Consider the following 55,126-nt stretch of genomic DNA (forward strand, 5'->3'; position numbering starts at 1 on the left):
GGGGAGAAGGATGAAGTACGACGAGTTCCTCAACCAGTTCCGCGAGCGCGGCGGACCGAGCGACCGCGAGCACGCCGACGCCGCCGCCAAGCAGGTCCTGGCCGCGTTGGGTCAGCGCTTGGCCGGCAACGAGCCGCACGACCTCGCTGGACAGCTGCCGGTCGAGCTGAAGGATCCGCTCATGCGGCCCACCGGCGAAGCCGAGATCGGCGACGACCTCGAGGACTTCCTCCGCCGGGTCGCCCACCGCGAGGGACACGGGTGCAGCACCGACGACGCCCTCAGGCACGCGCAGGCCGTCATGAGCACCATCGGCAGCTTCGTCTCCGGTGGCGAGATCCAGGACCTGCGGTCGCAGTTGCCGACCGACTACGCACCTCTCTTCGAGCCGGTGCGCGCGTGAACAACCCGATGAACCCCGCTGGGAGGAGCTGACATGGCGACGGACGACAAGGCCCAGAACAAGGCCGAAGACCTCAAGGGCCAGGCGAAGGAGAAGCTCGGCGAAGCCACGGGCAACGAGCAGTGGCAGGCCGAGGGCAAGGCCGACCAGGCCAAGGGGAACCTGAAGCAGGCCGGCGAGAAGGTCAAGGACGCCCTGGGCGGCGACAAGGACCAGAAGAACAGCTGACGTCCTGCGGCACCGGGCGGCGGGCTCGATGGTCCCCCATCGAACTCGCCGCCCGGTGCCAGCGCATCCCGCCCACCCGGAAGGAGAACCACATGCAGAAGGACCAGCTCATCGACCAGGTGGCTCGGCAGGCGAACCTGCCCACCGATCGCGCTGAAGCGCTGACGCGCGCGACCTTGCGCGCGCTGGCCGTGCGCATCACCGGCGGTGAAGCGGAAGACCTCGCGGCCCAGCTCCCGGCCGACCTGGACGCGGAACTGAGGGGTGCCGAGGAGGCCGCGCAGGGGCTGAGCTTCGAGGAGTTCCGGCAGAAGGTGCAGGAACAGCTCGACGTGGACGAGGACGGCAGCACCGAGGGCGTGCGCGCGGTCTTCTCCGTCCTGAGCCAGGCCGTCACCGGGGGCGAGTTCGACGACGTCGTCAGCCACCTGCCCCGCGAGTTCCGCACCGCGGTGGACGTCGTGGAGTGAGCGGCTCGCCGCGGGACCGAGGTGCCTGCACGAGCCCGCGCCGCGGCTCGCCCGATCACCAGGGCCGATGCTCACCCGAGCACCGGCCCTGGTGTTCGCTCAGGTCCCCACCGGGTCGCTGATCCTGGCCAAGCGCCGGAAGGACTCCGGGCCCGCCGCGGCCGTGCCGGCCTCGATCTCGTGGATGATCGCGGTCAGTTCGGCGTTGAGCGGTGCCTCCAGGCCCATGCTGCGTGCCGCGCTCACGACACCGCCGTTGATGACGTCGACCTCGGTGGGGCGGGAGCGCTGGAGGTCCTGGAGCATGGAGGCCTTGGTGGGCCCGGCCCGGGACATCAGGCGGTCGAGGGCCTGCTCGGCGGCGGCGCGGTCGCCGTCGTCGCGGGCGACCAGCTGATCGACGGGGGTCGCGAACACCTCGCCGAGCGTCATGCCCAGGGCGCGGGCGATGTCGTAGCCCTCCCGCCAGAGCCGCAGGCCCACCTCGCGCCCGACCGGATCGGCCACGACGTCCCGGTACAGGCAGCCGCCCGCCGCACCGAGGCCCGAGAAGGTGCTGTTGAGCAGCAGCTTGGTCCACACCTGGCTGGCGATGGTCGCCGTCGTCTTCGCCTCTGCGATGGTCGCGAGGACCTGCCGCAGGCGGGCGAGCCGCTCCGTGCTGCTGCCGTCGAGCTCGCCGACGACCGTGGGCGCGTCGGTGGTCTGCTGCAGGTGCCCCGGGCCGAGGTTGGTCGCTCCCCACTCGATGAGGCCGACGATCAACCGTTCCCGGCCGACCAGGGACTGCACGAGGTCGTGGACCAGGCCGTTGCCCAGCGCGACGTAGGTGTCCACCAGCCTGGCGTCGACCAGCGGAGTCACGGCCGCGCGCAGCGCGGGAGATTTCACGGTGAGCAGCGCGAAGTCGAAGGGGCCGCCCAGGTCCGCGGGGTCGCTGACCGCGTTCAGACGGCGGCGTGAGGTCTGGCCGCTGACCTCCTCGAACAGCAAGCCCGGTTCGCGGAGCCGGGCGACGTGGTCCTGGTCGGCGTCGAGCACCGTGACGTCGAGACCCGATTGGGCCATCTGCGCGGCGGCGACACCGCCGATCGCGCCGCCTCCGACGACGATGATGCGTTCTGCCATGGTCGCTCCTGTTCAGGTCTCGCGGGCGCGCTCGTGCGGCGAGAGCGCGCGTGGTGGACAACCGCAGGTCGTGCCGATGTGGAGTTCGTAGGGCCGGATGGACTCGCGGGTGGGTCCGCCCGCTCCGTCGATCCGCCGGATGAGCCGGTCGACGGCCAGCTCCGCCATGTGCCGTCGGGGGACGCAGATGGTGGTCAGCTCGGCGAGCATCGAGGCGACCGGGAAGACCCCGTCGATGCCGGTGACGGCGACGTCCTCGGGGATCCTGATCCCGTTCCCGCGCAGGCTCCCGATCACCCCGGAGGCGATCGCGTCCGATCCGCAGACGATCGCGCGGGGCAGCTGGCCGGTGTCGATCAAGCGCTGGGCGGCGTGGTTGCCGCCTTCGGCGGTGAGGCTCGTGGTGAGCCTGCGGTGCGGCGGCACCGGGACGCCGAGCCGCTGCGCCGTGGCGACGAACGCCTCCGCCCGGCTGCCCGACGACGAGGAGTTGCGCGGCCCGGTCACGACGGCGAGGTCGGTGTAGCCGTGCTCGACGACGTGGCAGAAGACCTCCTCGGCCGCCCTGACGTCGTCGATGCCGATGAAGTCGGCGTGCAGGTCGGGGATCCGGCGGATCAGCTGCACGAACGGCATCCGTGCCCGCCGCAGCCGCCGGACGATCCCGCCGTCGTCGGGGTGCAGCACCGTGAGCACCACCCCGTCCACGCGCCGGGCGATCATGGCCTCCACGACGCCGGCCAGCGTCTCGGGACTCTCCTGGGTGTGGGCGAGGAAGACCTCGTAGTCCTGACCGCGTGCGGCGTCGATGGTGCCCGCCGCGACGTCGGCGTAGAAGGGGTTGTCGATGTGGGCCAGGACGAGACCGAGCACGCGGGTGCGGTCGGCGTCGAGCTTGGCGTGGTGGCGTTCGAGCGGGTAGCCCATCTCGCGCGCGATCCGCAGCACCCGCTGGCGCATCTCGGCGGACACACCGGCGCGCCCGTTGAAGACGTAGGAGACCGTGGCCGGCGTGACCCCGGCTTCCCTGGCGACGTCCGCGGCGGAGACCCGGAGCGCCCGGACACCCGTCTTGCGACCGTGGTTGCTCGACTGCATGCCGGTAGCCTCTCCCCTCGTCCGCTCGCGGGGAACAGCGAAGGCAGCGCTGGAGGTCGTCACCGCGGTGGGTCGGCCTGCTCGCGGAGCTCGACCCGTCCGAGTCGCTCGCGCAGCCGGTTGAGCTCGGCGTAGGCGCGGTCGCGGTGGCGGGCCACCTCAGCACCGAGCCCGTCGGTGAACTCGTAGAAGCCCTGCCCGCTCTTGAGCCCGTGCCGTCCCCGCTCGACCTGGTCGGTGAGCAGGTGCGGGGTGCCGATGCGCTCGCCGTAGGCGGCTTCCAGCGTCGTGAACCCGTCGCGGTAGACGTCGAGTCCGGCGATGTCGGCGATGGCGAACGGGCCGAAGAACGGCAGCCGGAAGCCGAAGGAGTTGCGGACCACCTCGTCGACCTGCGCCGGAGCGGCCACTCCTTCTTCCACCAGGCGCGCGGCCTCGCGGAACAGCGCGTACTGGAGGCGGTTGGCGACGAACCCCGGGGAGTCGCCGACCACGGTCGGCACCTTCCCGACGCTGCGCAGGAGTTCGACGACGTGCTCGACCACCGACGAGCCCGTGCCGGCCGCCGGGATGACCTCGACGCTGGGCACGAAGGGCGCGGGGTTCATCCAGTGCACTCCGAGGAAGCGCTCGGGCGCGGTGACGTTCGAGGCCAACTCCCCGATCGGGATGGCCGAGGTGTTGGTCCCGATCACCACGTCCCGGCCGACGTTCGCCGAGATGCGCTCCAACACTGCGCTTTTCATGTCGACGCGCTCGGGAACCGCTTCGGCGACGTAGCCGGCACCGTCCACTGCGGACTCGAGTGAGTCGGCTGCGCGGAGGTGCTCCCGCACGGCGTCGGCCATCCGTGGCGGCAACAGCCCGTCGGCGGCGAACTCGCCGGCCTCCTCGTGCAGCCGCTGCACCCGCTCCCTCGCGCGCTGCGCCGACTCGTCGGCGACGTCGCAGTCGATGCCGTGCGCCGCGAACGACTGCGCGATGCCACCGCCCATGTACCCGGCGCCGACCACCGCGACGCGCACGAAGGCCCCGGCCATCAGAAGCCCACGGCCGAGCGGCCCTTGAGCTGCAGGACCTCGCGGGCCTCGTCCGGCGTGGCGACCTCGAGGTTGAGCGCTTCGAGCACGGTGCGGATCCGGGTCACCTGCTGGGCGTTGCTCTCCGCCAGCTGCCCGGGGCCGATCCACAGGGAGTCCTCGAGACCGACGCGCACGTGCGATCCCATCGCAGCGCCGATGCTGGCCAGGTTCAGCTGGTTGCGCCCGGCGCCCAGCACCGACCACTGGTAGTCCGCACCGAGGAGGCGGTCCGCCGTGCGGCGCATGTGCATGAGGTCCTCGGGGTGGGCACCGATCCCGCCCAGCAGGCCGAAGACCGACTGGACGAACAGCGGTCCGTCGGTGAGTCCGCGGTCCCGGAAGTGGGCGAGGTTGTTCAGGTGCGCGATGTCGTAGCACTCGAACTCGAAGCGCGTCCCGTTCGCGCGGCCGTGCTCGAGGATGGTCTCGATATCGGCGAAGGTGTTCTTGAACACCAGGTCTCGGCTCTTCTCCAGGTGCTCCCGCTCCCAGTCGTGCTCGAACTCCGGGAACCGGTCCAACATCGGGTACAGCCCGAAGTTCATCGAGCCCATGTTCATCGACGCCAGTTCCGGCTTGAACTCCACCGCGGGACGCATCCGCTCGGCGACCGTCATGTGCGGCGAGCCACCGGTGGTGAGGTTGACGACCGCATCGGTGTTGCGCTTGAGCGAATCGAGGATCGGCGCGAAGTGCGCCGGGTCCTGCGACGGCCGGCCGTCCCGGGGGTCCCGGGCGTGCATGTGCACGACCGCTGCACCGGCCTCGGCGGCCCCGATCGCGGCTTCGGCGATCTCCTCGGGCGACACCGGCAGGTGCTTCGACATGGACGGCGTGTGGATGGCGCCGGTGACGGCGCTGGTGATGATGACCTTCCGTGCAGCGGGCACGGGTACCTCCGGGTTCTGGGGTGGAGTCGTGGACGTCAGCACGCACGGCGTGCGGTGGGCGAGGTGGTCACCCCGCCTCCGCAGCGGGCCGGCCCACCTCCGCCACGCTGTCGTGGAATTCCGGGTCGCGCGTGGGGAACCGCAGTCCGAGGAGGGCACCGACCGCCACGAGCGCGGCGACGAACCACAGACCGGACACCGCGCTGCCGGTCGCCTCCTCCAGCAGGCCCATCACGTAGGGGCCGACGAAACCGCCGAGGATCCCGATGGTGTTCATCAGCGCGATCCCGCCGGCCAGCGTCGCGCCCGACAAGCGGGTCGAGGGCACCGCGAACATGATCGGCTGCACGACGAAGAAGCACGCGGCGGTCAGGCAGAAGCCCAGGATCGCGACGACGGCGGGTGCGACCGCGGCGATGAGCAACCCCGCCGTCATCGCGGCGAGGCCGCCGACCAGGATGGTGCGGGAGCGCGCGGCGTTCGTCGCGTGGCGCGGCAGCAGGAGCGCACCAGCCGCCGAGGCCACCCACGGCAGGGCCGTGATCAAGCCGACCGTGAAGCTGTCCATCTCGCCCCAGGACTCGATGATCGTGGGCAAGAAGTAGGTGAGGCTGTAGACCGCGATCTGGTGGCAGAAGTAGATCGCGATGGTCATGAGGAGGAACTTGTCCCGGAACACCCCGGCGAAGGAGTGCGTGCCGGACTCGGCCGCTCCGGCCTCCTGCTCGGCTTCGAGGTGCGCCTCCAGCCGACCGGCCTGCTCCTCGCTGAGCCACGGCGCATCCCGCGGGCCGTCGGGCAGCAGCTTCCACACGACCACCGCGAGCACGACCGCGGGCATCCCCTCCAGGAGGAACATCCACTGCCAGCCCTGCAGGCCGGCGACACCGTCGAGCCCCAGGATCGCCCCGCTCAGCGGCGCGCCGATGATGTTGGCGATCGGGACCGCGGCGAGGAAGGTGCCCATGGCGGCAGCGCGCTGGCGACGCGTGAACCAGTACGTCAGGTACAGCATGACGCCGGGGAAGAAACCGGCTTCCGCGATGCCCAGCAGCACTCGCATCACGTAGAACGAGGTTTCGCCCTGCACGAAGGCCATGCCCGCCGAGAGCAGGCCCCAGGTGACCATGATCCGCGTGATCCAGAACCGCGCCCCGAAGCGGTGCATGAGCAGGTTGCTGGGAACCTCGCACAACGAGTAGGCGAGGAAGAACAGGCCCGCGCCCAGGCCGAAGGCCGCCGCCGAGATCCCCATGTCGGCCTCGAGGTGGGTCTTCGCGAGCCCGATGTTGGTGCGGTCGATGAACGAGATGACGTAGGCGACCATCAACAGCGGCATCAGCTTGCGGGTGATCAACCGCGTCAACCGCGGGTCCTCCGCGGTGGCGGCGGAGCTGTCGGAAGTGGAGGACATCGTTGTCCTTTCCGCTCGGTGCGTGGCGTGCAGGTCGTGCCGCAGTGCCCGCTGCGAGTCCCGGCGAGCTCCGGGTCCGGGCGTACGTCGACCGGGTCGGAGTCGGCCACCGGCACGTCAGCGGCGACGTGGGACGCACGCTAAGGACGGCCCCGCGCCTTAAGCAACGTTAAGCTCGCGCCCTCGGAAGCGGCTTCGGCAGCGGCGCCGTGCCGGTGACGCCGGGCCCCAGCCGCGCTTGCGGTCACCGTCCAGCAGCACCGCGGCCGTGGCGTCCCTGGAACTCCGGCGGCCCGGCGCACATCCGCCAGCGCTCGTCCTGTCCTGCGCCTCACCGCCACGGTTCCGGCCACCGCGGCGCCGGACCGGGTGAGCTGCGCGTTCTCCGCGATGCGGCAGAGGACGCGACCCTTCGCGCAACCTCGTCGTCACCCTCACGTCTCTCCGGAACCGGCTGACACGTGCGCCCGGAAGACGATTCCGTCACCGAAACACCCTGTCCTGCAAGGCGAGTTCAACAGATGACGCTGAGTCATGCAGGCGGGTGCAGGGCACGGCGCAGGGCGTCGAGGGTTTCACCGGCCTGGCGGCGGGACACCGCGGCGCCCGTGAGCACCGCCGACCGGTGGAACGTCCCGGGGAACAGGTGCAGCTCGACCGACACCCCGGCGCGCAGCAGTCCGGAGGCGTACGCCAGGCCTTCGTCGCGCAGCGGGTCGTTCTCGTACACCGACACGTAGGCGGGAGGGAGGCGGGACAGGTCGTGCGCGCGTGCGGGGGCCGCGTAGGCGGGGACCTCCCCGTTCCACCCGCGCAGGTAGTGCCGCCAGCTCAGCACGGCGTCGGAGTGGTTCCACAGCGGTGTCTCCTGGAACACCCGTGCCGAGTGCGTCTCGACGCGGTCGTCGACCTCCGGGGCGTCGAGCACCTGGAAGCGCACCGGCGGGCCGCCGTGGTCCCGGACCAGCAGCGTCAAGGCGGCGGCGAGACCACCACCCGCGCTCATGCCGTGCACGGCGATGCGCTCGGCGTCCACGCCGAGCGACGCGGACTGCGAGGCCGTCCAGTCGAGCACGGCTTCGCAGTCCCGCACAGCAGCCGGGTACGGGCGTTCGGGTGCCCAGCGGTAGTCGACGGCGACGACGACCGCGGGCAGGTGCTCGCACAGGTCCGCAGCTTGGGCGGTGAGCGAGTCGATGCTGCCCATCACGAAGCCACCGCCGTGCAGGAGCAGCACGGCGGGCAGCGCTGCAGCCGCGCCGGCGGGCCGGAAGACGCGGACGGGGACCCGCACGTCCTCGCCGTGGGGAACCTCGTGATCGGTGGTGGTGACCGCGTCGCTGATCGGCTGCGCGGCTTTCGCGGCGAGCTCCGCCATCCGGGCACGGGCCCCGTCGAGGTCGTGGATGTGCAGGTCGGGCAAGGCGGGCACGGCTGCCGCCAGTTCGGGATCGAGGTGCATGCTGCCCCCTGCAGTGCGGGTTGCCGCCACGATCCCACCGCACCGGCCCGACCCGCCACCGCTGCTGGTCGCGACACCGCGTCCGCGGCGGGAGGATGATGTCCCCCGCCCCCGAGACGCTGCCCTGAGGAGGAGGACCATGACGGAACGACCCCCGCTCCCGCCGTTCACCGAGGAAACCGCGCTGGAGAAGGTCCAGAAAGCGGAAGACGCCTGGAACACGCAGGATCCCGAACGCGTCGCGCTGGCCTACACAGAGGATTCCGCCTGGCGCAACCGGGACGAGTTCCTCTCCGGCCGTGCGGAGATCGTCGAGTTCTTGCGGCGCAAGTGGGATCGCGAGCTCGACTACGCGTTGCGCAAGGAGCTGTGGGCGTTCCGCGGCAACCGGATCGCGGTGCGGTACCAGTACGAGTGCCACGACGCAGCGGGCCAGTGGTGGCGCAGCTACGGCAACGAGCTGTGGGAGTTCACCGACAAGGGCCTCATGAGCCGCCGCGAAGCCAGCATCAACGACGTCCGCATCGACGAGTCCGACCGCCGCATCTTCGGCCCGCGGCCAGCGGAGGAACGAGGCACACGCCTCCCACTGCACTGACCGGCAACACCCGGGCTGGGTGTGGTCGTCTTGGGCGTCGGTGAAGAACTCGGCTGGTCCGCGGCTACGACTGAGCACCGACCCGGCGCGCCGCTCACGGTCGCAGCACGACCTCCCAGGACCCAGCGGCGCGCCGCCGCTCCCCTCCTCGCGATGCGGCCCGGGGTGATCACCCCGCGGTCGGGGATGCGGAAGCGCAGGGCCGCCACACCTCGCGATCGCCTGCGGTCGTTCCACTTCGGGTACCGGGGAACCTGGGAGGTGTTCGAGCGGTGCGGAGCCGCATGTTCCTGGCGTGGGCTCAGCTCGCACCTCCTGAGGTACTGCGCGGGTTCGTCGCGAGCAGGTCGGGAGGCCCCCTGTTCGAACACTCGAGGTGCGCCGCACGAAGTCCACGGAACCGCGGCGCTGTGCCCGCCCTGGACTCCTGCTACCCGCACCCGCCACGCAGAGGGGTTCTGATCAGGACTGAGGCCCCTGTGCGTCCGTGCGCTCGGTCGGCATCCTCTGCTCCACGGCTTGCCGACAGCAGCGCACCGGCTCACCCCATTTGCGGTGGATCAGGCTCGGCCGAGGGACTTCTGCGAGCACTGGGGGATGTCGTCCCGCGCACTGCGAAAGCCGCTCTGGTGTCCACCGCACTGGCGTTCGGGGTGAGCGGGTGCACGCTCCCGATCGCTCTGACGGCACCCCCGCTGCTCCTCCGACCGTCACGGTGACCCAGCCCGCGCCCCCCGGCACCGTCCGCGTCCACCGGGTCCTCTGGATCGGCCGGCCCCGCCTACCCCACCGCAAGCCCTGCCCTGACCTGCACCGGGAGGGGGCGCACGCTCCGGCCTGCGACGGGCCGGGTGCCGAGGAGTTCACGCAGGAGTGGATCCGCTTCTCCGAGGCGTGCTACCGGCGCCAGATCTCCAAGCCCACCTGCCACGCCTTCGACGCCGCCACCGCCGACCGGCTCGGCTGGGAGGCGCCCTACACCTCCTACGGCGGTGGGCAGACCTCCACGCCCACCTACTCCTCGGGATCGTCCTCGTACTCCCTCTCGGCCGGCGCGATGAGCTGGCTCTCCTCGAACTGGCCGACGCTGTACGACGCGCTGGCCGAAGGTGATGCCGCTGCCGCGCGCGAAGCCATCACCGACTACGGCCCGGACCCCGCTTACCAGGCGAAGATCATCGCGCAGTTTCAAGGCGGCGTACCCGTCCGACGCAGCCGAACTAGGCCTGTGAAATCGCTACCCGGTGCCGCGCAGGAGGTTTCGGACCCAGGTGACGGGGCTGGGCCGGGACCCGGTGCGCTGCTGGGTGCGCAGCGGCGGGAACGGCGCGTGCGGTTCGGTCTGGTACCAGAACGCCGTGCCCGCGATGTCGGCGTCGGTCAGCGGCAGGTAGCGCCCGCCCACCTTCCAGCCGAGCGCCTGCACGGTGACCCGCAGGTCCTGCTCGAAGCAGATCGGGTCGCGCAGGTGCCAGCGGTACATGCCGAACCGTTGGTGCGGGCGGTAGACCTCGTGCGGCGGCAGCACTTGGTTCAGACCCAGCTGGCCGGTCGAGTAGGGGACGTAGCGGCCGCCCACGTCGAAGTTCCACGCGCCGCCGAAGTAGTCCTCGGTGCCGGTTCCGCAGATCGTCGGGTGCTCCTGGTCTCCGTCCAGGAAGAACTTCACCTCGCCCTCGCCCCACCACCCCGGCGCGCCGGGCTGAACGGCCAGGTACGTGCCGACGTACCGACCGGTGCCGATGATCCCGTCGACGATCGTGTGCACCGCCGGTTCCCCGAGCGGGTTGCTGCGCCGCCAGCTCGCGTGGAAGTGGCCGATCCGCTCCGGAAGGTCCCGCTCCTGGTAGGTCACCTGGTAGTAGACCGGGAGGGTGCGGCGGGTGGTGTTCTCCAGCGTGATCGTGGCGCGCCTGCGGAACGGCATGGGCCAGTAGCTGTTGAAGCCGCCTGCGGGCGCGACGACCACGACCTCGGAGTCGACCAGTGCGAGTTCGGCCCACCCGTTGCAGAAGAAGTCGCCGAGCGGCACTTCCACGGACGGCTGCTCCTCGTCGTCCCAGAACATCCGCAGCACCAGGTCACGCACGCCGGCCACCTCGGTGGTCAGCCAAATGTGCTGGACGACGCCGGGACCGGCGACGTCGGCCAGCGTCTCGGTCCGGCCGGCGCCCAGCGCGATCGACGGCGAGACCTTCCAACCGGCTCCCAGGTCCCGCGCCGCGGACGCACCGGTGCCCTCGGTGGCCCGCGCACCCGCACCCTTCGCTCCGGTCGGGTTCTCCGGGGAGACCGACCGCGTGCGCCTCGTCGGTAACTGCCAGAGCTCCTCCACCACGCCTCCCATCACGGCTCGTACAGCGACGGCCAGACCTCCTGCCACGGGGCGATCCGCCCCTCGCACAACCAGATCGGCACCTGGTCGTTGATGCCCGGGTACCCCAGTTCGCCGCGGAAGGTCGTGAGCTGCCGCGTGCTGCGGCAGTTCGCGCGCAGCGGTTCGGAAACGCCGACGACCAACGCGGACGCCGTGTCCGGTGGCGGGCCGAAGAACCAGTAGCCGCGGTGCGGGCTGTGCGCTTCCGGCAACCCGCGCTCCCGGCCGTAGCGGTCCAGCGCGCTCGCCTGCCAGAAGTGGGCCGTCACCAGGGGCGTGCCGCGGGCGGGCAGCGTGCGGTGCTCGTGGGCGACGGCGTCGGCCAGCTCCCGCCACCCCGCGCTGCCGCGCACCGTCGGTGCGGTGAGCGCGCTCGTCCCCGGCAGCGGGTGGGGCAGGACGACCAGCAGCACCGACAGCACGGCCGACACCGGCCACACCACCCCGATCACGGCGGCGCGCCGCGGTGTCGCGGCCGTGCGGTTGAGGAGTTCGACCGCTCCGGCGGCGAAGCACAGCGGGAACAGGCCCGCGCAGTAGTAGTAGCGGCCACCGCTGACCAGGAACACCACCAGGACGACCACGCACGTCCAGCCGAGGAACCGGTACGGCGCCAGCGCGGCCGACCGCAGCAACCGCCACAGGCCGTAGCTGAACAGGACGGCGCCGGCGACCACCCCGGCCACCAGCACGCTCAACGGCACGAACGCCAGCGGCCCGCTCGCGGTGGTCGCCGTCTCCTCCCGCACCGCGCTCACCAGCCTCAGCTGCGGCCACCCGTGCCGGTGCTGCCAAGCCAGGTACGGCAGCGTCGACAGGACCGCCACCACGGCGCCCGCCCACAGCGCGGGACGGCGGAGGACCTCGCGCGGGCCGAGCACCGCCACGGTGAGGAAGCAGGCCGCCCACAGCACCGCGATCAGGTACTTCGCCTGGACCGCGACGGCGCCGGTGAGTCCGATCAGCAGCAGTGAGAGCCCGTCGCGCAGCCGCACCCACCGCACCACCAGCCACGTCGTGACCGCCCAGGCGACCGCGTCGACCGACTGGGTCTGGAGCAGGCTCCCACCGCTCACCGTCTGCGGCGAGATGGCGTAGGTGGTCGCGGCCAGGGCTTGCGCACCACGCCCTCCACCGAACTCCTGCGCGATGAGCCCGGTGATGAGCACCCCGACGACCGCGGCGAGGACGGCGGGCAGGCGCACGCCGATGCGCGCGCCGCCGAGCACGGCCTCCCCGATGCGCGCGAGCAGCGGCATCAGCACCGGCTGGTCGGCATAACCCCAGCTCAGGTGGTGTCCCGCCGCCAACAGGTAGAGCTCGTCGGCGAACCACTCGCGGGTCCCGGCGAGGGGGACGAGGAGCGCGGCCAGACCTGCGGCGATCAGGCACAGCGGGCCCCACGCCACCGGCGGCCGGCGGGGCGGTGCGTGGTGCGGCTGGCGGAGCGAGTCCACTCCCGTCCTCTACCCCCTGCAGCACCGGTCCTATGCCGCACGGCGGGGTTGACCGGCTGCTGGGCACGGGTAGTCCAGGAGGACCAGCAGTTCGTGGAGGGAGGACCATGGCCGCAACGCCGCTGCTCGACCGCTGGCGCGGAGACCCGGGCGAGCCCGAACAACCCGACAACCCCGAGAACCCGGGCGGCCCGACCACACCGAGCGGCCCCGAGAACCCGGGCGGGCCGACGAGCCCGGACAAGCCGGAAGCCCCCTCCCCCGCGAAGCCGGCCGCACCCGAGGTGCCGGACGCCCCCGAGAACCCGGACGAGGACCACGAGCCCTCGCGGCTCCGCTGAGGAGGCACCGATGAGCGACGCGACCTTGCCCACCGGAGCCGACTGCACGCTGACCTTCGTGGGCACCGCGACCACGCTCCTGCGGCTCGGACCGTTCACGCTGCTGACCGACCCCAACTTCGTGCGGCGCGGCCAGTGGATCTACATCGGACACGGCATCGTCACGAAACGGCGCACCAACCCGGCGATGACGATCGACGAGCTGCCCCCGCTGGACGCCGTGGTGCTCTCACACCTGCACGGCGACCACTTCGACCGGGTCGCCGAACGGGAGTTGGACCGCGACCTCCCCCTGGTCACCACGCCCCACGCCGCGGACAAGCTGCGCAAGTGCGGGTTCGCCGAATCCGTGCCGATGCCCCGGTGGAGCCAGTGGTCGATGAGCAAGGACGGCGCACACCTGACCGTCACCTCGCTGCCGGGCCGCCACGCGCGGGGTGTGGTGGGTGTCGTCGCGCCACCGGTGATGGGCACCCTGCTGGACTACGAGCCGCCCGGGCGCCGGCGGCTGCGGATGTACATCAGCGGCGACACGATCATGCACGCCGACCTCGCCGAGATCCGCAGGCGCTACCCGGACATCGACCTCGCCCTGGTGCACCTCGGTGGAACGCGGCTGCTCGGCCACCTGCTCAGCCTGGACCACGAGGAAGGGGCCGACCTGCTGGAGCTGCTGCGCCCACGGCAAGCGGTTCCGATCCACCACTCCGACTACGGGCTGTTCACGTCACCGCTGTCGGAGTTCCAGGTCGAAGTCGCCCGCCGCGGGATCCCGGGGGTGGTGTACGTGCTCCCGGGAAGGCCGCACGACATCGCCCTGCCCGCGCCGCACTCCGGCTGACCGGGAGCGCGGAGACCCGTACTCGCCGGAGTTTCAGCCCGGCTCGCCGCGGCGCTTGCGGTGCGCGACCCACGCGAAGTCGACCGCGGCGATCACGGCGAGCGCGACCAGGACCCAGCCGAGCCACGCGAGCTCGGGGATCCACAGCAGCACCAGCACTCCGGCGACGGCGCAGAACAACAACCCGAACCCGGCCAGCCACAGCCGGAGGGTCAGCGCGCTGCGCGCGTAGGGCGCGCCCGCGACACCGGCCATCGGGTCGTGGTAGCCGGGCAGTCCTCGCTCGTACTCGGCACGGGAACGCTTCTTCATGCTCCTGGACTACCCGCCCGGCACGGTGAAGCACACGTGCCTACGAGCGCGAGGATTCCGGCGCGGGTTCGGCGCGCAACGAGGCTTCGATCTCCTCCAGGCTGCGGTTCTTCGTCTCGGGCAGCCACCGGACCAGGTAGGCGAGACCGACGGTGCCGAGCAGGGCGTAGAGCCAGAAGACGCCTGGAGCTCCGAGCGCCTGGATGAGGGTGAGCACGCTGATCGACACCGCCAGGTCCAGCCCCCAGTGCGTGACGATGCCGAACGAGGCCGCCTTGCCCCGCACGCTGTTCGGGAAGATCTCGCTGTTGACCAGCCAGATCGCGATGCCGAGGCTGCAGGCGAACGCCGCCTCGTACACGATCAGCGCGCCGATCACGCCGAACGCGACCGGTCCGCGCAGCGGCTGGGTGAACAGGGCTCCGACGACGACCAGCGCCGCGATCACGACCACCGTGCCGCCCAGGATCAGCGGGCGACGGCCGAGCCGGTCGATGAAGACCAGCGCCAGCACGGTGAACAGGACGTTGACCGTGCCGATGCCCACCGAGGCGAGGATGGCCGCTGCGTCGCCGAAACCCGCGTTCGTGAGGATGGTCGGCGCGTAGTAGATGACCGCGTTGACGCCCACGACCTGGCTGGTGCCCGCGGCGGCCACGCCCACCGAAACCCAACGCCGGTAACCGCGGCCGAGCAGCGCTCGGTAGGAGATTCGCTGCTCGGCGTGCGCGGTCGCGGTGATCTCGGCCAGCTCGTCCGCCACGTCCTCCGCGGGACGCGTGCGCAGCAGCACGTCACGCGCTTCGGAGCGGCGACCGCGGCCGACGAGCCAGCGCGGGCTCTCCGGCAGCACGAGCAGGCCCGCCAGCATGACCACCGACGGAACGACGGCCACGGCGAACATCCACCGCCAGTGGCCACCGCTGGAGAGGGCGTAGCCGACCAGGTACGAGGCGAGGATGCCGACGGTGACCATCAACTGGTGCAGCGACACCAGCGCGCCGCGGCGTCGCCGGGGCGCCATCTCGGCGATGTAGGTCGGCACGACCAGCGAGGACGCACCGATCGCCAGCCCCAGCACACCCCGGGAGGCGGTCACCACCACCGCGTCGGAGGCCAGCGCGCACGCGACCGTCGCCGCGGTGAACAGGACGACGACTCCGAGCAGGACGCGCCGGCGCCCGTACCGGTCCGCCAGCGGCCCGCCGCCGAGCACCCCGATCACCGCCCCGACCAACAGCGAGGACACCAGGACCTGCTGCCCGACCGAACTGAGCTCGAACTCGGGCGAGATGTAGAGCAGGGCCGTCGAGATGACCCCGGTGTCGTAGCCGAACAGCAGACCGCCGAGCGCGGCGGTCAACGACGCGCCTACGACGACCGCTCCCCCGCTGCCGGTCCGCGGCTCGACCTCGTTCGTGGACCCCGTCATCGCGCCGCCTCCCTCCGCCAGGGCTGCGCACCGCGCAGCCCGCAGGACGTCGAGCGGTCCACTGGTGACCACTGTGGACATCCGCTTCCGGTGGCCGCGGCACACCGTCCCGCACCGCTGGAGACACCGCAATCCAGTCCGTGGGTGGCCGAACACGACCACGCCTGTCCGAGTGAAACGACGAGCCGCACCAACCGGCAGCGGGCCGTGCAGCGGCGGCCCTCGGACGTTGCCGATCGCGTTCCGCATCCGCAACGAACCCGACACCGACCCGGACAGCGGCCTCCGACACGGCGCGCCACGACCCCAACCAACACAGCGGCCCGCGGGCCGCCACCACCACGGCGGGCAACACGGCGCCAACCACCGCACGGGCCCGCGCCGCGCCGCTCACCGACCTCGGTGCGCAGCAACGAGAGGCCCGCCGACGCGAGCTGACTGTCCTACCCTCCTGCCCGTTCGTGCGGCGGTGGGACCACCAAGCGCCCTGACCACGCCGACCTGGTGCCACGCGTGCACGCGCAAGCTCACCGACACGCGCACCCTTCTGGGGAATCCGAGCGTGTCTCACCTGGTCACGGCGCTGGGTGTCGACATTCGCGCGAAGTTGGATCCGGAGGCGCCGGGGTCAGGACTCGCGCGAAGTGGGAAGCTGAGCGAGCTTGTCCCCCAGTTGCGGCCCACGGATGGCTGGCCCCAGGCGCTGCACCCCAGGCGCTGCCCCTCAGTGGCTGTTCCTCAATGACTGTCCCCCAGTTGCTGCTCCCAGGCGCTGCCCCCAGGTTGCTGGCCCTGAGTTGCTGTCCCTCAGTTGCTGGCCCGCGGTAGCGGGAGTCAGTGTTCGAGTTCGGGGAACTTCTCGAGGCGGCTCTCGAGGTCGTCGGGGGCGTTTGGCAAGCGGAACGCTGGCGCGAACAAGCTGCCCGGGTTGTCGCCCGAGGTCGCCGCCCGCAGGAAGAGCTGCACGCGCACGGGCTCCGGGAGGACGTCCTCGTCCAGGTACGCCACCGGTGTGGTCTCGCCTTCGCCGTCGACCGCCACGCGCAACGCCCACCCGCTCACCTCGTCCCAGGTCAACAGCAACGGCAGTTCAGCCAAGGTGGGGACGCGGGAGTTGAGGACGACGATGACCGTCGCCAGGCCGCTCTCGACGTCGAGGTCGACGGTGCCGACTTCGTCATCAAGACCTTCGGTCACGCTGCGGACGTAGTTGACCAGACCGCTGACCACGGAGACCTTCATGTCCATCGCGAGCCTCTTCCCTGGCGTGGCTTCGTTCCTCCACCGGGTAACCACCCGCGCCCGGTTCCGAACCTCGGAACCGGAACGTTTCTCGCCATGCTCATCGGGTACGCGTCGGGGTGGGCCGAGACGACGCCGGGAGGTGACCATGCCGGAAGAACGGCACCGCGCGCACGAGCCGGACCAGGCAGGGGTACCGGTCGACGACGTCCCCGCGGCCGGCACCGACGAGGACACCCCGTACGACCAGGGCGCGGGTGACCACATCGCACCCGAAGCCCCCTACGCGCCGGAGCGGGACGAGGGCGGGAGCACCCACCACCTACCTGCCGACATGTCGCCGGGTGAGGTGCCGGAACGATGAGGACGCCGAACGAGTTCGAGGCGGGCCGAGCCTCGCGGTGAGCGAGGCTCGGCCCGCCTCGGGTGGTGCGCCTGAGGGAAGGCGTCAGCCGGACGATCAGCTGTCGTTGTCCTCGTTCTCGTCGTCCTTAGCCTTCTCCTTGTCCTTGCTGTCGTCCTCCGCGGTGGCGTAGGCGTCGCCGCCGTCCGCGCTGCCACCGTTGCCGCATTCCGCGTGGGCTTCCTTGAGGAGGCCGATCGCGGGGCAGAAGTTGAAGGATCCGCCGTTGCCGCCGTAGCCACCCTTGCCGCCCTCAGCGGCGGCGGTGGTCACCGACGAGTGGTTGTCCTTGTCGGCCGCGGCGAACGCCGGAGAACCGGCGCTCATCAAGCCCGTAACGGCGATCGCGGTGCCCACGAGACGGACAGAAGCACGCATTCCCAGTACTCCGATCTCTTCGATTCTGAGGATGTTCGTCCGATCGGTCTCGCCGATGGGTTTCGAGGCGTAGCCGTGTGATCAGACGAGATCATCTTGGCACTGGGAGATCGATCTCTGCACGCTCATCAACGCAATTCGACGGAAGATCACCCGGCTGGTCGTCGACAACCCGGGGAACCCAACCCTACGAATGCGAGACGCATTTCCAATCGCGCGCGAGAACCGATTGATGTTCGTATTCACGTTCTTCTCCCGCACATCCGGTCGGACCGCGGTGCTCGGCCGAAGTGGAAAATCTTCCGATTCCCTCACGGCCCACTTCGACCGAGCGCGGCCCCGGCGCGGGGAGCGGCAGCACACCGCGGCGAATTCGGTCCGCGTTCAGCACCGGGATGAGCAACCCAACACGGGGGTGGACCGAAGCGCGGAACACCTGCAGTGCTGCCGAACAGGAAGGCCAGAGCCCTCAGAACGCGAAAACACTACCGGTGGAGCGGTGGAGCTCGCACGCGTTGTCAGCGGAGTACTGGTACGTGACGATCCGGTCGTTCCAGTTCCCCTGCGCGGTCGCCTTCACCGACCGGCGGTCCTTGGTGCACTGCTCGGTCGACTGGACCCCGGCCCTCAAGTTCTCGAAGTTCCCGTTCGCCGCTCGCAGTTCCTCGCACGCGGCCGCAGCGCGCGGGTGGTCACCGCCGGCGGGGTCGCACTGCAAGACGACGCTCCGCGAGTTCTGGCCGTCCGCGATCGTCAGGGTGAACGTGCTCTGCGCGGCGCTGGCTTGCGTGCCCTGCGCGCTGCCGGCCTGCGGATCCTGAGCAGTGCCGCTCTGCGGCCTCTCCGCGCCGCTCGCCTGGGGGTCTTGCGCGTTGCTCGCCTGCGGGTTGTGCTGATCGCTGTACAGCGCACTGCTCTGCGCGCTGTGCTGATCGCTGTACAGCGCACTGCTCTGCGCGCTCTGCTGATCGCTGAGCAGCAAGCTCTGCGGGGTGTCGCTCTGCGGATTGTCGTCGGCCCCGGCATAGGCACCCACGGGGAGCAGCGCCAGGGTCACCGCTGCGGCGGCGACCCCCACGATTCGACTCAACCGAACCTCGTTCATGAAATGGCGTCCTTCCTGCTAGGTCATGGATGTGGCCACGCCCATTCGTCATACCGCATCCCCGATATCACCTCTCGAGCAAATCCAAGACGCTACCTGACCGTGCTACTCGCAGAAGTGGCCGTTCGACCCGATCCGAAACACGCGCGGATATTCACCGCGCGGGACCTCGGGACCACGGCATGACAGACCGAAAGTGGGACCTCCCTCGAGTGGCGATCACAACGCACACCAACCGATTTTCGGCGGCCACTCGGAGCGATCTTCTTCCTGATCGGACAGCGGTGACGTGATCGACCCGGTGCCCGCATCCCCGCTCACCACAAGGGTTTCTGCGTCCTGGACCACTCCTCATCACCGCATGAGGTGAGCCGAAGAGCCTTGAGTTGCGGCATTCCACGGCGGTCGAGTTATGTTCTAAGCGGCCTCGCCGCGGGGCCGAAGCAATCCCAGGGGAAACCCGAGGTGGATTTGGAATCCAATGCTGTTGATCGGCGATTTCCGCGGGATTAATTTTCCGAAGGTTGATCTGAGAAAGGTTCCTCTTATGCTGAATGCGAAGCGCGTTGTCGCTGCGACGGTTCTGGGACTGCCGCTGCTGCTCGCCGCCCCCGGGATGGCCATGGCTGCCGGCGACGGTAGCAAGGGCGGGCACCCGGCGGACCCGTCGTCGTGGCTCCAGGTCCAGAACCAGGAGAACGCCACCGAGCAGGCCAACAAGCACGAGTCGGCGATCTACCAGTTCAACGTGGGTAGCGGCAAGCCGTCGGCTGCGGTGTGGAACCCCCAGTCCAACGAGAACACCACTGACCAGGAGCAGGAAGCTGAGCAGGAGGAGGAGCGGGCCTCCGACGAGGGCGGCAACTGATCGCTGACTCCTAGTTCTTGAGGCGTATCAGCAACGCAGGCTTGGCCCGGCGACCCCGTCGCCGGGCCAAGTTCCACTTCGAAGGCCTCGCGGCGCTCCGCGCCTCATCCGAACTCTCCCTCAGACTCTCAGGAAGTCCTCGCATGCGAAAAGATCACGCCACCGAGGTGGCGTGATCTTTTCCGTGTTCAGCACCATCGCCGCCGTGGCGGGTGCGACGGTGCCGGGCCGTCGTCGCCGACCACCGCCGCATGGTCGGCGGGTGAACTCGGCCGGTGACGACGTGCCCGGCAACCGCCCAGGGGGCGGAGACCGAGGGGAACAGCCGTCCGCCCCCGTGGAGGCAGGACGCGCTCAGTCCTCGCCCTGGTCCTGCTCCTGGTCGGTCGCGCTGGAGTTGATCTGCTGGGCCCAGTTCATGGCCGCCTGCTCGCCGTCGCTGCCGATGCTCACCTGGGTCAGCGGGGACACGTTGATGTTGTTCTGCACGGTGCCGGCTTCCTGGGCCTGCGCGTGGATCTCCGACGGATCAGGCTTGTCGGCGGCCGCTGCCGCGCCGCCGGCTCCGAACGACGCCGTCAGGAGGAGGCCGGCGAGCACGCCGGCTCGCCGAGCAGTGCGCGTGCCGCGCCCGTTCTCGTGTGGTGAGTTCACTTCGACTTCTTCTCCGCTTCCTGGTCCTTGCTGTCGTCTTCGGCCGTGGCGTTGGCGTCGCCGCCGTCCGCGCTGCCGCCGTTGCCGCAGAAGGCATTGCCGAAAACGAGCGCCGGGCAGAAGTTCCCCTTGCCACCGTCGCCACCGTGGCCGCCGTTGCCCCCCTCGGCCGCGGCGATGGTCACCGACGAGTGGTTGTCCTCCTTCTTCGAGTCCGCCGCGAACCCGGGCGATCCCACCGCGAGCAGGCCGACGGCAACCGCCGTGGCACCCATCAGACGCGCAGAAGTGCGCATGCCGTTCCTCCGATTCTTCATGACTCCACAAAGCCGGACCACGGTTCCCCTGGATCGCACTCCCGAACTCCGGTGGGGAACTTGTTGATCAGGCGGAGTCACTCTTGCACCCCGCGGCATGGTGTTGCCCGCTCCGACACTCCAAGAGGTACCTCAAAACCCCCGAAAGGGATTCGTGCAGGGAAGGAAGGCGAAGCGTCCTCAGGGATTGGTGCAGGGAAGGAAAGCCAAGTGTCCTCATAGGACGACAAGGTGCCGGCCCCCCGCGTGGGGACCGGCACCTGACAGGGATTCGCTTCCAGCGGCTGGTCAGACCTGGAAGACGTTGCCCTCTTAGTCCAGCTCGATCAGCTCCAGCTCCCCGACGTCACTGACGTTGACGCAGTTGAGCGCGTTGATCAGCTTGCCCTCGTTCTTGCAGACGTTGACCTGGGTGGTGTTGTCCTTGATCTCCGTGTCGCCACCGCCGTTGTGGCCGCCGTAGCCACCCGCGAACGCCGGAGAGCCCACTGCCAGCAGGCCGGCAGCCGCCACAGTGGCGCCCAAAACACGCAGCGAAGTGCGCATCTGAAACTCCTCACATGTTCATGTTCACCGTGATTTCGCCACCCGTCTTCGCGTCGTGCAAGGACTTTCACCGAACTGCTCAGGACGGGCACCACTCACGGTTCACCAAGCCTGCGCGTTCCGCCGCCCGCGGTCCGCGAAAGTGGGAAATCCCCCACCCGACGGCGAATCCAACGCGAAAGCGGTACGAGAACGGTCCGCTGATCCACCCCCGAACCGGAGCGTAGCAACACTTTTCACCTCCCACGGCGGTTCCGCCGCCACCAACGCCGCACCCGGCCGGACCCGCCAGAAGCGAACCGGTTTCGCGGAGTTCCCGGCACGCGCAGGTTGTAGCGCACACCGAGCATCCGGATTCCGAAGCACACCGCCGCCGCCAGCAGCGCCGTCACGACGCCGTGGACCTCGGTGCTCACCGCGACGACGGTCAGCGCCGCGCCGATCAGCGCGGGCACCGCGTAGAAGTCACTGGTCAACACCGAGGGAACTTGCCTGATCGCCATGTCCCGCACCGTGCCGCCGCCCACCGCGGTGAGCGCGCCGAGCAGGACCGCCTGCACACCGCCGAGGCCGTACTCGAGGGCCTTGCTCGCACCGGTCACCGAGAACACGCCCAGCCCGACCGCGTCGAAGATCGTGATGAGACCGGTGAACCGCTCCAGCTCCACGCTGAGGAAGAACGCCGTCAGCGCCCCGGCCGCGGCCACGCCCAGGTAGAGCACGTCGTTGAAGGTCGCGGGTGGCAGCGAGCCGATCAGCACGTCCCTGATGATCCCGCCGCCGAGCGCGGTCATCATGCCGAGCGTGATGACACCGACCAGGTCAAGCCGGACCGCGCGCACGGCGGTGAGCGCACCGTTGAGCCCGAAGGCGAAGGTTCCGGTGAGGTCGAGGGCGAGCAGGAGCGGAGTCTGAGACATGCGCACATTCTCGCCCACCTGCCGCACCGGTGATCACCGCCCGTGATCGTCACCAGCGCAGAGCGTGCAGCGGGACGCGAGCGACCGAACGGGCACGGCGGAACGGGTTCGGGTCCGGGGGGCGGATGGGTAAGCGGAGGGGTGTGAGCTGTTCCGATGTCCTGCGGGAGGGGTCATGCCGCAGCGAGAGGCCGGTGCCGAGGAGTTCGTGCCGTCCCGGGGCGGGCTACCGGCCATGGAGAAGGCCGTCCGGGAGTGCCGCGGGTGCGACCTGCACGAGAACGCCACCCAGGCCGTGTTCGGGGAGGGCGCGGCCCGAGCACGCGTCATGTTCGTCGGAGAGCAACCGGGCGACTCCGAGGACGTGCAGGGCCACCCCTTCGTCGGGCCCGCAGGACGAACGCTGGACCGCGCCTTGCAGGAGGCCGGTCTGCGACGGGACGAGGTCTACCTGACCAACGTCGTCAAGCACTTCAAGTTCGAGCAGCGCGAACGCGGCAAGCGGCGCATCCACAAGAAGCCGAGCGCGACCGAGGTGCGCGCGTGCCGACCCTGGCTGACCGCCGAGCTGCGGCTGGTCAAGCCGCAGCTCGTGGTCTGCCTCGGGGCGACCGCGGCGAAGGCGCTGCTCGGCAGCTCGTTCCGCGTCTCCGAGCACCGCGGGGCCGTGCTCGACTTCCCCGCCGACGCGGGCCTGGGCGAGAGCGCTCCGGACTCCGTCGTGGCCACGGTGCACCCCTCCTCGGTGCTCCGCGCAGAGGACCGCGACGCGGCGTACCGGCAGTTCCGGGACGACCTCCGCGCCGCGGTCCAGGTGCTCGGCTGAGCTCAGCGGACGTCCGAGGCGACCTCCGTCTCGCGCGGTCGGTCCTCCGACTCCTCCGCGGTGGAGCGGGGAGCCTGGGCGAGGTGGTCGCGGTCCTGCCGGAGGGCCTTGTGGAAGGCCACGCAGATGCCGACGAGGATGATCGCGAACGGTGTTCCGGTCAGCACCGAGGCCTTCTGCAGCCCTTCGAGACCACCGGAGACCAGCAGCACGGCCGCGACTCCGGCCAGCAGCACGCCCCACAGCAGCCGCACCCAGGTCTTCGGGTTGGGCTCGCCGCCCGTGGACAGCTCGCCCAGCACCACCGTGCCGGCGTCGGCCCCGGCGACGAAGAACACCCACAGCACGACCAGCGTGATCACCGACATGACTCCGGCGAGCGGGTACTGCTGGATGAACACGAACATGCCGGCCGCCGGGCTCTCCTGCACGGTCTGCGCGATGTCCCCGGCCAGCCCGCTGCGCGCCAGGTGCAGCGCCGCGCCGCCGAAGACCGCGATCCAGATCATGCTGACCACGCTGGGCACCAGCACGGTGGCCGCGACGAACTCGCGGATCGTGCGACCGCGCGAGATGCGCGCCATGAACAGCCCCACGTAGGGCGCCCAGGCGATCCACCAGGACCAGTAGAAGACGGTCCAGCTGCCCATCCACCCGTTGTCCGGGCTGAAGGCGTCGAGCCGGAAGCTCATCGGCACGATCTCGCTGAGGTAGTCGCCCAGGCCCTCGGTGAACGCGTTGATCTGGGTGATGCTCGGGCCCACCACGACGTAGAAGATCAGCAGGACCGGGGCGATGAGCATGCTGATGTTGGACAGCCACTTGATGCCGTGCTCGATCCGGGTCGTCGCCGACCCCATGAACGCGGCGGTGGTCAGCGCCAGCACGACCAGCTGCACGATGATCCCGGTGGGCAGGCCGAAGGTTTTGCCCAACCCCGCGGTCATCTGCAGACCGGCCTGGCCGAGCGCCACGGCGATGCCGAACACCACGGCCAGCACCGCGAGCACGTCGATGACCTTGCCCAGCGGCCCGTCGACACGATCTCCGAGCAGCGGCCGGAAGATCGCGCTGAGCAGTCCGCGTTCTCCCTTGCGGTGCGTGAAGTAGGCGACCGCCAGTCCGGCGACCGCGTAGATCGCCCAGGGGTGCAGCGCCCAGTGGAAGAACGAGTACTGGATCGCCACTCCGGCGGCCTCGTCGGTGCCGGGTGGTGCGAGCTCGAAGGGCACTTCGACGTAGTGCGACAGCGGCTCCGCCAAGCCCCAGAAGATGATCGCCGGTCCCATGCCGGCTTGGAACATCATGGCGAACCACGACATCCGGCCGAACTGGGGCCGGTCGTGGTCCGCGCCGAGCTTGATCCGGCCGTGGCTGCTCAGACCCAGGTAGAGGACGAACACGAGGAAGATGTTCGCGGTGAGCAGGAAGAACCAGCTCAGGTCCGCGACGACGTGGTTGAACAACCACGTCGTCGCGGCGCCGAACCCGTTGGGGCTCACCGCTCCCCACAGGACGACCAGGGCCGAGACGGCGATCGACACCGTGAGAACGGTATGATTCGTCGCCCGCTGCTTCAGCGAGTTTGTCATTGTGAAATTTCCTGATTCACCAGCTTGGAGAACTTCGGCACGAGCGGAATGCACCGTCGTTCCCGCGCGGAGAACGACGGGTTTCGACAGGCGTGATGACCCTCCTCACAGGACGCCCGTGCGGGCGTCGCCGGCTGTCGAGGCACCGGCATCGCGATCTCGTCCAGCGCCGCAGAGTCGACCTCGGCGCGACTTCACCCGGGTCGCACCGGAAAAGGCGAACTGGTACTCCTGCGCCGTGGCGGCGGGACGTCTTTCGTTGTGCTTCCGATGAGGCTGTCAGCTTCCCCGCGCTCGATCAAACGAATCCGGGGGATCGAGCTAGACGGATTTTGAAAGGCGTCGATAGAGAGCTTCTATCAGCGCTGCGCGTCGGCGCTCTCGTCGTGCTCGGCGCTGGTGTCCGGTGGCCCGTCCCCGCCGGCCGGGTACTCCTGCATCGGGACCAGGCAGCGCTCCCACGCCGACAGGACGGGGTCGAGCAGCCGCCACGCCTCTTCGGCCTCGTCGCCGCGAATGGACAGCGCTGCGTTGCCGCTGAGCGCGTCCAGCAGCAACCGCCCGTACGGCGGCAGGTCCGGCTCGGTCATCTGCGCGGTCAGCGTGAGCGGCGCGAAGCTGCGCACCTGCGCGCCCGCACCCATCAGGTCGAGCGACACGGTCTCGTGCTCCAGTCCGAAGCGGAGCACGTTGGGCTGCACCTCGCCGGCGCTGCCGAAGGGCAGGTGCGGCACCGGCTTGAAGTGCACGGCGACTTCCTTGCGGTTGCTGCCCAAGGCTTTGCCGGTGCGCAGCCGGAACGTCGTCCCGGCCCAGCGCCGGCTGTCGAGCTCCAGCTGGACCTCGGCGTAGGTCTCGGTCTCGCGCTTCGGGTCCACACCCTCCTCGTCGACGTAGGCGGGCACGACACTGCCGTTGAGGCGACCCGCCCCGTACCGCGCCCGTCGCGTGCCGCGCACGACGTCGTCGTCGGAGAGCGGGCGCACCGAGCGCAGCACGTCGACCTTGCGGTCGCGCAGGTCCCGCTCGCTGAGGCTGTTCGGCGGTTCCATCGCCACCAGGCACAGCAGCTGCAGCAGGTGGTTCTGGACCATGTCACGCAACGCGCCCGCGTTGTCGTAGTACCCGGCCCTGCCTTCCAGCGCGAGGTCTTCGTCCCAGACGATCTCGACCTCGCTGATGTGGGCGCTGTTCCACACCGGCTCGAGCACGCGGTTAACCAGCCGGGCGCCGAGCACGTTCTCCACGGTCGCCATGGCGAGGAAGTGGTCGACCCGGAAAACCGCGTCCTCCGGCACCATTCCGGCGAGCATCTGGTTCAGTTCCACTGCGCTGTCGAGGTTCTCGCCGAAGGGCTTCTCCAGCACGATCCGGCTCCCGCCCGGAAGCCCACATCGTTCCACTGTGGACAGCGCAGAGGAGAACAGGCTCGGCGGCAGCGCGAGGTAGACCGCCAGCGGCCCCTCGCCGGCGATCACGGCGGCGACCTCGTCGGGATCGGTGACATCGGCGCGGACGAACCGCGCGGCACCGGCGACGGCTCGCCGCGCTTCGGCCGGCAACTCGTCCCCGTGCTCGTCGAGCTGTTCGGCCGCCCAGGACCGGAACTGCTCGGTGTCCCAGTCGTCCTGGTCGGAGCACACCAGCTCGAACGAGTCGTCGAGGTGTCCTCGCGCGCAGAGCGCGGCCAGGCCGGGCAGGAGGAACCGGGCGCAGAGGTCGCCGGTGGCACCGAAGACCGCCAGCCGGTTGATCATTCCGAACCTGCCTTCCGCCTCAGGAGTGGGTCCGCCGTTGATGATCACACCGATGCGGTCGGACGCCTACCGGTCTCCGCGCCGGCGGCCGCGCAGCGCAGGACATCAGCGCGGGAACGGGAAGCAGCACAGTCGTGGCGGAGCGGCGATGACGCGCGGTCCAGCGGGCGGCGTCTCCGTTCTCGACCGCAGCACTCGCCCGCATCGCGCTCCACCGGTGTCGAACTGCCGTTCCGCCCCGGAACGCAGTGCAGCACGAACCGCCCCAGGGCCGCTCACGGCTACCCGGTGCGGCGAGCGCGCAAACTCCCCCGATGCCCGTGTTGACGCGCTAGGAACCCTGCTCGCACCATTGCGCTATCAGCAATCCGGTGCGTCATCGGCAACACCGGCTTGCCGCACGTCGTTGGAGGGGCTGATGAGGATCCTGATCGCCGACGCCTTTCCCGAGGAACACCTCGACCGGATCGCTGCAGCGCACGACTGCGCGTACGAGCCGGACACGACCGCGAACCAGCTGACCGACCGGATCGGCGACCGCGAGGTGCTGGTCGTGCGCAGCACGCGCGTCACCGCCGAGACGTTGGCGGACGCGCGGTCCTTGCGGCTGGTGGTCCGGGCCGGGTCGGGGACGAACACCATCGACCGCGACGCCGCCTCCCGCTTGGGCATCCACGTCGCGAACGTGCCCGGGCGCAACGCCGTCGCGGTCGCCGAGCTCGCGCTGGCGCTGTTGCTGGCCCTCGACCGCAACATCCCCGACACCGTCGCCGACCTGCGTGCCGGGCGGTGGGACAAGAAGCGCTACTCCCGCGCCCGCGGCTTGCTCGGGCGCGACGTCGGCGTGATCGGCCTCGGCCAGATCGGGCTGGCCTTCGCCGAGCGCGCCGCCGCCCTCGGCACCCGCGTGCACGCGGTGGCCAAGCCGAGTCGCGCTCCGGAGACGCTGGAACGCGCGCGGGACATCGGGATCACCTTCGTGGACGACCTCACCGTACTCGCGCGCACCTGCGACGTGCTGTCACTGCACCTGCCGTCCTCGGACACCACGCGGCACCTCGTCGACCGCGAGCTGCTCGCGCACGTGCAGCCGGGGACGATCCTCCTCAACACCGCGCGCGGTGACCTCGTCGACGAGGACGCGCTGATCGAGGCGATGGACAGCAAGGGTGTGCGGGCCGGCATCGACGTGTTCGTCGACGAGCCCGGGACGCCGACCGGCACCATCGACTCCCGGCTGGCCGCCCACCCGCACGTCTACGGCACCCACCACATCGGCGCCTCCACCGAGCAGGCGCAGCACGCGGTGGCCGAGGAGGTCGTGCGCGTGGTCGAGGAGTTCGCCGCCGGGACCGTGCTGCACTGCGTCAACCCGGAGGCGGCCGACTTCGCGCCGTCCGCAGCGGTGAGCGAGGTGCCATGAGCGCCCCGCGCACCGAAGCGCCGACCGCGAGGATCACGGCGCGGTTGCCGCGGGGCTTGGTGCTCGACCACCGGCCGGGTCACCGGCCGGCCGATGCCGCGCGGGTCCGGGAGGCCTACGACTCGGGCCGGTTCCCGCGCGGGCCCGGGCCCGCTGCCGTGGTGTACCGGATCGCGGAGGGCGGGCACGCGCAAACCGGCGTGCTCGCGGAGGTGGCCGTCGACGACTACCGCACCGGGCGGATCCGGCCGCACGAAGCCACCCAGCCCGAGCGGGAGCGGCGGCTGACCGAGTTCACCGAGCTCTCCGGCGTCGAGCAGATGCCGGTGATGCTCGCCCACTCCCCCAGCCCCGGCCTGCGGTCGGCGATCCGCCGGATCACCGCCGCCGAGCCCGACCTGGACTTCGGGACCGAGGACGGCGCGCGGCACACCGCGTGGATCCGGCAGGACGGTGAGCTCGCGCGGGCGGTCGAGCAGGGGATCGGCGGCATCGAGGGCGCGCACATCGCCGACGGCCACCACCGGATGGCCGCAGCCGAGCACTACGCCGCCCGACGCCGCCACCTGGGCCCGGACCACCCGGCGGCGTTCACGCTGGCCGCCCTCTTCCCCGCCGATGAGCTGCGCGTCTTCGGCTACCACCGCTGCGTGCCGGTGGAGGGCGCTTCCGCCGCCCGGCTGCTCGACGAGCTCACGTCCCTCCCGGTGACCGCGTGGTGGGAGCAGTGCGCCACCGCCACCCCGGAACCCGGCGTCGTCGTGGTGCGGTACGGCGACGAGACCTACCGGATGGGTCTGCGCTCGTCCGGTGCGCCTGGGCACGTGCGCGGCTCGTTGGACGTGGTCACCCTCGACGAAGAGGTGCTACCCGCACTCGGCGCCTCGCCGACCTCGTGCGGCAGCGGCGCTCCCGAGCACTGCCGCTACCCCGCCGGTGCGGCGGTGCTGCTCCTGGCCCACCCGCCGACCATCGAGCAGATCATGGCCGTCTCGGACGCGGGCTTGGTGATGCCCCCGAAGTCGACGTGGTTCGCACCCAAGCCCGAGCCCGGGCTCTTCCTCCGCGATCTCACCGGCTCCCCTCTGGGCCGCTGAGAGGCCACCTCCGCGTTCGAGTCCCCCACGCCGTTGACAGCGTGTAATCACTGTGTGGCGCCAACATCGCCCCTTCGTTCACCCGATAGACCTAAATACTTGAAGGTACGGTAACCGCCGGTTACCTTCGACAGGGCAAGTCACGGTTCGGTCACGACACCCCGACCAGGCGCCCCCGACCTGCGGTCGTGCCCGGATCACCCCCGACCAGGAAGGCGAACGTGGGCATCTTCCGGAACGCGGGCCGCACCCCGAGGCCCGCCCCCGTCGCGCAGAGCCCCGGCAAGCCCGCCGCACGCGGTGGTGCACCCCTGACCACCCCCGACCAGGAGGTCACGCGCCCGTGGTAGCCACTCCGCTGAGCACTCCGCAGGACGTCGTCCGCACGCGGTTCCAGCAGGTGGTGGGGCGTCTGCGCGATGCGCTGCCCGGTTCGCCGCTGCGATCTGCCGCCGGCGCCCCCGACCTGCCGCGGCACGCACCGGACGCTCTCCCCGACGGCGACGCGGTGACCGGATCCGCGAGCACGGTCCCGGTCAACGCCGCCGACGGCGTCCGGCTCCACACCGAGGTCGACGGCGACCCGGACGCGCCGGTGACGGTGGTGCTCTGCCACGGGTACCTGGCCGACAGCGCCATGTGGCTCTTCCTGCGCTCCGCGCTGGGCACCGGTGCGCGTGTCGTCTCCTACGACCACCGCGGCCACGGCCGGTCCGCGGTGGGCACGCGAGCTCGGCTCGACCTCGGCCAGCTCGGTGACGACCTGGCCGCCGTCCTCGACCAGGCAGCACCGACGGGACCGGTGGTGCTCGTGGGACATTCGATGGGCGGCATGGCGATCATGTCGCTCGCCGAGCAGCGCCCCGAGCTGTTCGGCGAGCGGGTAGTCGGCGTCGGGCTGGTGACGACCGCGGCGTCGCCGGTCAACGGGCGCGCCGTGCTGCCGCCCGAGACCGCCAACCTCGTGCTGGCCGCCATCGACCGGCTGCGCCTGACCCAGGTTTCCTGCCACGCCATCCGGCACGCGGCGCGGCTGGTGGCGCGGAGCTTCGCCTTCGCCTCCCGGGTGCCGCCGTCGCTGGTCGACTTCCTGCTCCAGCTGACGAGGCCCAACCCCGTGCACGCGCTGGTCTCGCTCATCCCCCAGTTCCTGACCCTGGACAAGCGGGCGGCCCTGCCGGTGCTGGGCCAAGCCGACACGCTCGTCGTCGGCGCCGAGCACGACCAGACGATCGAACCCCGGCACAGCGAGGCGATCGCCGACGCCGTCCCGAACGCGCGCCTCGCGATGGTCCCCAAGGCGGGCCACATGGTCCCGCTGGAACACCCTGCGGTGCTGGGAGAACTCCTGCAAGGCCTCATCACCCGCGCCACCACCCGACTCGCCACCGCGTGACCGCAGCACCCCAGCCGGACAGACCCACCAGTACCCACCGAGGCGAGCAGCAGAGCCGCCGCTCCGGCCGCCATTCCGCCAAGTGCTGTCAAGCTTCGCGCGGCCCTCGACCCGGAACTTCGAGCCTCGAACTTCGCGAGAACCTCGAACGAGAGCCCAGGACGGAGACGGCCCGCAGAGCCGCAAAGGCTTCGAGGCGACCCGCGGGAGAGTCGCCGTCCTAGGTGCAGAACGCAGCCCGCACCACCGCAGGGGCATTGAGGGGCAGCTCGCGGCGGCAGCCACTTCGGCAGGTGTGGCACCCCACTCGCACCGCCGCAGGCATTAGGGGCGACCCCCAGTGGGCCGCCGTTCCAGTTGTGAGACTCAGCCCGAACCGCACGCAAGATCCGGGCGGCTCGCGGCGGCCGCCGCTCCTCCAGGTGCGCGCCTCAGCTCGCACCGCCGCAGGTTCTGAGCGGCTTCGTGGCGAGCACGCCGCGACGCCGCGTTCGAAGTGCTCGAGGAGCGGCGCACGGAGTCCGCGGAGCCGCTCAGGTCTGCCACCCGCACCGCCACGCACAGCCACCCGATCACAGGCGAGACAGCGCGATGTCGGCTTGGACGAGGTTGTCCACCTCCTCCTCGGAGTACCCGAGGGCGGTGAGGATGCGTCGGGTGTCGGCGCCCTGCTCGCGCGGGGCGGAGCGGGCGCTGCCGGGTGTCCGGTCCAGCTTGATGGGGATGCCGATGCCCCGGTAGCCGTCGCGCTCGACGACCATCCCGCGGTGGCGGACCTGCGGATCGGTCAGCGCTTCGCCGACGTCGTGCACCGCCGTCGCCGGCACGCCTCGGGCCAGCAGCGCCTCGGCGAGCTCGTGGCGGTTCCTGCCGGCGATCGGCTCGGCCAGCAGCGCGCGCAACGCCTCGACGTGGTGGACCCGGTCGGCGTTGGTCGCGAACCTGGGGTCGGCGGCGAGCTCCGGGACGCCGAGGACGTGGACGAGGGCGTGGAACAGGCGGTCGTTGCCGCCGCTGATGAAGATCAGCCCGTCCGCGGCGTCGAAGGTGTCGTAGGGCGCGATCGACGGGTGCGCGGATCCGGTGCGCTGCGGGACCTCGCCCGAGGCCAGCCAAGCCGCGGAATGCGGGTGCAGCAAGGAGATCGCGGTGTCCAGCAACGTGCAGTCCACCAACTGGCCCCGGCCGGTGGTGTGCCGGTCGTGCAGCGCCAGCAGGATGCCGGAGAACGCGTAGATGCCGGTGACCACGTCCACGATCGGCACGCCGACCCGCAGCGGCGGACCGCTGCGCTCGCCGTTGATGCTCATCAACCCGCCGTAGGCCTGCAGGATCGCGTCGTAACCGGGGGTGGATCCCATCGGCCCGTCGGTGCCGAAACCGGTGATGCGGCAGTGCACGAGCTCGGGGAAGCGCTCGACGAGGACCTCGTCGGAGTAGCCCCACCCGGCCAGCGTTCCGGCCTTGAAGTTCTCCACGAGCACGTCGGCGTCGGCGAGCAGTTCGCCGAGCAACCGCCGCCCTTCCGCTGAGCCGAAGTCCAGGCAGATGTTGGCCTTGCCGCGGTTGATCGCGGAGTGGTACGCGCTCATCGAGTCGGTGACGAACGGTGGTCCCCACGCACGCGTGTCGTCGCCGGCCGGTGGTTCGACCTTGACGACCTCCGCGCCGTGATCGGCGAGCATCTGCGTGCACAGCGGTCCGGCGAGGATCCGGGACAGGTCGAGAACCCGGACATCTCGCAGGCTGCCGGTCGGTTCTGGTGCGGTCATCGCTGATCCCGTTCGCTCAGTAGGACTTCGGCAGTCCGAGGACGTGGTGGGCCACGTAGTTCAAGACCATCTCCTGGCTCACCGGCGCGAGCCGCAGGATGCGCGATTCCCGGAAGTAGCGCTCCACGTGGTACTCGCGGGCGTAGCCCATGCCGCCGTGGGTCTGGACAGCCTGGTCGGCTGCTTGGAAACCGGCTTCGGCGCACAGCCACTTGGCCATGTTCGCCTCCTTCCCGCACGGCAGGCCCTGGTCGTAGCGCCAGGCGGCGTTGCGGGCCATGAGCTCGGCGGCGTCGAGGCGGGTCGCCGCCTCGGCGAGCGGGAAGGCGATGCCCTGGTTCTGCCCGATCGGCCGGTCGAAGACGACCCGCTCCCGGGCGTAGCGGACGGCTCGGTCCAGCGCGGCCCGGCCGATGCCGAGGGCTTCGTGCGCCAGCAGGATGCGTTCCGGGTTGAGCCCGTCCAGGAGGTAGGTGAACCCCTCACCCTCCGCCCCAACGCGGGCGCTGTCGGGCACGAACAGGTCCTCGATCACGACCTCGTAGGAGGACACCGCGTTGCGCCCGAGCTTCGGGATCGGGCTCAGGTGCACGTGCCGGGGATCGATGTCGATGAGGAACAGCGACATGCCGTCGATCGACCGGGTCACGTCTTCCCGCCGGGTCGTTCGGGCGATGAGCACCATCTTCTGCGAGTCGCCGGCCTTGGTGATCCACACCTTGCGGCCGTTGATGACGTAACCGCCGTCGACGCGTTCGGCGAAGGTGGAGATCCGCGTCGTGTCGGTCCCGGCGTCGGGTTCGGTCACGCCGAAGCAGACGTGCAGCGACCCGTCCGCGGCGGCGGGCAGGATCTCTTCGCGCAGCTGCTCGCTGCCGTGCTTGACGATCGTGTTGAGCCCGAAGATCGTCAGGTGCATGGTGCTGCAGCCGTTCATGCCGGCACCGGAGGCCGCCACCTCTTCCAGCAGCAGCGCCGCTTCGAGGACACCGAGCCCACCCCCGCCGTACTGCTCGGGGATGGCGATGCCGAGCCAGCCGCCTTCGGCGAAGGCGTTGTAGAACTCCCACGGGAACCGGTTGTCCGCGTCGCACTCGGCCCAGTACTCGTCGGAGAAGCTTCGGGCGAGCTCACGCGCACCCGCCCGCAGGTCCTGCTGGTCCGCGGACAGCTCGAAGTGCATGGTGGTCCTTCCCGGGGACGTGTGTTCGTATATCCGAACGCACACGCGGTTGTGGGAACGACTTTGGTCCGCGGAACTCGGCCTGTCAACCACTTGACAGTGATGCGGTTCACTTCTTACGTTCTTCGCGATTCGAACACATCGTTCGTATTTGCGAACGATCGAGTCGCTCCCCACTCCGATCCCCGAGGATGTGAGCAATGGCGCTGGGCCGTGCTGGATCGACACCACGAAATCCGCCCTCCCGCACGGCCGTCGGGCCCGCCGTGGTGATCGGTTCGGCGCTGGAGTGGTTCGACTTCTACCTCTACGCCTCGATGGCCGCGCTGGTCTTCAGGAAGCTGTTCTTCCCGGCGGGCAACCCGGCCGCGGCGACCCTGGCCTCGATGGCCACGTTCGCGGTCGGCTTCCTGGCCAGACCCTTCGGCGGCATCCTGTTCGGGGCCCTCGGCGACAAGTTCGGCCGCAAGAACGTGCTGTCGGCGACCTTCCTGCTGATGGGCATCTCCTCGGGCCTCATCGGCCTGCTGCCGACCTACACCACGGTCGGCGTGACCGCCCCCGTCCTGCTGGTGGTGCTGCGCGTGCTCCAGGGGCTGGGCGCCGGTGCCGAACTGGGTAGCGCGACGGCCGTGGCCTACGAGCACGCCGACGCGAAGAGCCGCGGCTTCCGGGGATCGCTCCCCGCGCTGGGGGTCAACATCGGCCTGTTCGCCTCCTCGCTCACCGTCACGGTCCTGACCAGCCTGAACGAGGACTTCCTGCTCTCGTGGGGATGGCGCGTCCCCTTCGTGGCCACCTTCGCGCTGGTGGGCCTCGGGTTCTGGGTGCGCAGGCGGATGCCGGAGACACCGGAGTTCGAGCGAACCGTCCGCTCCAAGGCCGCGCGCAAGCAGGTGCAGCCGCTGCGGTCGATGCTCAGGTCGGACTGGCGCGGGCTCGCCGTCGTCATGGCGGTCACCCTCGGCTACAACGGGGTCAGCTACATCTTCAAGACGTTCTCGCTGTCCTACCTCACCCAGTTCCGCGACGTGCCCGCCAACGTCGGCGCGTTCGGCATCACCCTCGCCAGCGCCTGCGCCATCCTCACGGTGCCGATCGCCGGCAGGGTGTGCGACGTCGTGGGCGCCAAGCGGGTCATCCTCGTCGGTTCCGTGGCCACCGCGGCGCTGGCGTTCCCGTTCTTCTGGCTGCTCGACACCGGGCAGAACGTGCTGATCTGGACCGCGCTGGTGCTGGCCACCGGTGTCGTGGTGCCGTCGATGCTCAGCGCCCAGGGAGCGTTCCTCTCGCAGCAGTTCCCCACCCGCACCCGCGTGTCGGGGCTGGGGACCGGTCGCGAGGTCGGCGGCGCCTTCTCCGGCGGACTCGCGCCGGTGGCCGCGCTCGCCCTGGTCACGGCAACGCCGGGGAACGCGACGTGGGCGGTGTCGTTGATGTTCGTCGCCGGTGCGGCGTTCATCGGTGCGGGCGCGCTGTTCGACCAGCGGAAGGCGGTCGAAGCGGCTGCCGAGCGGTCCCCGGCAGCCGTCGCCGAACCGTCCTGATCCGCCGACGGTAGGTTCGCACCATCGAGGTCACCGAGCACGACGGGGGATGCAGTGCCAGTTGCGGAGACGGGAGCGGCGAAGGCGCACCGGACCGTTTCGCGGATCACGACCATCCTGGAACTCGCCGCGACGCACCGGAACGGCGTCCGCCTGGCTTCGCTCGCCGCGGAGCTGGACGCACCCCGCTCCTCGCTGCACGGGTTGGTCAAGGGGCTGGTCGCCACCGGTTACCTGCGCGAGGACGACGGCACGTACACCATCGGTCCCGCGGTCGGTGCTCTGCTCGCCGCCGCACCGCCGACCGTGGCGGAAGCCGCCCGCCCGGCGATGGAGCGCCTGCACGAGCGGTTCAACGAGACCGTCATGCTCGCCACGCTGGTCGGTGGCTCCGTGGTGTACACCGACACCCTCGAATCGACCCAGCCGATCCGCTACTCCGCCCCGCTGTCCACTCGACGCCCGCTGCACCCGACCAGTTCGGGCAAGTGCTTCCTCGCCTTCGGCTCGGAGCGGTTCCGCGAGAGCCACCTCACCGACCTTCCGCGGCGGGAGGAGGTCCGCCGCGAGCTGGCGCAGATCGCCGAGGAGGGCGTGGCGATCAACCGGGGAGAGACGCTGCCCGACATCAGCGGGGTCGGCGCGCCGATCTTCGACAGCGGCCGCGTGGTCGCGGCCATCGCGGTCGCAGGCCCCACCACGCGCGTCGCCGACATCGTCACCGAGATCGCCGAGGCCACCCGCACCGCAGCCCGCGACGTCTCCCACCACCTCACCGACCGCTGACCGCCCCCCGCGGGAGCCGTCAGAAGCTCCTCGTCTTCAGGTGGGGACTCAGCTCGCACGCCCAAGTCGTGAGCGGGTTCGTGACGTGCACCGCGATGCCGTGTCGGTCCGCACCAGGAGTGGCGCACGGACACGGAGCCGCAGACAGCGCTCACGAACAAGAGGACCTACCGGCGTTCGAGCAGGACGACGGGGATCGTTCGGGAGGTCTTGCTCTCGTAGTCCGCGAAGCCGGGGTACCGCCTCTTCTGCTCTTCCCAGACGAGGTCGCGTTCGGCGCGGTCGAGGACGCGTGCGCGGACCGGGATGGTCTCCGTCCCGAGCTCGATCTCGACCTCGGGGTTCGCGCGCAGGTTGTGGTACCAGTCCGGGTTCTCCTCGGCACCGGCGGCGGAGGCGAACACCGCCCAGCCGTGGTCGGTCTCCTGGTGCATCAGCGGGTTCACCCGGGTCGTGCCGCTCTTCGCGCCGACGTGGTGCAGCAGGAGCATGGGAGCTCCCTCGAACTGGCCGCCGACCCGGCCCCCGTTCCGGCGGAACTCGTCGATGATCTTCTGGTTCCACTCAGCTGCGCTGGTCATGACCCACCTCAGATCTGTGACGGAGCAGTTCCCGCCAACATCCTCCCGGCCTCCGACCACCGCCGCACTCCGGTGCGAGCGCCGGTCCGCCGGAGGACGGCGTGCGGCGGGGCTTGTCCGAGGCGGTTCCGCGCGCAGGGGCACGGCGACCGTGCCCCTGCGCGCGGTGGGATCCTGCCCTCGTGAGGAACGCCTTCCTCGGGAGAGCGCAGGCGCGAGCCGCCTAGAACCAGTGGCTGCGTCCGCCGACCTTCGTGCCCGCGCGGCCCAACACGAACAGCACGACTCCCACCAGCAGCAGGATGCCGCCGACGGTCGTGAGGATCGAGATCTTCAGCAGCACGCCGAGGATCAGGAGGATGACACCAAGAGTGATCATCAGTAAACGCTCCGGAGATCGATTGTTGGGATCGAGATCCGAATACCCGCACACCCCGCTCCTAACCTCCTGGGTGGGGTGACGCCGGACACCCGCTTCGATCAAGGCGCGCCTTGCCGCCACGCGGGCCGGGCCGATCGCGTCACGAAAAGAATTGACGAAGAATGCCCCGGTGACGTTCGAGAAGAACATGCCTTCCCCGGCTCGATTTCGCTCAAACATCCGTTCGCAGTGATGCGCACTACACCCCTGCGACCAACGATGGCCGGTCGAATCGATCCACGAAGATCATTTCCGGATCAATTCATTCCTCCACTGTGGACCAGGGAAGCGTCCCGTGCCGTGCGCTTTTCACACCCGGCGCTCTCACCTGGTCAAATGTTGATCTTCGTGTCGCCACGAGGGCCCGCGGACTCGTGTTTGTTGCGCACTCGTCGCCGTGTGTAGGCTTCGCGTCAAAGCCAATCGAGGGACCGGCAATAGCCGGTGCTCCCGCGGAGCGGTCGATCCAAGAATTCGGTGATCCGAGGATTCCCGGTTCGGATGCCGGGGTATGTCCACGGGTGCCCTTCGAGCTTCGGGGAATTCGGAGCACATCACTTCGGAAGACCCGCGTTCGAAGAGCAAGACACGTTTCACGACCCGCGTGGATCGACGGGAGTTGATCTCTTTCCATGACACGCAGTGCACATTCGAAGAACGCGGATGACGACGAGTCCGACGAACCGCGCGCGGAACGTCGATCCCGAGAACCCCGCGAGGAACGTCGACCGCGCGTCAAGCCCGTCGTGCTCGTCCGCAAAGCACGCGAGCAGTTGGAGGAGCTCATCGGCATGGAGAGCGAGTCGATCTCCGCGTTGAACAAGACCGGGGACGGCTGGCAGTTGAACGTCGAGGTGGTCGAGACCCCGCGTGTCCCCGACACGACGAGCATCCTCGCCACCTACTCCGTGCACCTCGACTCCGACGGGGACCTCATCGGCTACGAACGGGTCCGCCGCTACTCACGAGGCCGTCTCGATGAGTAGGTGCCCCGACCACGCGACAACGCCGGTGCCGACCAAGGAAGGAAGCTGATGACCCAGGCAGTGCAGCAGTCCGGGGGCCGTGGTGGTGGCTCCGGCAACCTCTACGACATCCTCGAGCTGATCCTCGACCGAGGAATCGTGATCGACGTGTTCGTCCGCGTCTCGCTGGTGGGGATCGAACTCCTCACCGTCGACGCGCGGATCGTGGTGGCCAGCGTGGACACCTACCTGCGCTTCGCCGAGGCGTGCAACCGCCTCGACCTCACCAACGCCACCAACGCCTCGGGTCTGCCCGACCTCGTGGGCAACTCCGTGGAGAAGGGCGCCAAGGGCAAGACCAAAGGTGCGCTGACCGGCGCGGCCGAGTCCCTGTCCGAGACGTTCCAAGGCGCGCAGAACGAGCGGCGCCAGAAGCGCACGTCCCGCGCGCGTGAGGAGTCCTGATGAACACCTACGTGTACGGAGTGGTCGCCAGCACCCATCCGCGAGAGCTGGACGGCGTCACCGGCGTCGGCTCGCCGAGCGCACCCGTGCGCGCGGTCGAAGCCGGTGACCTCATCGCCGTGGTCAGCGACGCACCGGAACAGCTGCGTGCCAAGAGGCGCGACCTGCTGGCCCACGAAGCCGTCCTGGAGCGGCTGTGCGCTCAGGGAGCGACGCTGCCCATGCAGTTCGGCATCGTCGGCCAAGGGGACGCGGCCGTCGCCGAAGAGGTGTCGCGCAACGCCCAGGGCTACTCGCGCCTGCTCGACGAGCTCGCGGACCGGGTGGAGATCAACGTGAAGGCGCGCCACCTCGAAGACGCCGTGCTGCAGCACGTCCTGCTCAACAACGACGCGCTCCGCCGGCGCAACGAGCAGATGCAACGGGAGGGCGGCGGCACCTACGACGAGCGCCTCCAGTTCGGTGAGCAGGTGTCCGAGGCGGTCCAAGCACGCGAAGGCCAGGACTCGAAGACGATCATCGATGCGCTGGCACCGTTCGCCGTCCGGCACCGCGAGGGCCCGGCCGTGGATGGAGCGTTCGTCAACGCCTCGTTCCTGGTGGAGCGGAGCGACGTCGAGGCCTTCGACGCCGCTGTGACGGAGTTGAGCAACACCTGGGCGGAGCTCTTCGAGCTCCGCGCGCGGGGACCGCTCCCGCCGTACAGCTTCACCGACCCCGCAGAAGCCGGCGCAGCCCGGACGAGGTGATGAGTCGCGATGGGCCTGCTGAAAGAGGTGTTCCTCCTGCCGCTCGCGCCCGTGCGGGGCGTGGGCTGGACCGTGGAGCAGCTCCTGGACGCCGCCGAGCGCGAACAGGTGCGGAACATCCGCGCAGAGCTCGTCCAACTCGAGCAAGACCTGCAAGAGGGTCTGATCAGCGAGGACGAGTTCGACGCGCGGGAAGACGAGCTGCTGGACCGGCTCGACGAACTCGAGGCCGGCCTGAGCGACGACAGCGGTACCGCCGGGCGGGACGGGTGATCCCGGTCCGCCCGGCGAGTGCCGGCAGCAAGGCGAGGAGGATGTCGTGACCCAACCGGCACGACGTGACGGACTGCTCGGCGGGAGCCCCGAGCGGTCGACGACCTCGGCGAACGGTGCGAACCTCGCCGACATCCTGGAGCGGGTCCTCGACAAGGGCATCGTGATCGCGGGCGACATCCAGGTGAACCTGCTCGACATCGAGCTGCTCACCATCAAGGTCCGGCTGCTCGTCGCCTCGGTCGACAAGGCCAAGGAGATGGGCATCGACTGGTGGGAGCACGACCCCTCGCTGTCCTCGGGCCGCATGGGAGACAACCGGAGGACGGGCGAGATCGAGGGCCGCACCACGCGCACCGACGAGCTCGAGGCCGAGAACGACGAGCTGCGCGAACGCCTCGCGGCGCTGGAACAAGCGGTCTCGCGGCCGGAGGAACGCACCGAGCGGCCGTCCCGAGACCGCGCGCGAGGTGATCGGCCCCGGGAGCGGAGGCGTGAGAAGTGACGGACACGGTGTACTACTGCTACGCGGTCACACGTCCCTTCGACCGCGAGGTGCTGCCGTCGCTGCGCGGCATCGGCGGAGCACCGGTCAACGCGGTGGCGCACGGCGACCTCGTCGCCCTGACGAGCCCGGTCAGCGCCGAGGAGTTCACCGAAGCGGGCCTGCAGGAGCGGCTGGAGGACCTCGACTGGCTGGCTGACGTCGCCCGGGCCCACCACGCGGTCGTCGACGAGGTCGCCCGCCACGCGGCGATCGTGCCGCTGCGGCTGGCCACGGTCTACCGCGAGCAGGCCCGGGTGACCGAGGTCTTGCGCAGTGATGAGCAGCGCCTCAGCGAGGCGTTGGACCGGCTGGAAGGCCGGTTCGAGTGGGGCGTGAAGGTCTTCGCACCGCAGCAGCGGCAGCAGGAACCGGCGCGCGCGGAGCAGAGCTCCGCGGCGTCCGGCCGGGACTACCTGCGGCGCCGCCTCGACCAGCGCAACTCCCGTGAAGCATCGCTGCAGAAGGCCGAGGAGAGCGCCGCTGCCGTGGACGCCGAGCTCGCCGACCTGGCCGAAGCACGCCACCGCCACCGCGTGCTCAGCAGCGAGCTCACCGGGACGCGGGACCAGAACGTCCTCAACGTCGCCTACCTCGTCCCGGTCGACGACCAGGAGCGCTTCCTCCGCCGCTTCGCCGAGCTGGAGGAGGAACACCCGGGCTGCTCGCTGCAGCTCAGCGGCCCCTGGGCGCCCTACTCCTTCATGCCGGACCAGGTCGAGGTGGCGGAGTCAGGTGAGTAGCAGCGAGCCGGTGTTCGGCCGCGGTTTCGCGGCCTCCGACGACCTCCCCTCGGCGGACCGGGAGATCGCGCTCGTCGACCTGCTCGACCGGCTGCTCGCCGGAGGCGTGGTGCTGACCGGCGACCTGACGTTGTCGATCGCGGAGGTCGACCTCGTGCACATCTCGCTGCGCGCGTTGATCACGTCAGTCGCCGAGCGCGACGGCACCGCGTGGAACCCCTTCAGCAACGACCCGCCGTGACCACCGAACCCGGAGAGCCCACCATGACCGACGACGAGAAGGCGCCGACCAGCACCTCCAGCGGTGATGCCGAGCGTTCGCCCGAGGACGTCAACGAGGCGCTGTCCCAGGCGGTCCAACGCGTGGAGAACCGCATCAACACCGACAAGGACAGCGTCGAGCGGGACCTCATGAAGCTCGTGCTGACCATCATCGAGCTGCTGCGGCAGCTGATGGAGAAGCAGGCGCTGCGCCGGGTCGAAGCGGGAAACCTCACCGATGACCAGGAAGAGCGCATCGGCCTGACCCTGATGCTGCTCGAAGATCGCATGACCGAACTCCGCGACCGCTACGACCTGACCCCGGAAGACCTCAACCTGGACCTGGGTCCCCTGGGCAACCTCCTCCCCCGGTGATCTTGTTCTTCGGGGGTTGCTGGCTCAGCGGCGCGGGTGGCAGGACCTGAGCGGCTCCGTGGCTCCGTGGCTCCGTGCGCCACTCCTTGAGCATTCCTTCCTGTACGCGGCGTCGCGGCGTACTCGCCACGACGCCGCTCGGAACCTGCGGCGGTGCCGGATGAGTCCCACACCTGACACAGCAGCTCCCGCCGCGGCCGCCTGAAAGCCTGCGGTGGTGCGGGCTTGGCGCCCACCCTGGAGCACTGTTGGCGCCGCGGGCGTCCCTCGGTGTCTGCGGGGGCAGACCGAGTCTTGAGTCCCACACCTGAAGAAGCAGCTTCTGCCGCGGGCCGCACCAGTGTTGGCGGCAGTGCGGACTTGGGTCCCCGCACCTGGAACGGCGGCTCAGGGCCTGCGGTGGTGCGGGCGTGGTATCAACCACAGCTGGAGCAGCCTGGCCGCAGCACGCCCCATGCCTGCGGGGCAGACTGAGTCCCGCGCCTGGAACGAGGGCTCCCCGCGGGCCGTCTCAGGGCCTGCGGGGTGGCGGGCTGGGTCTCGGGTTCGACGTTCTCGCGAAGTTGACGGGGAACTTCGGGCCTCGAACTTCGCGAGAACGTCGAGGGGGCTCCCTGCGCGGCTGTCGGGGAACGCTTTCGAGAGCCTCCCGCGCAGCCCTGGGCAGGACTTGGGGCTGGGCCGTCGGCGCCTGTGGGGCGCCGACGGCTCGGGTGTGGGGTGCGTCCCCTCAGACGAGTTCGAAGCCGTTGTAGTGGGAGACGGCGATGCCGTCGCAGACCTGCTTGTACGTGCCCACTCCCCCGACGAACGGCATGAAGACCCGCTTCTTGCCCGGGATGTTGGCGCCCATGTACCAGGACGCGGCGGAGGGCATGAGGGTGAGGTCGGCGACGTCGTTGGTGGTGTTGACCCAGTTGTCCTCGGCGGCGAGGTCGGGCTCCATGCGGCGCTTGCCGCGGTCGCGAAGGTGCCGCAGCGCGTCGGTGACCCAGTCGACGTGGTACTCGATCGAGGTCATCATGTTCGACAGCACCGACGGGCTCTGCGGACCGGTGATCATGAACAGGTTCGGGAACCCCGCCGACATCAGGCCGAGGTAGGTGCGCGGCCCGTCAGCCCACTTCTCCCGCAACGTCGTGCCACCGCTGCGGACGTCGATGGCGTTGAGGGCGCCGGTCATCGCGTCGAACCCCGTCGCGAAGATGATCACGTCGACCTCGTGCTCGGTGTCGCCCGCGACGATCCCCCGCCGGGTGATCCGGCGGATCGGTTCGTCGTTGATGTCCACGAGGGACACGTTCTCGCGGTTGTAGGTCTCGAAGTAGCCGGTGTCGACGCACATCCGCTTCGACCCGACCGGGTAGGACACCGGCGTGAGCTTCTGCGCCAGTTCCGGGTCGTGGACCTTCTCCCGGATCTGCCGGCGCACGTGCTCGGAGGCGGCTTCGTTGGCCTCGGCGTCCATCAGGATGTCGCGGAAGGTCTGGGTGTAGCAGAGACCTCCGTCCAGCCAACGCCTTTCGAGTTCGCGCTGGACGGTGTCCGGGTCGGAGTCCACGTAGTACTGCGTGTTCTCCTCCCCGCACTGCATGCCGACCTTCGCCATGCGGCTCAGCTCGCGGAACTCCGGGTAGCGGGTCTTGACCTCGCGCAGCCGGTCCTCGATCGGCCCGTTGCGGGCGGGGATCGCGTAGGACGGGGTGCGTTGGAAGACCACCAGGCTCCGCACTTCAGGAGCGATGGCGGTGATCGTCTGCAGGCCGGAGGAGCCGGTGCCGATCACGGCGACGCGCTTGCCCGACAGGTCCACGCCTTCGTGCGGCCAGCTCGACGTCCAGTACTGCTCCCCCGCGAAGTCCTCGCGTCCCTCGAACTCCGGCTTCGACGGCACCGACAGGCAGCCGGTCGCCGCGATCACGTACCGCGCGGTGCAGCGCGCACCGTCGTCGGTCGTCACGGTCCACTCGTCGGCCTCGTCGTCCCAGTCGAGCGCCTCGACGCGGGTGTTGAACGTGATGTCCGCGCGCAGGTCGTAGCGCTCGGCGACGTGCTGGGCGTAGGACAGCAGCTCGGGTTGCGCGGCGTAGCGCTCGCGCCACTCCCACTCCTGCTCCAGCTCGGGGTCGAACGAGTAGGAGTACTCGATCGTTTCGATGTCGCAGCGTGCGCCCGGGTACCGGTTCCAGTACCAGGTGCCGCCGACGTCGCCACCGGCTTCGAAGACCCGCGCGGACATGCCGAGCTCGCGCAGCCGGTGCAGCTGGTAGAGGCCGGAGAAGCCGGCTCCGATGATGATCGCGTCGTGGTCGGGCATCAGATCGCCTCCCGGAACCGGTCGGTGAACTCGTTGACGTGCTTGGCGACCAGCTCCAACCCGGTTTCGGCACCGGGCAGCACGTTGACCATCTGGAAGTAGGCGTGCATCTGCCCTTCGGCCTCCTCCAGCGCGACGGGGACCCCGGCGGCCCGCAGCGCTTCGGCGTAGGCGACGCCCTCGTCGTGCAGCGGGTCGTGCTCGGCCACGTACACCAGCGCGGGAGGCAGTCCCGCGTGGCTCTCCGCGCGCAGCGGTGAGGCGTCGGGGTGCTGCCGCACCCGTTCGTCGGGCAGGTAGTGGTCCCAGAACCACAGCATGGTGTCGCGGTTCAGCAGCAGCTGGTTCTCCGGCGCGACGTAGGAGGGCCGGTCGAAGTCGCAGTCCGTGACCGGGTACACCAGCACCTGGTAGTCGATCGCCGGCCAGGAGCGCTCGCGCGCCCGCAGCGTCATCACCGCGGCGATGTTCCCGCCCGCGCTGTCCCCGGCCACGATCAGCGGAGCACCGTCCGCGGCGAGTTCCGCCGCGTGCTCGGCCGCCCAGTTCAACCCGGTCCAGCTGTCGTCGACGGCGGCCGGGAACGGGTGCTCCGGCGCCTTGCGGTAGTTGACCATGACCACGGTCGCGCCCGTCGTGTTCGCAAGCCGGCGGCAGAGGTGGTCGTACTGGAAGTCGATGTCGCCGATGACCCAGCCGCCGCCGTGGAAGTAGACGAGCACGGCGCGCGGCTCTCCCTCCGGTCGCAGGACCCGGACGCGGAACGGGCCGCCACCACCGTCGAGCTTGAGGTCGCGCACCGAGGCGACCTCGGGTCCCGGGCCGCTGAGACCGGAGAAGATCGGCCCGCTCATCCGGGCGATCGCGGGCGTTGATTCGTGGATGGGCGGGTCACCTGATTCGGCCAACTCGGCCAGGAAGGCTTGAGAGGCGGGTTCCAACGGCATGCGCGTCCTCCTCCGGACATCGACCGCGGCTCGTCAGCCGTCGGCGACTTCCTTGGCGTACTTCTCGGTCATGTGCTCGACCGCGGCCAGCTGCTGCTCGGCGTGGCCGCTGCGGGTGTCGCGGGCGCGCTCCTTGGCGCGCAGGGTCGACTCGTGGTGGCTGAGACCCGGCCCCTGGAAGTGCGGCATGACCTCCTGGGCGATGAGCTCGTAGGAGCGCTTCGTGGCTTCCGGGTTGGCCCACTCGTGGGCCAGCAGCAGCATGGCGCCGAAGCCGCCGGACTGGTCGGCGAGTCGTTGCACCTGCGCGCGGGCGTCCTCCGGAGTGCCGATCGCGCCGATGCCCGCTTCGTTGATGAAGTCGATCATCTCCCGGATGTTGGAGCCGTCCACCGCCATCTGCGGGAACGCGGCCACCTTCTGGAAGTAGGTGAACCACTGCTCGATGCCGTGCTCGACGTCCTTGTAAGCCTGCTCGCGGGTTTCGGCGATGTGCATGAGCCCGACGAGCCGCCAGCCGGACCGGTCCGGCGTGGGCTGCCCGTAGTGGGCGGCGCGCTCCTCGACGACGTTCCAGTGGTGGGCCAGCGCGTCGAAGCCCTCCTGGGTGAGGGTGGCGCCGATGGACAGCAGCCCGGTCCCGTGCCGTCCGGCCAGCCGCGGGCCGGTGGGAGAGGCGACCGCGGCCACGGCGACGTCGAAGCGCGGCTCGGTGTAGGGCCGCAGCTGCAGCTGCGCGTCCACCAGCTTGTGCGTCGGCGTCTGCTCGGTGACGGTCTCGCCTGCCAGCAGCCGCATGATGATGTCGAAGTTGATGTCGAGCAGTTCGCGGGTGTCGGTCGGGTTGAGGCCGATCATCGCCGAGTCGGTGGGCAGCGAGCCGGGGCCTACACCGAGCATCGACCGGCCGCGGGTCAGGTGGTCGAGCATCACCATCCGGTCGGCCACCCACAGCGGGTTGTGGTAGCTGACCGAGGTCACGCCGGTCCCGAACTTGATGCGGCGGGTGCGTTCCGCGGCTGCGGCGATGAAGATCTCGGGCGAGGCGATGATCTCGCTGCCGGCGGAGTGGTGCTCGCCGATCCACGCCTCGTCGAAACCCATGTCGTCGAGGTGTTCCACGAGGCGGAGGTCCCGCTGCATGGCCAGCGTCGGGTTCTGCCCTGCTGGGTGGAACGGGGCGAGGAAGACGCCGAACCGCAACCTGCTCATCACCAGCTCCTTCGACGGCGATCAACTGACGTGCGTAACCCACGTCACAGCATCGGATGATCCTTTGCAAGACGGAGAGCGCGGCGGACCGGAACGTGTTCCGGAACTGGTTCGAGCAGGTAATGTGCGGTGCATGCGTTCCTTCGCCGAGGCGACGACCGTGGTGGGAACCCGCGACGGCGTCTACTCGTCCACCTTGGACGACGAGTGGTCGATCGGGAAGAACCCGCACGGCGGGTACATGATGGCGCTGCTGACCAGAGCAGCGCTGACGGCCGCCGAGCGGCCGCACCCGCTCGCGGTCAGCGCGCACTTCCTGCGCTCACCGGACGCGGGTGAGGTCGAGCTGCGCACCGAACCGGTCAAGCGCGGGCGCCTGTTCACCACCGTGCACGCGCGCCTGGTCCAAGGCGGCAAGGTCTGCATCGACGCCACCGTGACCGCGGGCGAGCTCACCGACGCACCGCACGAGTGGGAGGCGACGCAGCAGCCTCCGATCAAGCCCCTGCACGAGTGCGACGACCACCGCCTGCCGACCGAAGGCGGACTGCTCGGCAACATCGACGTCCGGCTCGACCCGCACTCCACCGCCTTCCTGCGCGGTGAGACGAGCGAAGGCGAGGTCCGCGGCTGGATGGAGCTCACCGACGGCACCGACTTCAACCCGCTGTCGCTGATCGTCGCCGTCGACCTGCTCCCGCCGACCATCCTCGGCTTGGGCCACACCGGCTGGTGCCCCACCGTCGAGCTGACCTACCAGCTCCGCGCCCTCCCGGCCCCGGGCCCGGTCGCCGGCTACACGCGCTGCGACGCGCTCCACCCCGACGGCTGGTTCAACGAGGACGCGTTCGTTTACGACTCCCGAGGCCGCCTCGTCGCCCAAAGCCGCCAGCTCGCCCTCTCCGGCAACGCCCTCGAGGGCCGCTGAGCCGGGCTGACCGCCGGAAGACACGACTGAGCCGTCCCCGGTAGGCGGGGACGGCTCAGCAACGGCCTTCAGTCCTCGTCTTCGGGCTTGGCGTGGTCGGCCTTGCCCGGGTTCGGGTCGCGGGAGAGGTCGATCAGCGGGTCCACGCCGGCGCCCTCCGGGCGGGCGTGGTCGGGTACGCCGGGATTGGGGTCCCGCGACAGGTCGATCTCCGGACGCTCGTTCTCGGTGCTCATGCATTTCCCCCTGTGGTCGGCAGGCGCCTCGTCCTGCGCCTGAACCTCCGCGGACCCCACCAGGATGCCGGGTGGGGTCCGCGGAAGATCGCCAGGGGCCCTGCTGTTACGGCACCATCCAGGCCAGGACCGGGAGGGATTGCAGGTAGGCGAGCACGCACATCGCGACCAGGAAGATGAGGCTCCACGGCAGGACTCGGCGGAAGATGTCGCCTTCCCGGCCCGACATGCCGACCGCGCCGGCAGCGATGGCGAGGTTCTGCGGCGAGATCATCTTGCCGAGCACGCCGCCGGACCCGTTCGACGCAGCGGCCAGGACCGGGTCGAGCCCCACCTTGTTCGCGGCGGCGACCTGCAACGCGCCGAACAGCGAGTTGGACGAGGTGTCCGAGCCGGTGACCGCCGTGCCGAGCCAGCCCAGGACCGGTGCGATCAGCGCGAACACGCCGCCCGCGCCGGCCATCCAGTTGCCGAGCGTGGCCGTCTGCCCGGAGGCGTTCATGACGTAGGCGATGGCCAGCACGGACATCACGGTGACGATCGGCCACTTCAGCTGGGCGTAGGTGGCGAAGTAGCGCTCCAGCGAGTCGTGCGCGCTGATCCCGAGGGCGGGGATGCTGAGCAGCCCGGCGATGAGCAGGAGGCTGCCCGCGCTGGTGAGCCAGTTGAACTTGAACTCGGTCATCGACAGCTCTTCGCCAGCTGCGTTGGCCACGTGCAGACCGGGCCAGTTGAACTTCACCGTCACGGCGTCGAGCAGGTCGTTGACCGGACCGATCTGGGCCACGACGAACACCGCGATGATGATCAGGTACGGCGCGTAGGCGCGCACCACCTGCGCCCGCGAGTCGGTCTGCGTGCTCGACCCGGTCTCCTCGGAGCCCTGCGGGCTCCACACCTTCAGCAGCAGGACCGTGGCCCCGGCGGCCACCAGCGCGGCGACGATGTCGGCCAGCGGCACGGAGAGGTAGTTGGCGGCCACGAACTGGGCGAAGCCGAAGGTGGTGCCGCACGTCAAGGTGGCAGGCAGGGTCTCCCGGACGCCCCTGAAGCCGTCGATGATGCCGACCAGCACGACCGGGACGAACACCGCGAGGATCGGCGTCTGGCGGCCGGTCATCGCGCCCAGCTCGGCCAGCGGCAGGTCGGTGACGCTGGACAAGGTGACGAGCGGCGAGGCCAGCGCTCCGAAGGCCACCGGCGCGGTGTTGGCGACCAGGGACACGACCGCCGAGGTGATCGGTGAGAAGCCCAGGGCCAGCAGCATGACCGTGGTGATCGCGACGGGCGTGCCGAACCCGGCCAGCGCTTCCAGGAGGGCCCCGAAGCAGAAGGCGATGATCACCGCTTGGATCCGCCGGTCCCCGCTGACCCGGGAGAAGGTCCGCTGCAGGACGTCGAAGTGCCCTGTCCGGACGGTCATGTTGTAGACCCAGATCGCGTTGATCACGATCCACAGGATCGGGAAGAACCCGAACGCCGCGCCCAACGTCGCCGACAGCACCGCCGGGCCGACCGGCATCGGGTAGACCAACACCGCCACGGCCAGGGCGACGCCCAAGGAGATCAGCGAGGCCTTCCACGCCGCCATCCGAACGATGCCCAGCAGGACGAACAGCACCAGCAGCGGCAGCGCCGCGGCCAGCGCGCTCACCCCCAGCGAGCCGAACAGCGGATCCAAGACCTGTTGGTACACCAGCACTCCCTCGAGGCGTCGAACCGTTCCGGCGCAACATAACGGCCCGTTCACCCGAGACAAGTCACACGAGCACAACGAAAACAGCTGACGCACGGGCACTTCCGACCACTTTCGGCGAATTGCCCGCTTCGCGGAGGTGGTTCTCGACGCGCTACTCGGTTGGCAGCGGACTCCACTGATCCGCGCGGAGGACTGCCGGCACGATCCGGTCAGCTGACCACCGCGCGCTGCGAAGACCAGGGCACCTCGGTGGTCAGCTGCTGGCGATCGCGGGCAGCGGCTTCGTCATGGTCGGCGGTCAGCCCGTTGAGCGGTCTCGCCGTTTCCGCGAAGCCCGATCCCGGCGCAGAAGCGGGCGTGACTCGCCGCGTTCGAGCCGGTGCCGCCTCCGGTGCCGGTCAGTGTTGCGGTGCGGGTTGCGCGAGGCCGTCGAGCGCTTCGACGAGCGGGGCGAGTTCCGGGGTCTGCGCAGCCGAGTCGAGCGCCGCGGCCAAGGCCGCGTCGTGCGTGGGACGGGCCTGTTCCAGGAGCGCTCGCCCTGCGTCGGTGAGTTCGGTGTAGATACCCCTGCGGTCCTCCTTGCAGAGGACGCGGGTCAGCAGTTCGCGATCCTCCAAGCGGCTGACCAGGCGCGTTGTCGCGCTTCCGCTGAGCGCGGTCGCGCGAGCCAGCTGCTGCATGCGCATGTGCCAGCCGTCCTGGCGGCCGAGCGCGTCGAGCACGGTGTACTCGACGACCGAGAGGCCGTGCTCCGCCTGCAACGCCTTCTCCAGCGCGGTGTCGAGCATCCCGTGCAAGGCGGCGAGCGTGCGCCAGCCGTGAGCTCGCACCTCGACGGCATCGTCCGCGATCCCCACGAGCACCTCCCCGACCTCCGAGCTTCCGTGCCCAGGTTACCAGCACGCACGTTCAGGCAGCGTGCGCAACTATCTCGCACGTCACAGTACCCGCATGTGGCAGTATGCCGCGTCTGCAATTATTGTCGACGCTCGTAACTGACGGACGCAATTCACACCAGGAAGGCCCGCACATGCCTCTCGCGCTTCTGGCCCTCGCCATCGGAGCCTTCGGGATCGGCACCACCGAGTTCGTGATCATGGGGGTGTTGCCGCAGGTCGCCGGAGAGTTCGGCGTGAGCGTCCCCGCAGCGGGCTGGCTGGTGTCCGGCTACGCGCTCGGCGTGGTCATCGGAGCCCCGGTCCTCACCGTCCTGGGCACCAAGGTGTCCCGCAAGAAGATGTTGCTGCTGTTGATGGGTGTGTTCGTCGTGGGCAACGCCCTGTCAGCTGCCGCGCCCACGTTCGCCCTGATGCTGGCTGGACGCGTGGTCGCCTCCTTCGCCCACGGCGCGTTCTTCGGCATCGGCTCCGTGGTGGCCGCCGGCCTGGTGGCTCCCGCGAAGAAGGCCTCCGCCATCTCGCTGATGTTCATGGGGCTGACCGTCGCCAACGTCATCGGCGTCCCCGGCGGGACCTACGTCGGCCAGGCCTTCGGCTGGCGGGTCACCTTCGGCGTCGTCACGCTGCTGGGCGTGGTCGGTTTCCTCGGCGTCGCCCTGCTCGTGCCCGAACAGGGCAAGCCCGAGGCCGCGAAGATCCGCACCGAGTTCGCCGCGTTCCGCAGCGCGCAGGTGTGGCTGGCGATGGCGATGACCGTCCTGGGGTTCGGCGGTGTGTTCGCCGCGATCACCTACATCGCCCCGATGATGACCGAGGTCGCCGGCTACTCGGCGGGCGCGGTGAGCTGGCTGCTCGTGCTGTTCGGGGTCGGGATGTTCCTGGGCAACCTGCTCGGCGGGAAGTTCGCCGACAAGGCCCTCATGCCTGCGCTGATCGTCACCCTCGCCGCCCTCGGCATCACCCTGCTGCTGTTCACGGTCACCGCGCACAGCCAGGCGCTCTCCGCGATCACCCTGCCCGTCATCGGCGGACTGGGCTTCGCGACCGTGCCGCCGCTGCAGAAGTGGATCCTCGACCACGCCTCCGCCGCACCCACCTTGGCGTCCGCCGCCAACATCGGCGCCTTCAACCTCGGCAACGCGCTGGCCGCGTGGCTCGGCGGTGTCGTGATCGCCGCCGGTCTCGGCTACACCGCGCCGAACTGGGTCGGCGCCCTCCTCGCCGGCAGCGCCCTGCTGCTGGCGTTCCTCGCGGCGTTCCTCGACCACCGCAGCAAGACCACCGAGACCACCGCACCTGCCGCGCCGGTCGCGGCGCAGGTCTGAACCGCACCACCGGAAGGAGATCCCCGTGGTTCCCACGATCACGCTCAACAACGACGTCACGATCCCGCAGCTGGGATTCGGCGTCTTCCAGATCCCCGAGGAGGAGACCACCGCGGCGGTCGCCGCGGCCTTGCAGGCCGGGTACCGGTCCATCGACACCGCGGCGGCCTACGGCAACGAAGCCGGTGTCGGTCGCGCGATCGCCGAATCCGGCGTCCCGCGCGAGGAGCTGTTCATCACGACGAAGCTGTGGAACAGCGACCAGGGCTACGACTCGGCGCTGCGCGCCTTCGACCGCAGTCTGGACGCGCTCGGGCTGTCCTACGTGGACATGTACCTGATCCACTGGCCCACGCCGAAGCGCGGCCTGTACCTGGAGACCTGGAAGGCCTTGGAGCAGCTGGTCGCCGACAGGCGGGTGCGCGCCGCCGGTGTGTCGAACTTCCAGCCCGCACACCTGGAACGGCTCTTCGAGAACAGCGCGCTGGTGCCCGCGGTCAACCAGGTCGAGCTGCACCCCGGGCTCCAGCAGCGCGAGTTGCGCGAACTGCACGCGGAGCACGGCATCGCCACCGAGGCCTGGAGCCCGCTGGCCCAGGGTGCGCTGCTCGACGACCCGATCATCACCGGGATCGCGGAACGGCACGGCAAGTCACCCGCCCAGGCGGTCCTGCGCTGGCACCTCCAGCTGGGCACCGTGGTGATCCCGAAGTCGGTGACACCCGCCCGCATCCAGCAGAACATCGAGGTCTTCGACTTCACCCTCAGCGAGGACGAGATGTCCGCGATCGCCACCCTCGACCGCGGACACCGCACCGGCCCCCACCCCGACAACCTCAACTGACCCCCACGGTCAGCCGTCACCGGGCACCGGTCACCCAGGTGGTGAGCACCCGGGGAGCACTTCTCGCGCGAGGTGCCCCCACTCCCGCTCACCGGCCTCCGAACAACCCGAACACGCCCGGCCTTCCCGGAGGCCGGGCGTGTCAGGCTCAGTCGAAGTTCTCGCGAAGTTCGAGCACCCAAGCCCAGCCGCACGACCCCCACGGCACAGCACCCCACTCTCCCGCACAAGCGGACCCGACCAGCGAACACACACCCGGCCGTCCGAGACGACACGGCATGTCGGGCCGGGTCACGGTTCTCGCGACATTCCGACACCCCAGCCCAAGCCGCACGCCTCCCACGACAAGGCGCCCACACCCACGCTGCGAAGACACGACCTGCGCAGACGCGCCGAGACAGACCAGCGGAGACAGGCCGAGGCGACTGAAAGGGGCGGGCACGACGGGTGGGATTCGAAGTCCTCGCGAAGTTCGAGCTAGCCCGGGTCGGGTGACGACCTCCACGACGAGGCGACAGCCCTCCCCGGAAGCCCCGACCAGCGAACACACGCCCGCTCTTCCGAGACGGCTCGGGCGTGTTGGGCTGGCTCGACATCCTCGCGAAGTTCGACCCGCCGGGCTGTGCACCACCGCCACCACGAGGCATCCACCCTCCTCGCACGGGCCCGAGCAGGGAGACACACCCGAGCTTCCGTGACAGCCACGTGTGGTGCGTGAACGGGTCGAAGCTCGAAGTTCGCGCGACGTTCGAAGGGGTTCCGTCAGGTCCGAACTTCGCGAGAACGTGGACGGTCCGGCGTGTCAGCAGGAGACACGCGAGCGTGGGTCGGTTCGGCCAGGTTCCTGGGGAGTTCCGAGTCGGCCTGCGGGTGGCGGTGGTGCGTCCCCAACGCGATGTGCCCGCCTCGTCCGGCACTCCCCTGCGCGGAGGCGTCGAGCGGAGTGGGAGTCCGCCGCCGCTCGACCCGTCCCGGGATCACCCGCCGTTGAACGGTGGGGTCGGGTAGCACGGTGCCGGTGTGGCGTGCTCCGGGTCGAGGGCGTTGAGGACGTGGTGGGCGGCGATCGAGTCGAAGGCGATGCTGAGGTGGTCGGAGCCGACCAGCGGGCACTGCGTCTGCATCAGGATGTTGGTGACCTCGGGACCGTTGAGGAACGAGGTCGTGTAGGGCGTGGCGATCTCGTCCCACTGCGTTTGGATCACCGTGTCGCGCACCCCGGGCACGGTCTCGCCACCTGCGTTGAGGTCGGCGATGAACGGGGAGTCGTGGACCTGCTGCGCGAACGCCGGCCCGAGCCCGAGGCCGAGCAGCTCCGGAACGCCGGGCAACTTCGCCAACCCCAAGGCGGTCGACCCGTGGTTGCCGGGTGAGAGCCCGATCAGGTTCGCGACCTTCCCGGCGCCGCCGAGGAACTTGGTGTAGTAGCGGGGCATCGTCCCGCCCTGCGAGTGTCCGACGATGTCCACTTCGGACGCACCGGTCGCGGCGAGGACCTCGTCGACGAACCCGCCGAGCTCGGCCGCGGAGTTCTGAATCGGGCCGATGCCGGAAGTGCGTGAGGCACCAGGAACGCCGAGGTGCAGCCCCTCCATCTGCCCGTAGTTCAACGCGAAGACGCAGTACCCCTCGTTGACCAGCTGGGGCGACAGCGAGAACCAGTTGAACGTCATGTTCTCCATCGACCCGTGCACGAGCACGACCGGTCTGGGGTGCTGTGCGCTCGGTTCGCAGGACCAGTCGTTGGCACCGGGCGGCGGAGTGTCCGGGTGGGCCGACGCGTGGGCCAACGCGGCCGCCGAGGAGTGGATGACGGGGAGTTCTTCGTCCGCGTCCGCCCTCGCGGCGGGAGCGGACAACAGCAGCAGAGCGGCGACCACTGGAGCGAGCGTCCGAAGTGTCACGTCTCGTCCTTCCACGAAGCCGGGAGCTGGTCCCGGGGCCTTTCTGCGGGGCCCCACCGATGAGGCCCCGAGGTCTGATCACGCCCGGGCGTCGGCGCGGGTGAGCCGGGAGAGGGTGCCGACGACCGCGTCGCGGTACGCGTCCGGATCGGCGAGGGGCACGTCGTGGTCGCGGTCCAGGCGAACGACCTGGGCGTCCAGGGCCGCGGCCATCTCCTCCTGCAGCGCGGGGTTGCAGATCGTGTCGTGCGTGGTGAGCACGACGACCGCGACCAGGTCGCGGAGTTCGTGCGCTCGGGAGCGCAGGTCGTGGTCGGCGACCGCGCGCATCACCGAGGTGACGCCGGACGGTGGTGTGCGGGCCAGCTCAGCGCGCAGCCACGGCCAGAGCGTCCGGAAGCGCTCCTCGGTCCGGTTGGCGCCGAAGTAGCGGGCCGCGAGGGACTTCCCGAAGCCGAACTTCGCCATCGCTGCGGCGGGTCTCACCGCGGCGAGCGCGAGGCGGTCGCGCAGCAGCCGGCGGTAGCACAGGGCGGCCCCGCACAGGACGAGCCCGGCGACGCGGTCCCGGTGTCCGAGCGCCGCGTGCAGGGCCACGAGAGAGCCGAGCGAGCAGCCGCACAGCACCGCCTCGTCGATCCCGAGCTCGTCGAGCAGGGCGATCACGTCGTCGGCCATGTCGCTGAGGCCGAACTCACCGGTGATGGGCAGTCCCCGTCCGCGCCCTCGCTGGTCGAGGGCCACCACCGGGTGGTGCCGGGAGAGCGCGTCGAAGACGCCGTGGAAGTTGATGTCGGCGGACCAGGTGACCCCGTGCAGCAGCACCACCGGGACGCCGTGTCCGGGACCGCTGTGCCGTCGCACGAACACCTCACCGCGACCGGGCAGGTGGACCACCTCTCCCGGTGGCAGGTCCGGGCGGTGCTCGACGTGCGCGGGAACCCGTCCGACCGGGCGGAGGCCACCGGCCCCGCGGCGCAGCTGAGACCCGAACCGCCAGACGCTGTGCGACACCCGCGCTCCTCATCCGCCTTGTGGCGACGGGCTTTTCAGCAGCCTGCCCGACGTTGAGCCGGATGATACGCAGATCGTCCCACCGATATCATCCCCGTGATGGAGTCATCGTCGGACCGGGAACTCGCGGTGCTGGAGTCGTTGCTGCGCACGGACGCGGAGCGCGCTCCAGGTTCCACCGATGAGCGCATCCTCGACGGGGCGCTCACCGCGGTGTCGGCCTACGGTCCGCAGCGGGTGACGGCCGAGGACGTCGCCAGGGCGGCCGGTGTGGGTCGGGCGACGGTGTTCCGCCGCTTCGGCTCCCTCGCGCACGTGCTGCACGAGCTGTGGCAGCGCGAGGTGGCGGTCTTCCTGGGGGAAGCGGCCGCGCGGCTCGACCGGACGCCCGACCCGGCCGAGCGCGTGGTGGAGGCGTTCACCCTGTGCGTGCGCACCGCGCAGCGCCACCCCTGGGTCAGGAGGTTGGTCCGCACCGATCCCGGTCAGCTGCTGGAACTGCTGCGCTCGGGGGAACCTTCACCGCTGCAGCTCGGCCGCGTCTTCGTGGCGCAGCGGTTGCGCCAGGACCACCCGGTCGCGGCGGGCGCCGACGAGAGGCTCGCGGAGTTGCTGATCCGGCTGTCGGTGGCGTACGCGGTCCTGCCCAGCGACGTGGTCGACTTCGGCGACGAGGAGCAGTTGCGCTCGTTCGCGACCGAGGTGGTGGTGCCCATCGTCGCCAACCGGGAGAACGGCTGATCTCCCGGTTGGCGCGGGAAGTCAGGGTCGCGCAGGCGGTTCCGAGCGCGGCCCCTCGGGTTCAGTTGCGGCGGACCGTCGCGTAGCGCACGTGCTCGAGGTGCATGGCGCTGTGCCCGTCGGCCTGGCGGCCGTACTCGGCTGCGGTGGTGGTGCCGTTCTCGTCCCGGTCGACCTGCCAGCCGTGGTCGCGCAGCCGTGTGATGGCAGGCGTGCGCTCGTCCTGGTGGACGAGCTGGTTCATGTCGACGCCCCAGTCCTGGCTGACGTGCTCGAAGCGCGGGTCGTCCATGGCCTGCCCGAAGTTCGCCGACACGGAGTGCTCCAGGGCGACCTGG

At 70.1% G+C, this 55,126-nt stretch carries 58 protein-coding genes (1 of these 58 cut by a window edge); 26 read left to right on the forward strand and 32 right to left on the reverse strand.

Annotated elements, in window-relative coordinates; all coding sequences use genetic code 11:
• Window positions 1-10: 10 nt before the first annotated feature.
• From EIL87_RS06075 to EIL87_RS06085, 3 genes are all read left to right on the forward strand, one after another.
• The gene (locus EIL87_RS06075) at window positions 11-403 is read left to right on the forward strand and encodes a DUF2267 domain-containing protein (RefSeq protein WP_125089178.1); all 393 of its coding nucleotides are present in this window, start codon (window positions 11-13) and stop codon (window positions 401-403) included.
• A 33-nt stretch (window positions 404-436) separates the two neighbouring features.
• Window positions 437-631 carry a CsbD family protein gene (locus EIL87_RS06080; protein ID WP_125089179.1) on the forward strand — a complete coding sequence of 65 codons (195 nt, stop codon included), beginning with the start codon at window positions 437-439 and terminating at the stop codon, window positions 629-631.
• 92 nt (window positions 632-723) lie between these two features.
• Window positions 724-1,101: a DUF2267 domain-containing protein gene (locus EIL87_RS06085; protein WP_125089180.1), complete on the forward strand. Its 378-nt coding sequence runs from the start codon at window positions 724-726 to the stop codon at window positions 1,099-1,101.
• A gap of 99 nt (window positions 1,102-1,200) precedes the next feature.
• On the opposite strand, the gene EIL87_RS06090 is transcribed toward EIL87_RS06085, so the two are convergent.
• The 6 genes from EIL87_RS06090 to EIL87_RS06115 form a co-directional block, all read right to left on the reverse strand.
• A complete protein-coding gene (locus tag EIL87_RS06090; RefSeq protein WP_125089181.1) occupies window positions 1,201-2,229 on the reverse strand; it encodes a ketopantoate reductase family protein in 1,029 nt (342 codons plus the stop codon).
• Between the two features lie 12 nt (window positions 2,230-2,241).
• Complete coding sequence (locus EIL87_RS06095; RefSeq protein WP_125089182.1) at window positions 2,242-3,327, reverse strand: LacI family DNA-binding transcriptional regulator; 1,086 nt, start codon at window positions 3,325-3,327, stop codon at window positions 2,242-2,244.
• Window positions 3,328-3,386: 59 nt separating this feature from the next.
• Window positions 3,387-4,367, reverse strand: coding sequence for a 3-hydroxyacyl-CoA dehydrogenase family protein (locus EIL87_RS06100; RefSeq protein WP_125089183.1), 981 nt, complete (start codon window positions 4,365-4,367; stop codon window positions 3,387-3,389).
• Window positions 4,367-5,299 carry a BKACE family enzyme gene (locus EIL87_RS06105; protein WP_125089184.1) on the reverse strand — a complete coding sequence of 311 codons (933 nt, stop codon included), beginning with the start codon at window positions 5,297-5,299 and terminating at the stop codon, window positions 4,367-4,369. Before EIL87_RS06105 ends, EIL87_RS06100 begins: the two co-directional genes overlap by 1 nt.
• 67 nt (window positions 5,300-5,366) lie before the next feature.
• Window positions 5,367-6,713 (reverse strand): MFS transporter, encoded by a 1,347-nt coding sequence (locus EIL87_RS06110; RefSeq protein WP_199740282.1) that lies wholly within the window; start codon window positions 6,711-6,713, stop codon window positions 5,367-5,369.
• A gap of 532 nt (window positions 6,714-7,245) precedes the next feature.
• Window positions 7,246-8,175: an alpha/beta hydrolase gene (locus tag EIL87_RS06115; protein ID WP_125089185.1), complete on the reverse strand. Its 930-nt coding sequence runs from the start codon at window positions 8,173-8,175 to the stop codon at window positions 7,246-7,248.
• A gap of 139 nt (window positions 8,176-8,314) precedes the next feature.
• On the opposite strand from EIL87_RS06115, the gene EIL87_RS06120 reads away from it, so the two are divergent.
• Window positions 8,315-8,773, forward strand: coding sequence for a nuclear transport factor 2 family protein (locus EIL87_RS06120; RefSeq protein WP_125089186.1), 459 nt, complete (start codon window positions 8,315-8,317; stop codon window positions 8,771-8,773).
• 1,237 nt (window positions 8,774-10,010) lie between these two features.
• Here the strand turns inward: EIL87_RS06120 and EIL87_RS06125 are convergent.
• Window positions 10,011-11,120, reverse strand: a complete 1,110-nt coding sequence (locus EIL87_RS06125) for a glycoside hydrolase family 172 protein (protein WP_125089187.1) — start codon at window positions 11,118-11,120, stop codon at window positions 10,011-10,013.
• Window positions 11,120-12,607, reverse strand: coding sequence for an ArnT family glycosyltransferase (locus tag EIL87_RS06130; RefSeq protein WP_125089188.1), 1,488 nt, complete (start codon window positions 12,605-12,607; stop codon window positions 11,120-11,122). The genes EIL87_RS06125 and EIL87_RS06130 overlap by 1 nt, the downstream gene beginning before the upstream one ends.
• A gap of 107 nt (window positions 12,608-12,714) precedes the next feature.
• Between EIL87_RS06130 and EIL87_RS06135 the strand changes: the two genes are divergently transcribed.
• Window positions 12,715-12,948, forward strand: a complete 234-nt coding sequence (locus EIL87_RS06135; protein ID WP_125089189.1) for a hypothetical protein — start codon at window positions 12,715-12,717, stop codon at window positions 12,946-12,948.
• Between the two features lie 10 nt (window positions 12,949-12,958).
• Window positions 12,959-13,789, forward strand: a complete 831-nt coding sequence (locus EIL87_RS06140) for an MBL fold metallo-hydrolase (RefSeq protein WP_125089190.1) — start codon at window positions 12,959-12,961, stop codon at window positions 13,787-13,789.
• Window positions 13,790-13,822: 33 nt separating this feature from the next.
• Here the strand turns inward: EIL87_RS06140 and EIL87_RS06145 are convergent, their stop codons facing one another.
• The 3 genes from EIL87_RS06145 to EIL87_RS06155 form a co-directional block, all read right to left on the reverse strand.
• A complete protein-coding gene (locus tag EIL87_RS06145; RefSeq protein WP_125089191.1) occupies window positions 13,823-14,101 on the reverse strand; it encodes a DUF6343 family protein in 279 nt (92 codons plus the stop codon).
• Between the two features lie 40 nt (window positions 14,102-14,141).
• Window positions 14,142-15,533, reverse strand: coding sequence for a sugar porter family MFS transporter (locus EIL87_RS06150; RefSeq protein ID WP_125089192.1), 1,392 nt, complete (start codon window positions 15,531-15,533; stop codon window positions 14,142-14,144).
• Window positions 15,534-16,367: 834 nt separating this feature from the next.
• Window positions 16,368-16,781, reverse strand: a complete 414-nt coding sequence (locus EIL87_RS06155; RefSeq protein ID WP_125089193.1) for a DUF6292 family protein — start codon at window positions 16,779-16,781, stop codon at window positions 16,368-16,370.
• A 142-nt stretch (window positions 16,782-16,923) separates the two neighbouring features.
• Between EIL87_RS06155 and EIL87_RS06160 the strand changes: the two genes are divergently transcribed.
• On the forward strand, window positions 16,924-17,139 hold the full coding sequence (locus EIL87_RS06160; protein WP_125089194.1) for a hypothetical protein: 216 nt from the start codon (window positions 16,924-16,926) through the stop codon (window positions 17,137-17,139).
• Window positions 17,140-17,235: 96 nt separating this feature from the next.
• Here EIL87_RS06160 and EIL87_RS06165 read toward each other — a convergent pair whose 3' ends face one another.
• Window positions 17,236-17,556, reverse strand: coding sequence for a hypothetical protein (locus tag EIL87_RS06165; RefSeq protein WP_125089195.1), 321 nt, complete (start codon window positions 17,554-17,556; stop codon window positions 17,236-17,238).
• 469 nt (window positions 17,557-18,025) lie between these two features.
• Window positions 18,026-18,661, reverse strand: a complete 636-nt coding sequence (locus EIL87_RS06170; RefSeq protein ID WP_125089196.1) for an SSI family serine proteinase inhibitor — start codon at window positions 18,659-18,661, stop codon at window positions 18,026-18,028.
• A gap of 547 nt (window positions 18,662-19,208) precedes the next feature.
• On the opposite strand from EIL87_RS06170, the gene EIL87_RS06175 reads away from it, so the two are divergent.
• Window positions 19,209-19,529: a hypothetical protein gene (locus tag EIL87_RS06175; protein ID WP_125089197.1), complete on the forward strand. Its 321-nt coding sequence runs from the start codon at window positions 19,209-19,211 to the stop codon at window positions 19,527-19,529.
• A 354-nt stretch (window positions 19,530-19,883) separates the two neighbouring features.
• Here the strand turns inward: EIL87_RS06175 and EIL87_RS06180 are convergent, their stop codons facing one another.
• From EIL87_RS06180 to EIL87_RS06195, 4 genes are all read right to left on the reverse strand, one after another.
• The gene (locus EIL87_RS06180; protein WP_233576064.1) at window positions 19,884-20,183 is read right to left on the reverse strand and encodes a hypothetical protein; all 300 of its coding nucleotides are present in this window, start codon (window positions 20,181-20,183) and stop codon (window positions 19,884-19,886) included.
• A complete protein-coding gene (locus EIL87_RS06185) occupies window positions 20,180-20,479 on the reverse strand; it encodes a hypothetical protein (RefSeq protein WP_125089198.1) in 300 nt (99 codons plus the stop codon). Before EIL87_RS06185 ends, EIL87_RS06180 begins: the two co-directional genes overlap by 4 nt.
• A gap of 333 nt (window positions 20,480-20,812) precedes the next feature.
• Window positions 20,813-21,046 carry a hypothetical protein gene (locus EIL87_RS06190; protein ID WP_125089199.1) on the reverse strand — a complete coding sequence of 78 codons (234 nt, stop codon included), beginning with the start codon at window positions 21,044-21,046 and terminating at the stop codon, window positions 20,813-20,815.
• A gap of 236 nt (window positions 21,047-21,282) precedes the next feature.
• Window positions 21,283-21,966 carry a trimeric intracellular cation channel family protein gene (locus EIL87_RS06195; RefSeq protein ID WP_125089200.1) on the reverse strand — a complete coding sequence of 228 codons (684 nt, stop codon included), beginning with the start codon at window positions 21,964-21,966 and terminating at the stop codon, window positions 21,283-21,285.
• A gap of 175 nt (window positions 21,967-22,141) precedes the next feature.
• Here EIL87_RS06195 and EIL87_RS06200 point away from each other — a divergent pair, with 175 nt between their 5' ends.
• Window positions 22,142-22,792 (forward strand): UdgX family uracil-DNA binding protein, encoded by a 651-nt coding sequence (locus EIL87_RS06200; protein ID WP_125089201.1) that lies wholly within the window; start codon window positions 22,142-22,144, stop codon window positions 22,790-22,792.
• A 2-nt stretch (window positions 22,793-22,794) separates the two neighbouring features.
• Here the strand turns inward: EIL87_RS06200 and EIL87_RS06205 are convergent, their stop codons facing one another.
• Together EIL87_RS06205 and EIL87_RS06210 are read right to left on the reverse strand one after the other, a co-directional pair.
• On the reverse strand, window positions 22,795-24,336 hold the full coding sequence (locus EIL87_RS06205; protein ID WP_233576065.1) for a BCCT family transporter: 1,542 nt from the start codon (window positions 24,334-24,336) through the stop codon (window positions 22,795-22,797).
• 407 nt (window positions 24,337-24,743) lie between these two features.
• Window positions 24,744-26,141, reverse strand: coding sequence for a glucose-6-phosphate dehydrogenase (locus EIL87_RS06210; RefSeq protein WP_125089203.1), 1,398 nt, complete (start codon window positions 26,139-26,141; stop codon window positions 24,744-24,746).
• A gap of 418 nt (window positions 26,142-26,559) precedes the next feature.
• On the opposite strand from EIL87_RS06210, the gene EIL87_RS06215 reads away from it, so the two are divergent.
• The 3 genes from EIL87_RS06215 (at window position 26,560) to EIL87_RS06225 (ending at window position 30,057) form a co-directional block, all read left to right on the forward strand.
• Window positions 26,560-27,564 (forward strand): NAD(P)-dependent oxidoreductase, encoded by a 1,005-nt coding sequence (locus EIL87_RS06215; protein ID WP_125089204.1) that lies wholly within the window; start codon window positions 26,560-26,562, stop codon window positions 27,562-27,564.
• A complete protein-coding gene (locus tag EIL87_RS06220) occupies window positions 27,561-28,661 on the forward strand; it encodes a DUF1015 family protein (RefSeq protein WP_125089205.1) in 1,101 nt (366 codons plus the stop codon). The genes EIL87_RS06215 and EIL87_RS06220 overlap by 4 nt, the downstream gene beginning before the upstream one ends.
• 343 nt (window positions 28,662-29,004) lie before the next feature.
• Window positions 29,005-30,057: an alpha/beta fold hydrolase gene (locus EIL87_RS06225; protein ID WP_125089206.1), complete on the forward strand. Its 1,053-nt coding sequence runs from the start codon at window positions 29,005-29,007 to the stop codon at window positions 30,055-30,057.
• A gap of 572 nt (window positions 30,058-30,629) precedes the next feature.
• Here EIL87_RS06225 and EIL87_RS06230 read toward each other — a convergent pair.
• Both EIL87_RS06230 and EIL87_RS06235 read right to left on the reverse strand, forming a co-directional pair.
• The gene (locus EIL87_RS06230) at window positions 30,630-31,829 is read right to left on the reverse strand and encodes a CaiB/BaiF CoA transferase family protein (protein WP_125089207.1); all 1,200 of its coding nucleotides are present in this window, start codon (window positions 31,827-31,829) and stop codon (window positions 30,630-30,632) included.
• Between the two features lie 16 nt (window positions 31,830-31,845).
• Window positions 31,846-33,012 carry an acyl-CoA dehydrogenase family protein gene (locus tag EIL87_RS06235; RefSeq protein ID WP_125089208.1) on the reverse strand — a complete coding sequence of 389 codons (1,167 nt, stop codon included), beginning with the start codon at window positions 33,010-33,012 and terminating at the stop codon, window positions 31,846-31,848.
• Window positions 33,013-33,212: 200 nt separating this feature from the next.
• Between EIL87_RS06235 and EIL87_RS06240 the strand changes: the two genes are divergently transcribed.
• Window positions 33,213-34,559, forward strand: coding sequence for an MFS transporter (locus EIL87_RS06240; protein ID WP_125089209.1), 1,347 nt, complete (start codon window positions 33,213-33,215; stop codon window positions 34,557-34,559).
• 54 nt (window positions 34,560-34,613) lie between these two features.
• Window positions 34,614-35,345, forward strand: a complete 732-nt coding sequence (locus tag EIL87_RS06245; RefSeq protein WP_125089210.1) for an IclR family transcriptional regulator — start codon at window positions 34,614-34,616, stop codon at window positions 35,343-35,345.
• Between the two features lie 167 nt (window positions 35,346-35,512).
• Here EIL87_RS06245 and EIL87_RS06250 read toward each other — a convergent pair whose 3' ends face one another.
• Window positions 35,513-35,926 (reverse strand): nitroreductase family deazaflavin-dependent oxidoreductase, encoded by a 414-nt coding sequence (locus EIL87_RS06250; RefSeq protein ID WP_125089211.1) that lies wholly within the window; start codon window positions 35,924-35,926, stop codon window positions 35,513-35,515.
• Window positions 35,927-36,149: 223 nt separating this feature from the next.
• Window positions 36,150-36,497: a DUF6131 family protein gene (locus EIL87_RS27915; RefSeq protein WP_125089212.1), complete on the reverse strand. Its 348-nt coding sequence runs from the start codon at window positions 36,495-36,497 to the stop codon at window positions 36,150-36,152.
• Between the two features lie 482 nt (window positions 36,498-36,979).
• On the opposite strand from EIL87_RS27915, the gene EIL87_RS06260 reads away from it, so the two are divergent.
• From EIL87_RS06260 to EIL87_RS27355, 8 genes are all read left to right on the forward strand, one after another.
• Complete coding sequence (locus tag EIL87_RS06260) at window positions 36,980-37,333, forward strand: gas vesicle protein GvpO (RefSeq protein WP_125089213.1); 354 nt, start codon at window positions 36,980-36,982, stop codon at window positions 37,331-37,333.
• A gap of 48 nt (window positions 37,334-37,381) precedes the next feature.
• Window positions 37,382-37,777 carry a gas vesicle structural protein GvpA gene (locus EIL87_RS06265; protein WP_125089214.1) on the forward strand — a complete coding sequence of 132 codons (396 nt, stop codon included), beginning with the start codon at window positions 37,382-37,384 and terminating at the stop codon, window positions 37,775-37,777.
• Window positions 37,777-38,526, forward strand: coding sequence for a GvpL/GvpF family gas vesicle protein (locus EIL87_RS06270; RefSeq protein WP_125089215.1), 750 nt, complete (start codon window positions 37,777-37,779; stop codon window positions 38,524-38,526). The genes EIL87_RS06265 and EIL87_RS06270 overlap by 1 nt, the downstream gene beginning before the upstream one ends.
• A gap of 9 nt (window positions 38,527-38,535) precedes the next feature.
• The gene (locus tag EIL87_RS06275; protein ID WP_125089216.1) at window positions 38,536-38,799 is read left to right on the forward strand and encodes a gas vesicle protein GvpG; all 264 of its coding nucleotides are present in this window, start codon (window positions 38,536-38,538) and stop codon (window positions 38,797-38,799) included.
• 46 nt (window positions 38,800-38,845) lie between these two features.
• Entirely contained in the window at window positions 38,846-39,304 is a 459-nt protein-coding gene (locus EIL87_RS06280) for a gas vesicle protein (RefSeq protein ID WP_456114894.1), read from the forward strand.
• Window positions 39,301-40,086 (forward strand): GvpL/GvpF family gas vesicle protein, encoded by a 786-nt coding sequence (locus EIL87_RS06285; protein ID WP_125089217.1) that lies wholly within the window; start codon window positions 39,301-39,303, stop codon window positions 40,084-40,086. The genes EIL87_RS06280 and EIL87_RS06285 overlap by 4 nt, the downstream gene beginning before the upstream one ends.
• 10 nt (window positions 40,087-40,096) lie before the next feature.
• A complete protein-coding gene (locus tag EIL87_RS06290) occupies window positions 40,097-40,327 on the forward strand; it encodes a gas vesicle protein (RefSeq protein WP_125089291.1) in 231 nt (76 codons plus the stop codon).
• A gap of 122 nt (window positions 40,328-40,449) precedes the next feature.
• Window positions 40,450-40,722, forward strand: coding sequence for a gas vesicle protein K (locus EIL87_RS27355; protein WP_267898831.1), 273 nt, complete (start codon window positions 40,450-40,452; stop codon window positions 40,720-40,722).
• Between the two features lie 730 nt (window positions 40,723-41,452).
• Here EIL87_RS27355 and EIL87_RS06300 read toward each other — a convergent pair.
• The 3 genes from EIL87_RS06300 to EIL87_RS06310 are packed head-to-tail and all read right to left on the reverse strand — an operon-like array spanning window position 41,453 to window position 45,198.
• Window positions 41,453-43,039, reverse strand: a complete 1,587-nt coding sequence (locus EIL87_RS06300; RefSeq protein WP_125089218.1) for a flavin-containing monooxygenase — start codon at window positions 43,037-43,039, stop codon at window positions 41,453-41,455.
• Window positions 43,039-43,986 carry an alpha/beta hydrolase gene (locus EIL87_RS06305; protein ID WP_125089219.1) on the reverse strand — a complete coding sequence of 316 codons (948 nt, stop codon included), beginning with the start codon at window positions 43,984-43,986 and terminating at the stop codon, window positions 43,039-43,041. Before EIL87_RS06305 ends, EIL87_RS06300 begins: the two co-directional genes overlap by 1 nt.
• Window positions 43,987-44,019: 33 nt before the next feature.
• A complete protein-coding gene (locus EIL87_RS06310) occupies window positions 44,020-45,198 on the reverse strand; it encodes an LLM class flavin-dependent oxidoreductase (RefSeq protein ID WP_125089220.1) in 1,179 nt (392 codons plus the stop codon).
• 133 nt (window positions 45,199-45,331) lie between these two features.
• Here EIL87_RS06310 and EIL87_RS06315 point away from each other — a divergent pair, with 133 nt between their 5' ends.
• A complete protein-coding gene (locus EIL87_RS06315) occupies window positions 45,332-46,126 on the forward strand; it encodes a thioesterase family protein (protein WP_158628600.1) in 795 nt (264 codons plus the stop codon).
• Window positions 46,127-46,194: 68 nt separating this feature from the next.
• On the opposite strand, the gene EIL87_RS26765 is transcribed toward EIL87_RS06315, so the two are convergent.
• The 3 genes from EIL87_RS26765 to EIL87_RS06325 all read right to left on the reverse strand — a co-directional run bounded on the left by EIL87_RS26765 (window position 46,195) and on the right by EIL87_RS06325 (window position 48,918).
• The gene (locus tag EIL87_RS26765) at window positions 46,195-46,362 is read right to left on the reverse strand and encodes a hypothetical protein (RefSeq protein ID WP_158628601.1); all 168 of its coding nucleotides are present in this window, start codon (window positions 46,360-46,362) and stop codon (window positions 46,195-46,197) included.
• Window positions 46,363-46,468: 106 nt separating this feature from the next.
• A complete protein-coding gene (locus EIL87_RS06320) occupies window positions 46,469-48,058 on the reverse strand; it encodes an L-lactate permease (RefSeq protein WP_125089222.1) in 1,590 nt (529 codons plus the stop codon).
• Window positions 48,059-48,459: 401 nt separating this feature from the next.
• A complete protein-coding gene (locus EIL87_RS06325; RefSeq protein WP_125089223.1) occupies window positions 48,460-48,918 on the reverse strand; it encodes a MarR family winged helix-turn-helix transcriptional regulator in 459 nt (152 codons plus the stop codon).
• Between the two features lie 173 nt (window positions 48,919-49,091).
• On the opposite strand from EIL87_RS06325, the gene EIL87_RS06330 reads away from it, so the two are divergent.
• Together EIL87_RS06330 and EIL87_RS06335 are read left to right on the forward strand one after the other, a co-directional pair.
• Complete coding sequence (locus EIL87_RS06330; protein WP_125089224.1) at window positions 49,092-50,285, forward strand: MFS transporter; 1,194 nt, start codon at window positions 49,092-49,094, stop codon at window positions 50,283-50,285.
• 19 nt (window positions 50,286-50,304) lie between these two features.
• Window positions 50,305-51,129, forward strand: a complete 825-nt coding sequence (locus EIL87_RS06335) for an aldo/keto reductase (protein WP_125089225.1) — start codon at window positions 50,305-50,307, stop codon at window positions 51,127-51,129.
• A 977-nt stretch (window positions 51,130-52,106) separates the two neighbouring features.
• On the opposite strand, the gene EIL87_RS06340 is transcribed toward EIL87_RS06335, so the two are convergent.
• Both EIL87_RS06340 and EIL87_RS06345 read right to left on the reverse strand, forming a co-directional pair.
• Window positions 52,107-53,033, reverse strand: coding sequence for an esterase/lipase family protein (locus EIL87_RS06340; RefSeq protein ID WP_199740283.1), 927 nt, complete (start codon window positions 53,031-53,033; stop codon window positions 52,107-52,109).
• A 78-nt stretch (window positions 53,034-53,111) separates the two neighbouring features.
• Entirely contained in the window at window positions 53,112-54,047 is a 936-nt protein-coding gene (locus tag EIL87_RS06345; RefSeq protein ID WP_125089227.1) for an alpha/beta fold hydrolase, read from the reverse strand.
• Between the two features lie 99 nt (window positions 54,048-54,146).
• Between EIL87_RS06345 and EIL87_RS06350 the strand changes: the two genes are divergently transcribed.
• Complete coding sequence (locus EIL87_RS06350) at window positions 54,147-54,788, forward strand: TetR/AcrR family transcriptional regulator (protein ID WP_125089228.1); 642 nt, start codon at window positions 54,147-54,149, stop codon at window positions 54,786-54,788.
• Between the two features lie 61 nt (window positions 54,789-54,849).
• Here the strand turns inward: EIL87_RS06350 and EIL87_RS06355 are convergent, their stop codons facing one another.
• On the reverse strand, window positions 54,850-55,126 hold the end of the coding sequence (locus EIL87_RS06355) for an SAM-dependent methyltransferase (protein ID WP_125089229.1). Its footprint extends 617 nt past the window's final position; the window shows 277 of its 894 coding nt (coding positions 618-894); the start codon falls outside the window, past its right edge; it ends in the stop codon at window positions 54,850-54,852.

Origin of the sequence: Saccharopolyspora rhizosphaerae (assembly GCF_003931915.1) — a bacterium.
GTDB classification, from domain to species: domain Bacteria; phylum Actinomycetota; class Actinomycetes; order Mycobacteriales; family Pseudonocardiaceae; genus Saccharopolyspora; species Saccharopolyspora rhizosphaerae.

Bases quoted from the DNA above. Each gene is read 5' to 3' on its own strand.
- EIL87_RS06075 (WP_125089178.1), top strand. From the start codon at position 11: ATGAAGTACGACGAGTTCCTCAACCAGTTCCGCGAGCGCGGCGGACCG.
- EIL87_RS06265 (WP_125089214.1), top strand. From the start codon at position 37,382: ATGACCCAGGCAGTGCAGCAGTCCGGGGGCCGTGGTGGTGGCTCCGGC.
- EIL87_RS06210 (WP_125089203.1), bottom strand. From the start codon at position 26,141: ATGATCAACCGGCTGGCGGTCTTCGGTGCCACCGGCGACCTCTGCGCC.
- EIL87_RS06315 (WP_158628600.1), top strand. From the start codon at position 45,332: ATGCGTTCCTTCGCCGAGGCGACGACCGTGGTGGGAACCCGCGACGGC.
- EIL87_RS06085 (WP_125089180.1), top strand. From the start codon at position 724: ATGCAGAAGGACCAGCTCATCGACCAGGTGGCTCGGCAGGCGAACCTG.
- EIL87_RS06195 (WP_125089200.1), bottom strand. From the start codon at position 21,966: ATGTCTCAGACTCCGCTCCTGCTCGCCCTCGACCTCACCGGAACCTTC.
- EIL87_RS06095 (WP_125089182.1), bottom strand. From the start codon at position 3,327: ATGCAGTCGAGCAACCACGGTCGCAAGACGGGTGTCCGGGCGCTCCGG.
- EIL87_RS06155 (WP_125089193.1), bottom strand. From the start codon at position 16,781: ATGGACATGAAGGTCTCCGTGGTCAGCGGTCTGGTCAACTACGTCCGC.
- EIL87_RS06185 (WP_125089198.1), bottom strand. From the start codon at position 20,479: ATGCGCACTTCTGCGCGTCTGATGGGTGCCACGGCGGTTGCCGTCGGC.
- EIL87_RS06200 (WP_125089201.1), top strand. From the start codon at position 22,142: ATGCCGCAGCGAGAGGCCGGTGCCGAGGAGTTCGTGCCGTCCCGGGGC.
- EIL87_RS06330 (WP_125089224.1), top strand. From the start codon at position 49,092: ATGCCTCTCGCGCTTCTGGCCCTCGCCATCGGAGCCTTCGGGATCGGC.
- EIL87_RS06215 (WP_125089204.1), top strand. From the start codon at position 26,560: ATGAGGATCCTGATCGCCGACGCCTTTCCCGAGGAACACCTCGACCGG.
- EIL87_RS06175 (WP_125089197.1), top strand. From the start codon at position 19,209: ATGCTGAATGCGAAGCGCGTTGTCGCTGCGACGGTTCTGGGACTGCCG.
- EIL87_RS26765 (WP_158628601.1), bottom strand. From the start codon at position 46,362: ATGAGCACCGAGAACGAGCGTCCGGAGATCGACCTGTCGCGGGACCCC.
- EIL87_RS06250 (WP_125089211.1), bottom strand. From the start codon at position 35,926: ATGACCAGCGCAGCTGAGTGGAACCAGAAGATCATCGACGAGTTCCGC.
- EIL87_RS06140 (WP_125089190.1), top strand. From the start codon at position 12,959: ATGAGCGACGCGACCTTGCCCACCGGAGCCGACTGCACGCTGACCTTC.
- EIL87_RS06160 (WP_125089194.1), top strand. From the start codon at position 16,924: ATGCCGGAAGAACGGCACCGCGCGCACGAGCCGGACCAGGCAGGGGTA.
- EIL87_RS06135 (WP_125089189.1), top strand. From the start codon at position 12,715: ATGGCCGCAACGCCGCTGCTCGACCGCTGGCGCGGAGACCCGGGCGAG.
- EIL87_RS06190 (WP_125089199.1), bottom strand. From the start codon at position 21,046: ATGCGCACTTCGCTGCGTGTTTTGGGCGCCACTGTGGCGGCTGCCGGC.
- EIL87_RS06110 (WP_199740282.1), bottom strand. From the start codon at position 6,713: ATGTCCTCCACTTCCGACAGCTCCGCCGCCACCGCGGAGGACCCGCGG.
- EIL87_RS27915 (WP_125089212.1), bottom strand. From the start codon at position 36,497: ATGTTCTTCTCGAACGTCACCGGGGCATTCTTCGTCAATTCTTTTCGT.
- EIL87_RS06145 (WP_125089191.1), bottom strand. From the start codon at position 14,101: ATGAAGAAGCGTTCCCGTGCCGAGTACGAGCGAGGACTGCCCGGCTAC.
- EIL87_RS06350 (WP_125089228.1), top strand. From the start codon at position 54,147: ATGGAGTCATCGTCGGACCGGGAACTCGCGGTGCTGGAGTCGTTGCTG.
- EIL87_RS06100 (WP_125089183.1), bottom strand. From the start codon at position 4,367: ATGGCCGGGGCCTTCGTGCGCGTCGCGGTGGTCGGCGCCGGGTACATG.
- EIL87_RS06240 (WP_125089209.1), top strand. From the start codon at position 33,213: ATGGCGCTGGGCCGTGCTGGATCGACACCACGAAATCCGCCCTCCCGC.
- EIL87_RS06080 (WP_125089179.1), top strand. From the start codon at position 437: ATGGCGACGGACGACAAGGCCCAGAACAAGGCCGAAGACCTCAAGGGC.
- EIL87_RS06220 (WP_125089205.1), top strand. From the start codon at position 27,561: ATGAGCGCCCCGCGCACCGAAGCGCCGACCGCGAGGATCACGGCGCGG.
- EIL87_RS06150 (WP_125089192.1), bottom strand. From the start codon at position 15,533: ATGACGGGGTCCACGAACGAGGTCGAGCCGCGGACCGGCAGCGGGGGA.
- EIL87_RS06310 (WP_125089220.1), bottom strand. From the start codon at position 45,198: ATGAGCAGGTTGCGGTTCGGCGTCTTCCTCGCCCCGTTCCACCCAGCA.
- EIL87_RS06115 (WP_125089185.1), bottom strand. From the start codon at position 8,175: ATGCACCTCGATCCCGAACTGGCGGCAGCCGTGCCCGCCTTGCCCGAC.
- EIL87_RS06165 (WP_125089195.1), bottom strand. From the start codon at position 17,556: ATGCGTGCTTCTGTCCGTCTCGTGGGCACCGCGATCGCCGTTACGGGC.
- EIL87_RS06275 (WP_125089216.1), top strand. From the start codon at position 38,536: ATGGGCCTGCTGAAAGAGGTGTTCCTCCTGCCGCTCGCGCCCGTGCGG.
- EIL87_RS06235 (WP_125089208.1), bottom strand. From the start codon at position 33,012: ATGCACTTCGAGCTGTCCGCGGACCAGCAGGACCTGCGGGCGGGTGCG.
- EIL87_RS06260 (WP_125089213.1), top strand. From the start codon at position 36,980: ATGACACGCAGTGCACATTCGAAGAACGCGGATGACGACGAGTCCGAC.
- EIL87_RS06125 (WP_125089187.1), bottom strand. From the start codon at position 11,120: ATGGGAGGCGTGGTGGAGGAGCTCTGGCAGTTACCGACGAGGCGCACG.
- EIL87_RS06170 (WP_125089196.1), bottom strand. From the start codon at position 18,661: ATGAACGAGGTTCGGTTGAGTCGAATCGTGGGGGTCGCCGCCGCAGCG.
- EIL87_RS06270 (WP_125089215.1), top strand. From the start codon at position 37,777: ATGAACACCTACGTGTACGGAGTGGTCGCCAGCACCCATCCGCGAGAG.
- EIL87_RS06120 (WP_125089186.1), top strand. From the start codon at position 8,315: ATGACGGAACGACCCCCGCTCCCGCCGTTCACCGAGGAAACCGCGCTG.
- EIL87_RS06305 (WP_125089219.1), bottom strand. From the start codon at position 43,986: ATGCCGTTGGAACCCGCCTCTCAAGCCTTCCTGGCCGAGTTGGCCGAA.
- EIL87_RS06230 (WP_125089207.1), bottom strand. From the start codon at position 31,829: ATGACCGCACCAGAACCGACCGGCAGCCTGCGAGATGTCCGGGTTCTC.
- EIL87_RS06300 (WP_125089218.1), bottom strand. From the start codon at position 43,039: ATGCCCGACCACGACGCGATCATCATCGGAGCCGGCTTCTCCGGCCTC.
- EIL87_RS06090 (WP_125089181.1), bottom strand. From the start codon at position 2,229: ATGGCAGAACGCATCATCGTCGTCGGAGGCGGCGCGATCGGCGGTGTC.